The sequence below is a fragment of the Longibacter salinarum genome (genome assembly GCF_002554795.1).
Lineage (GTDB): Bacteria > Bacteroidota > Rhodothermia > Rhodothermales > Salinibacteraceae > Longibacter > Longibacter salinarum.
The window spans coordinates 692,057-749,727 of the sequence record NZ_PDEQ01000002.1 but is presented as its reverse complement, the minus strand read 5'-3'; the positions used below and the strand labels follow the sequence as shown (position 1 = coordinate 749,727).

Genomic DNA, 57,671 nt, shown 5'->3' with positions numbered 1-57,671 from the left:
ACGCCGTCATCTACGAGTTGCACGTGCGCTCGTTTTACGACTCGAATAACGATGGATACGGCGACTTCCAGGGCATGCGGGAAAAGCTCCCGTACCTGGAGTCCCTCGGTGTGAACACGCTGTGGCTCCTCCCCTTTCTGGAAAGCCCGCTCAAGGACGACGGCTACGATACGGCGGACTACTTCAAGGTCCTGCCCGTGCACGGTGACCTCGATGACTTTCAGGCCTTTCTCGACGAGGCGCACGCGCGCGGCATGCGCGTCATTACGGAACTGGTGCTCAACCACACCTCGGATCAGCACCCGTGGTTTCAGGAAGCCCGCGACCCCAGTTCCGATAAGCACGATTGGTACGTCTGGAACGAAACGGACGATAAATACGAGGACGTCCGTATCATCTTTACAGATACGGAGGTGTCGAACTGGACGTGGGACCAGAAAGCTCAGAAATATTACTGGCACCGCTTCTTCTCCCACCAACCGGACCTCAACTACGACAACCCGAAGGTCCGGGAGAAGATGAAGGAAGTCATGTTTTTCTGGCTGGATATGGGCGTCGACGGGCTCCGGCTCGACGCCGTGCCGTATCTCTTCGAACGGGAGGGGACGAACAGCGAGAACCTGCCGGAGACGATCGATTACATCAAGTACCTTCGCGCCGCCGTGGAAGAGCGGTACGGCCCTGGCAAAGTTCTGCTTGCGGAAGCAAACCAGTGGCCGGAAGACACACTCCCGTATTTCGGAGGGGACGAGAACGAACAGGATGTCGATCCGAGCGGCGATGGTTCTCTGGAAACATCAACCTCCTCGAACGGCCAGTCGGGAAATACGTCGAGCAGCCGGTCCACTGGCGTGCAGATGGCGTTCAACTTCCCGATCATGCCGCGCATGTTCATGGCACTCCGGCGGGAGAATCGGCGTCCGCTTGTGGAGATGATGGAGCTCACGAAGGACATCCCGGACGACGCCCAGTGGGCCATCTTCCTCCGCAATCACGATGAGCTGACGCTCGAGATGGTGACGGACGAAGAGCGAGACTACATGTACCACGAGTATGCCGCCGATGGGCGATTCCGAATCAACGTTGGGATCCGGCGCCGCCTGGCCCCGCTCCTGGGTGGCGAACGCCGTCGGATCGAGCTCATGAAAGCGCTCCTCTTCTCGCTCGACGGCAGCCCCGTCATTTACTACGGCGATGAGATTGGAATGGGCGACGACCCGTTCCTCGGCGACCGAAACGGGGTGCGCACGCCGATGCAGTGGCGACCGGACAAGAACGGCGGGTTCTCCCGCGCCGAGCATCCTCGCCTTTTCCTCCCCCCGATCAACCGCGGGCGCTACAGCTACGAGGTGGTAAATGTGGAGGATGCCATGAATGACCCGCATTCCCTCCTTCACTTTACGCGTCGGCTCATCACGATGCGTCAGCAGCACAAGGAGGTGTTTGGACGGGGAACGCTGGATCTTATTCCGGTGGATAACACGAGCGTGCTCACATTTGTCCGCGAATACGAAGGAGAAAAAATCCTCGTCGTCGCCAACTTGTCGCGGTACGCGCAGGCGATCAACCTTCCGAGCGACCACGACCTGGGTGGACTCGCGCCCGTCGAGCTGTTCAGCCAGGCGCCGTTCCCGGCCATTCAGTCCGAGGAAGCGTATCCCCTCACCATCGGCCCGCACGGCTTTTACTGGTTCAAGCTCGAGCCGGAAGAAGAAATCGATCGGGCCGAAAAAACCGAACGTGTCCTCCAGCTCGCAGAGCGCGGCCCGGACGGCTCCCCGCTACCGGTTCTCACGGTCGCGGAAGGGCTGCAGAACCTTCTTGTGCCGACCATGGCGCAGTACACGGGACCCGAAGCTCTCGCCCGCATTCTGCCAGACTTCGTCGCCGATCAACGGTGGTTTGGCTCAAAGGGCCGGCCCATCGACAGCGTGACGGTCGAAGACGCTGTCCGCCTCTCGTCGGACCCGACGATTTACCTCTCGATCATCTCCGTCGAACAGGAGGGTTCGAACGACCTCTACACCCTTCCGCTCGCGACAGCCAGCGGCCCGGAAGCGGAGGAGCTGCTCTCGGAGCGGCCGGAATCTGCGCTGGCCTGGATCGATGTCCAGGAATCCCATCGCGGAGATGCGCGGCGTCAACTCGTCTACGACGCCACCGCACAACCCGCCTTCTGGTCCACGCTCTACCGCTGGTGGCAAAACGGCGGTAGAAATCGCTCACTGAAAGGCCTGTATATCGCGGACTCGTCGACTGACGCTCCATCGGCCGATGCCTCGAAGGTTCAACTTCTCACGGGTGAACAGAGCAACACATCTGCGGTGATTGACGGAGCGCACTTCGTCAAGCTGTATCGCCGGCTCGAACGCGGGACGAATCCGGAGAAAGAGCTGTTGAATCACCTCACGGGTACGGGCTTCCGCTTCGCTCCGCACCTGCACGGGACGATCGACGTAAAGCGCAACTACCGTCGCTACACGATCGGCATCGTACAGGAGGCTCTCCCCGTGGAAACCGATGGCTGGAGCCATGCCCTGCAGGCAACGCGCCGCTTCCTCGACCGAGTCAAGGATGCACCACTCCCCGCCGAAGCCGATGAGGCCGAGGAGGCATTGCAATATGGGCCGACACAGGGAATTGCTGCCCCCGTCTGGCTGGAAGATGTTGCCTCCGAGATGATTCAGCTCGCGCACGTGCTCGGTGTTCGCACCGCCGAAATGCATCGCGCCCTCGCGAAAGGATCTGGCCCCGACCTGTCTCCGCTCCCCGCGGACGAGTCCGCCGGAACGAAGCTGCAGGAGCGCGTCCGGGCCGAGCTCGGGGATACGCGAGAGATGATCGAGAACGCCAGCACCCGGAGCGACTCGTCGATCACCCAAGCCGACGTGCCGAGCGAAGCGGCCTGGGAACGGGCAATCGCTCGTCTCGACGCCCTCGTCGGCACCGGTGCCGATCACGATCGCATCCGCATCCACGGAGATTATCATCTCGGTCAGGTGCTGCGTGCCGACGGCGACTTCTACATTCTCGACTTCGAGGGAGAACCTGTCCGCTCGCTCAGTGAACGTCGTCAGCGCGAGAATGCGCTCCGCGATGTGGCCGGAATGCTCCGCTCGATCGAGTACGCTGTTCTGGCCGCCTGGCAGGATCACACGGGAACCGACACGGACTACGCCGGGTGGGTTGACGCTCTCGTTCGCTGGGCCGACATTACCTTCCTGAATGCGTACGGTGGGACCGCCGACGAGGCCTCGTTCCTGCAACCGCCGGAAACACGCTACGACTTCCTCTGGGCTTATCTCTTCGATAAAGCCATTTATGAGGTACGCTACGAACTCAACCATCGCCCGTCGTGGGCCTGGCTTCCGCTTCGAGGGCTCCGCCGCCTTCTCGACGACCGGGAAATCGTCCCCCCGGAGCCGGTCGAATAACGTTCGGCCCCCGAGCCTGTGCACACGCACCCCGCATCTTTTCCCATTTAGATACGCCACATGCCTCGCTTAACGGACGACGACTTTTACTTCTGGAACGAAGGAAAGCATTACACCAGCTACGAGCGCCTCGGCGCACATCCGGATGACAGCGGTACCTGGTTCACCGTCTGGGCCCCGAACGCTCACCAGGTGTCCGTCATGGGCGACTTTAATGACTGGGACTCCGCGGCGTCCAAGCTGGAACGACGTAAGGGCGGCTTGTGGGAAGGCTACGTGCGCGGCGCCGCTCCCGAGGACCGCTACAAGTACCGCATTCAGGCAAACTACGAGGAGCTCGACCGGACGGACCCGTACGCCTTCCGAATGGAGGCGCCGGCTGAGAACACATATGAGGGTCTCTCCTCCATCATCACGGACCTCGACGACTTTACGTGGTCCGACGATGACTGGATGGAGCAGCGCGAAGGTCCGAGCGGCCTGAACAAGCCCGTCTCGATCTACGAGGTGCACCTCGGCTCGTGGCGTCACAAGGAGCAGGGCGAAAGCTTATCCTACCGCGAAATTGCGGAGCCGCTCGCCGACCACGTAGAGGAATGCGGTTTCACGCACGTCGAGTTTCTTCCGCTCGCCGAGCATCCCTACTATGGATCATGGGGCTACCAGATCGTCGGCTACTACGCCCCGACCTTCCGGTACGGCTCGCCGCAGGATCTGATGTACCTGATCAACTACCTGCACGAGCGCGGCATCGGCGTCATCATGGACTGGGTGCCCGGGCACTTTGCCACGGACCCGCAGGGCCTCGCATTCTTCGACGGATCGCACCTCTTCGAGTATGAGGATCCGCTCATGCGCTCCCACCCCGACTGGGGCACGCGCGTGTTCGACTTCGGAAAAGCCGGCGTCCGGAACTTCCTCATCTCGAACGCACTCTTCTGGCTCGATCGCTACCACGTCGACGGGCTCCGCGTGGATGCCGTGGCGTCGATGCTATACCGCGACTATTCGCGTGAAGGCGAGTGGAGTCCGAACGCGTACGGCGGGCGCGAGAACCTCGAGGCCATCGAACTCCTGCAGGACACCAACAAGCGCGTCTACGAGCAATTCCCCGAAGCCCTCATGCTCGCGGAGGAATCCACCGCCTGGCCGGGCGTTTCCAAGCCGGTCGACACGGGCGGTCTGGGCTTCCTCTACAAGTGGAATATGGGCTGGATGCACGACACGCTCGACTACGTCAGCAATGACCCAGTGCATCGCCAGTATCACCACGGCGAGCTGACCTGGACCCTCTCGTGGGCCTTTTCGGAGAACTACGCGCTTCCGCTCTCGCACGACGAGGTTGTGCACGGAAAGAAGTCGCTCTGGAGCAAGATGCCGGGCGACGACTGGCAGAAAGCCGCCAACATGCGCCTCCTCTTTACGCACATGTTCGGCCACCCGGGCAAGAAGCTGCTCTTCATGGGCGGCGAGTTTGGACAGTACCACGAATGGGATCACGATGAGTCACTCGAGTGGCATGTCGCGGAGAAAGACTTGCATCGCGGAATCCAGGCGTGGTTCTCGGATCTGAACCACCTCTACCAGAACCATCAGGCGCTCTGGAACGACGACAACGATGGCTTCGAGTGGATTTCCTACGACGACCGTGCGAACAGCGTCGTCGCTTACATCCGAAGGTATGAAGGCAAAGAGCTCGTCTTCATCCTCAACTTCACGCCGGTCGTCCGGAAAAACTATCGGATTGGCCTCCCGGGGGGCGGCGTCTGGACGGAATTGCTGAATAGCGACGCCAGCGTCTACGGTGGCGGTAATGTCGGCAACCAGGGCACGGTACACTCCGAACCGGTCAGCGCACATGGACGCACGCACTCGATTGAACTCACGCTGCCCCCACTTGCCGGCCTCATCCTCGAACGCGGCGACGAATAACCGACGCCAACATTCGCACCGAAGCAATAGCAACGCCCCGACCGGACTCGCTCCGATCGGGGCGTTGCTATGTTCAGGGTTTAGGGTTCAGGGTTCAACGTTCAGGGTTCAAAGTTAACACCTAAACACCTTCACACTTCGACACGTCCATACCTTCACACCTTCATACCTCCAGACATCTATACGTCGACGCCGTCGACATGCACGTCCATCTGCGGGTACGGGATGCCGATGCCAGCGTCGTCGAGGTGGTCCTTCACCGCTTGTGTGAGGCGCTCGCGGACGTCCCAGTAGTCGGCTGTCGTGGACCAGACGCGCACGGACCAGTTGATGCAGGAATCGCCGAGGCTGTCGAGGTAGACGACTACGTCTTTGTCGTCAAGACGACCGTCCACGGACTCGGCCGCGGCCTGGAGGACAGCGCGGGTTTCGTCCAGGCTGGCGGGGTAGTCGGTTCCCACGCTTACGTCGACGCGGCGCGTGTCGTGGAACGTCACGTTCTCGATGGTCGACCCGAAGATTTCGCCGTTGGGGATGATGATCCGGCGGTTGTCCGGGGTGTCCATCTGTGTGGTGAATAGCGAGATCTCGAAGATCTTGCCCTTCTCCCCAGCCGTTTCCACGACATCACCAACCCGGAACGGTCGAAAGACAAGCAGCATGACGCCGGCAGCGAAGTTCTGCAGCGAGCCTTGAAGCGCGAGCCCCACGGCAAAACCGGCAGCGGCGAGGACAGCGGCAAGACTGGCGACGCTTACGCCAAACTTTTCAAGTACCGCAATGCCTGCGATAATCAGGACAAGATACCGCGCCATATTGGAAAAGAACTTTCCAAGCGTCGGATCGACGTTGGCACGATCGAGCCCTTTGGATGTCGCACGTTTCGCCCATCCGGCAAGGATCAGGGCGACGACGATGAGAATGAGCGCGTAGACAACATCGAACCCCATGCTAATAAGCATGTCTGTATCGATGGACTGAAGGACGTCTTCCATTCGAGGCAAGGAATAAAGGAGAGGGCAAACGAACCGTCCGATGTCCCTGGGCGGAGACCGGACGACATGATGTTACGTAGCACGGCGCATGCTGTCAACCTGTCGCCATGCTAGGCGTTGAGAGTGCGAGCGAGGCCGCCCCTTCGTGGGCGGACGGGTGCGTGGGGCGTCGCGGCACGTATCGACGGAGACCACCTCCGCGATGGACCGGCCCCTCAAACCCGCCGACCCAGTATAACGGTGGACGGAGCAACCTGCCCAGGCCTCTTGAGGCGTGGGCGTGGTTTCTCCAACCCTATTCCTGCTCCGTTCTACGCTTCTGTCGTCCCGGTTACCGTGAGCACGAGTGACCGCCGGCTGCCGTGATCTCTATGCTCGTTCAGGTAGATGCCCTGCCACGTGCCGAGCGCGAGGTCCCCTTGCCGAATGGGAATCGTCAGGCTGGTGTCGAGAAGCGATGCTTTGATGTGCGCGGGCATGTCGTCGGAGCCCTCGATCGTGTGGTCGTAGTACGGCTGATTCTCCGGCACCATGTTGTTGAAATGCTTCTCCATATCGGAGCGGACGTCCGGGCTCGCATTCTCGTTGATCGTGAGGGACGCCGATGTGTGCTGGATAAACACGTGCAGCAGACCGGCTTCGATGTCGCTGATGTCGGGCATAGCGTTCCGAATCTCTGCCGTGATCAGGTGGAATCCGCGCTCGCGGGCCTGTAGAGTTACCGTCGACTGGCGTAGGATCATGGCGTCGAAGTAGAATGTACTGGATGCCAATTATTTCGAAGATGTGGACGCCGGGATGCTCACATCGACCCAGACTGGAAAGTGATCGCTCACCTCCAGCTCCTTGGCCTCGCCCCCCGTCGGGCGCCACACGCCGCTGGCTACAACGTTCAGATCCTCGGATGGAATGACATAATCGACCCGAAGCCCCCACCGTGCTGTGTCGTCCGCATCCAGATCGGGAAACGCCGACTGCCCGGCGGGTGTCGCTTCCGGCTGGATGGACTGAACTCGGTCGTGATTGAGGAGGTCGGCGATGGGCGTTCCGTAGGTGTCGCCCTCATCCGGGTCCGCGTTCTGGTCGCCCATAATAACGAAGGAGGCGTCGGACGCCAGTCCACCCGTCTTGCTTGAGTCGTCGACGATGTGGTCGGCACCGGAGATGTACTCCTGCCAGAATCGGATTTCGTCGTGGTTTCTGTGGCCATTCCGATCGGCCGCACCATCAAAGGTCGGTGGTGTGGGGTGACTCGCGAGAACATGAATGAGGTCACCGTTCGGAAGCTCAATAGGGATGTCCCAGTGACTCTTGGAGGACAGCCGGAGCGCCTCCCACTCTTCGCTGGAATAAAAGGGCTCGCCGGTCACAGAATCCGTCGGGACCTCCGCGCCGGGGAGACGCGACCACGGGTAGAGACGGAACGTGCGAATGCTGTCGGTAAGAACCTTGAGGTCCTCGCGCACGAAGAGGGCCATGCCGTAATGGCCGGGGAAGGTGCCAAAGCCCCAGGTGTCGCCGCCGTAGGCTCGGCCGGCGTCGTTCTGTGGTGGAACGCTTCCATCGGGCGGCGTAGATGGCACCTCCGGCACCGTCTCAACGATCTCGCCATCGTTGTTCAGGTCGAAACCGCTCGAGATACCCGTGTTAACCGGCAGCATGACCGTCTGGTACCTCACCGGCTGCAGCGAATCGGACCGGGGCTGCGAGAGATACTGGTCGACAAACCGTTGTGCGTTCTGCCCCGGCGAATCGCCGTCCTCAACATCCGGTCCGCCCTGCTGGTCGTAGCTCAGTTCGTTGACGAGCAGAACGTCCGGCCGCAAGGTCTGAATCCGTGCAGCGGCGCGTTCAAGGCGCGGGTGATCCGCCCGCTTCACGTCGCCCGTGCGAACATCCTCGATGTTGTAAGTCATGAACCGGATCGTTTCGGCACGATCCGACGAGGTGTCGTCGTCCGAGGAGCAACCTACACCGACGACGATGAGACTCAAAACGAAAACCAGCAAAGACAGGCGTTGCATGCACCAGACAAAGTTTACGAATGGAATAACCGGTCGCGCAGGTCGACAACCGTAGGTGGACGCAATGCGAGCACGATTTCAGCTCGGGGCTCCGGTTCATTCCGTGCCCGAACACTCCGTGACCGCTAAGCGACGTCTCATGAGCCGGATCCCTCCTTCACGCTCTCTCCGACGCGCCTCGTCGTATACACCAGCCCCACGACACCAGCGAGCGAAATGAGGACGGCGATGACCTCCGCCTGTGTTACCTGGATGCCGAGGAACGTACCGACGTTGTTAACGCGGATCTGCTCGATGAGGAAGCGCTCCGCGCCGTTGAAGACGAGATACACCGACATCAGCCAGCCGCCTTTGAACGGATGCTTCCGGATCGCCCACAGGATGCCGGTAATGAGAACAGCCATCGCCGTCTCGTATAGCATCGTCGGATAAACGCCGTCCATCGCGGGGCCGCATTTTTCAATCACAGCCGCGTCGTTGACGTACTGATTTCCCGGATCGAGAATACTCCGCGGGAATTGCTCCGACCACAGCCAGGAAGGAATCCACTCCGGCTTGTTTGCGAGATTCGAGCAGACGCCCCAGTCGCCATCTCCAGCGAGGTAGCATCCGATGCGACCGATGCCGTAGCCGAGCATGAGGCCGGGCGCGACGGCATCCGCAACACGGGGAATGCTGAGGTCATATTTTCGGAGGTACCAGACGATGCCGCCGCCCGCGAGCAGCAGACCGCCGTAGAACGTGAGGCCGCCCGTCGAGAAGATCATACCCGACGGGTCCTCCATGAAGTCGCCGAAGTTCTCCAGAATGTGGAACAGCTTCGACCCCACAATGCCCAGAATGGCCGCCATGGCCGTGAGCGTGCCGACAAGGATGGACGGGCTTACCTCTTCCGTCCGTCGAGAGCCATCTCTCTCCACCTTCACGCCAGAAATCTGTCCGGCGGCGTACATACGATCCAGTTCGCGGATCGTGAGCCAGGCCGCGGCGATGATCGCGAGGGCGACCATCAGACCGAACGAGTAGATCGGAAACGGAAGCTCGACCCCAAACAGATCGACGAACAGGTCGCTGACGCGTGGATACATGGCGGATTACGGTGTGGAGTGGCCGGGCGGGATATTGCGATACCTCTGCACGTGAATGTGGTCAAACGCGGATGCACGTGCAAGCGCCATCGATCGGAAGGAGCCAGGAAGCGGCGCGTCCTCACTCCTCAACGTTCGCCGTCTCGTCCCGAACGTAGTCGACGATTCGGTCAAACGGCACCTCCACCTGCTCGCCGCTGGCCATGTGCTTGATCTGTGCGGCTCCGGCCTCCAACTCGTTGCCGCCAATGATGATCGCGTAGGTGGCGTTCTGGCGATTCGCCTCCTTCATTTGAGACTTGAGCGAACGGCCCTTCAAATCGTGCGCAACGTGCAGGCCTTCGCCGCGCAGGCGATGGACCGTCTGAAAGACCCAGTGCTCCGCCTCTTCGCCGAGCGAGGCGAAGAACAGATCCGCTCCCTCTGGCTCCGGCAGGTCGTTTCCTGCAGCTTCGATGGCGAGAAAGAGCCGCTCCATCCCGGCTGCGAACCCGATGGACGGCACCGGCTGCTTGCTCCCGATCTCCTCTGCCAGAAGGTCGTAGCGACCGCCGCCCGCGAGTGCGCTCTGGGCACCGAGGTCCGGGCTTTCCAGCTCGAACGCCGTGCGCGTGTAGTAGTCGAGGCCACGCACGAGAAGCGGGTCCTCGTCATAATCGATGTCCAGCTCGTCCAGATACGTCTTGACCTGTACGTAGTGCTCGCGGCTCTCGTCCTCCACAAACTCGGTCAGAACCGGCGCATCGGCCAGGATCTCCTGTTCGTAGTCGAGCTTCGTGTCGAGGATACGAAGCGGGTTTTTGGCGAGACGTCGCCGACTGGTCTCAGACAGGTCATCCTCGTAGGGCTCAAGATACTCACGCAGCGCATTGACGAACTTCGCCCTAGCTTCGGGCATGCCCAGTGTATTGATCCGGAGTGTCGTGTTATCCACGCCGAACGCGCGATAGACTGACATCATGATCGCGATGGTTTCGGCGTCGGCCCGCGCGTCGTCGGCGCCGATGACCTCTACGCCGAACTGGTGAAACTGTCTATAGCGGCCTTTTTGTGGCTGCTCCGCACGGAAGCAGGGTCCGATGTAAAACAGCTTTTGCACCCCGCCGCGCTGCTCAAGGTGATGCTGGAGGAAGGACCGCATCACGGGTGCGGTGATCTCCGGACGCAGGACGTAGTTCGTTCCGGAGCGCTCGAAAGCAAACATTTCCTTCGATACGATGTCCGTCATCTGCCCGATTCCGCGGGCCACAAGCTCCGTCGGTTCAAAGATCGGCGTCCGAATCTCCTCCAGGTTGTGCCGATGCATCACGTCGCGAATCGTCTCTTCGACCGCGTGCCATTCGGCACTGCTAGCGATGCGCGTCCCGCCATCGGTATAGGCGTCAGGAAGGATATCGAACGTACCTTTGATGTTCTGAAACGACGTACTCACGTCGGAATCGGGCAGAGTTGGAGGAAAGAGAAGTCAGATGCAGACGCGGCCCATCGGCGTTTGTCGCAGGCGCGTACGACCGCTAACGTACGAGTTCGACGGATGAGAAACCGCGAACTCCCGCCAAAACCTTGATAGGACGAACGGCCGTTAGCGGCGGAGGGCGTCCTCCCCGTTCTTGAGCAGGCGAAGGACGTCCTCGGAGGACGCGGCGTTGCGCAGATCCGTGCGCAGGTCGTCACGACTGACGAGACGGGAGATGCGGCCGAGGATCTTGATATGATGCGACTTGTCGGCCTCGGGACCGACGAGCAGGAGGAGCAGATGCACCGGTTCGTCGTCGATCGCACCGAAATCAACCGGGTTCTTCGTGGTCGCGAAGGCCGCGATCGTTTCCTGGGCGGCATCGGTCTTCGCGTGCGGCAACCCGAGCCCTTTGCCCACACCCGTGGACATCATCTGCTCCCTTGCGAAAATAGCACGCCGAACGGTCTCGATGCTGTCGATACTCGGGTGCCCGGCGAGCACATCCACGAGTCCGTTGATGATTTCGGACTTCGACGAGCCCGGCAACCCGATCCGAATACGGTCGGGGCTGAGCAGTTGGTTTATCTCCGTCGTGCTGGTCGTCGGCATGCGCGGCCGGGGCTGAATGAACAAGCGCGTCGGGGGGATCGGGGACTCACACAGGACAAGCGAACGCCGGGCCTGCGCGCATGTTCGGGTTCGTCGCGAAGCATCGGAGAAGATACGATCGAACGCGCCTTTGAGGCGCCCCTCTTGCCCCCCTACGAAGAAACATCCGCTCTACTCCGCCCCCTCCACGGCTCGAAGGCGGTCCAGCACAAACTGCATGTCCTCCGGCATGTCTTCCTCGAAATGCATCTCTTCGCCGGATGTCGGGTGCTTGAATCCGAGCTGGTACGCGTGGAGGGCCGGCCGCGGCATGTGTTCGAACAGCCGCTCGTAAAACGTGCGGCGCTTCCCTCCCTGACGTCCGTAGCGGACGGCTTGACCGCCGTACTTCGGATCCCCGAGCACGGGATGGTTCTGCGAATCGGCGTGCACACGGATCTGATGCGTCCGCCCCGTTTCCAGTTCGAACTCGACGACGCTCGTGTACTGCTGCTCCTCGACCGTTCGGTAATGCGTCACGGCGGACTTGCCCCGTTCCTCCGCGACGACGGCCATCCGCTGCCGGTGATGCGGGTCACGCCCGATCGCACCGGTGATGGTCCCGGATCGCGGGTCGAACTGTCCCCAGACGATGGCGCGATAGCGCCGGTCCGTCGAGTGGTCTTTGAACTGGGCCGCCAGCTTTCGGTGCGCGCGATCGTGCTTTGCCACAACGAGCAGGCCCGACGTGCCTTTGTCCAACCGATGCACGATTCCCGGACGCACCACCGGGTGATCCGGTCGCTCCGGCAAGGCGTTGATCATCGACAGGCCGACCTCCGCCTCGTCGGCCTCCTCATCGTCCGCCGCGACCGAATCGCCGCCGACGTGATGGAGCAGCGCATTGACGAGCGTTCCGCTCCGGTGTCCGGGCGCCGGGTGCACAACCATGCCGGCCGGCTTATTGACCACGAGAAGGTCGTCGTCCTCGTAAACAATGTCGAGAGGAATGTCCTCGGGTGTGGCCTCCATCGGCGGCTTCCGAATCAGGCGGAAGACGATCTTATCCCCCGCCTCGACGCGGTACGACTTCGACGCATCGTCACCGTTCACCTTGACGTGCCCTTTCTTAATCGACCGCTGAACCTTTGTGCGTGAGGCTTCTGGATAGAACTGCGTGAGGTACTTGTCGAGACGGGCACCTCCTTCGTCCTCGGCCACGGTGACTTCAACCGACTGGCCCGCTCGCTCGACGTCTGCGTCATAGTCCGCTGAATCAAAGGTGTCGCTCATACTGAGGTGTCATTAATCGGATAGAGTGGTAGCGCCTCCGGACTGAAGATCCCGGCATGCCGGTTGATCGTCGATGGAGTCGAGATCGGGATCCTCGGTACCGGACAGTTTGGATTTCAAACCGGACTGTCTTCGTATGTCAACGAAAAACGGATCTCGTGCGTCTCATGCGTCCTGGAAACGAGACGTCATCGTCGAACAGGACACACTCACACACTCCCATACCCACATACTCCCACCCATCTCAGAGCAGCCGCGCCTAGGAATGCTGAAATGACACACGCTCGAATGAACGTGTCCGGTAGGTAGATCAGGACCTTCAGGTTGACGACCGATGTACCGACGGGTTTCCGGGCGGACAATCCGATTTCCCGGCTCAAGGTCCCGTCACTTCGACGGCCGCGAACGCGTTCACGCAGTGAACTGAGCGACGGCTTCAAGCGCACGGTCGAGGTCATCGATCGCGACGTACGCGTGCGGTGCAAACCGGAGCTTTCGGTTTCGCAGGGCCGTAACGACGCCCTCTTCTTTCAGATGAGCGGCCAGTGCCTCAGGGTCATCGGGCGCGATTGTCACAATGCCGCTGCCGTGCGCTGGATTGCTGGACCCGTAGCGTCGAAGTCCAAGCCCTGCGAGGCCCCCTGCGAGGTGCGCCGCGAGATCGCGAATCCGATCTTCTATATTTTTCGGGCCAATCTCGAGGTTCTGCTCGAGCGCCGCATTCAGCGCAGCCAGCCCGACGCTGTTCAGCGTCCCAGCCTCGAAACGGCGGGCGTCGTCGTGAAATGTAAGCTCGTAGTCGTCCAGCTTCTCCCAGTCGACCGGCCCGTGCAGCCAGCCCGCCGACGGCTGAATCTGCCCCTGCACATCCTGAGAGCAGTAGAGGATGCCAATGCCTTGCGTGGCCATCATCCACTTATGTCCCCCGGCCGCAAGGACGTCGATCTGACACTCGTCTACATCGATCTGGAGGGCGCCGAGCCCCTGGATGGCGTCAACACAAAATAGGATGTCGCGGTCCGCGCACAGGCGACCAATCTCGCGGAGGTCGGCTCGAAACCCCGAGAGGAAGTGCACCCAAGAGATGCTGACGACGCGCGTGCCGGGTCGGAGCGTTCGCTCTACGTCTTTCACCGAAAAGGAGCCTTCATCCGTCGGAATGAAGTCGACGGCGACGCCGCGCTGTCGCTGGTTCAGGAAGGGAAAAACGTTTGTGGGAAACGATCCGTCTGGAATCGCCACCCGATCCCCGGCCTGCCAGTCGAGTCCCTCGGCAAGGACATTCAGCCCTGCCGACGTGTTTTGGACGAAAGCGACACGATCAGGGCCCGTGCCAAGCAGTTCAGCCGCTTTCTCCCGGGTGTCGATCAAAAGGGGAAGCAGCGTAGTCTCGAATGCGTCGATCTCACCGGCCGGATCGATGCCACCACGTTCACGCGTGTACGCCTCCATGGCTTCACGCACCGGCGTACTGAGCGGACTCGTCGCCGCATGATTGAGATAGACGAGGCGCTCTGCGTGCGGAAATCCGCTTCGGAAGTCCTCGAGAGTCATCGGTATAGAGAGAGGAGGGGACAGAACACGAGATCGCGATTTCAGGAGACGCGACGCGGGACCAGCCGATCGAATACAGACTGATTATCGGAAACGAATCGACCGCTTTCAGGAACGTACCGGCGCTCCTCAATCTGGAAGCGCTCCGGCTCAATGTCGATCCGGTTGTAGAAGTTTGTTTTTCGGTTGGAGCCCCGGCCCCGCGTGCTTGTCGCCGTCCCGGCACTCGCGATCACAATCCGCCGCTCGTTGGGGACAATTTCGAGGGGCTCGACATGCGAGATGTGGAGATGACCGCAGAGAATGAGGTTCACCCCGGCATCCGCGGCAACCTCAAGGGTGGCCTCCGCCTGGCGGGCGACATCGTGGGGACCGAGCGCCTGGATCTGGGTCAGGTGGTGATGCAGCACGAGTATCTTGAACTGGTGGCTGACCTGTTCGAAAAACTCCTTGACGGTCTGCCGTTCTTCTTCTCCGATCCTGCCCCCCTTGATCGTTCGTCCGTGGGCCGAGTTGATGCCGAGAACAGCGATCCGATCATTCACAACGGACGGCGTCATATCGGTGCTGACGAGCGAGCGATATCGCTTGAGCGGCGTCAACATGCGTCGGAACGGGCGCCACCACGGATAGACGTCGTGGTTTCCCGGGACGACAATGACGGGTGCCTCGAACCGCTCGATCATGGACGTGGCCGCCGCAAACTCCGAGGGACGGGCGCGCTGCGTCAGGTCTCCGCTTATCGCGACGAGGTCGAACGGGCGCTCGTTTATCTCCTCCACAAGCGCGTCCACAATCCCCGGGTGAGCGATGCGGCCGAAATGCGGGTCCGATACGTGTGCGATCTTCATGACACAGGCGTTCTAGCATCAGTTGAGAACGGACCGTCCCATACGCGATCGCCGCGACGGCCAGGAAGGGCACGTCGCGGCGTGAAGGTCGCGCACAGGACTCGAAAATCCGGTCTACAGAAGCATGTTCATTGGGTCCTCAAGGTACCCCTGAACATCCTGCAGGAACTGCGCGCCGACTGCGCCATCGACCACGCGATGGTCGCATGACAGCGTCACCTTCATGCGCTTACCGGGCACAACCTCTCCATCTTCAACAACCGGGACATCGCGAATCTCACCGATTGCGAGAATCGCGGCGTTCGGCGGATTGATGATCGCTGTGAACTCCTCGATCCCAAACATGCCGAGGTTACTTGTGGTGAAGGTCGACCCTTCGAACTCTTCGGGCTGTAATTCGCGATTCCGAGCGCGCCCGGCCAGCTCCCGCGTCTCTTTCGAGATCTGGCCTAGCCCTTTCCGGTCGGCGTTTCGAATAACAGGCGTAATCAGGCCCTCATCGATCGCGACGGCAACGCCGACGTGCACCTGATTGTATTTCCGGATTTCGCCTTCTTCCGCAAGGTACGATGCATTTACGTACGGATGCTCGCGAAGTGCGAGGGCGCAGGCCTTCGTTATGAAATCGTTGACCGAGATCTTCGGTCCATCCTGCTTCTCCGTTAGAGCATTGAGCTGTTTCCGTGCCTCCATGGCCTTCGCCATGTCGATGTCTACCGTGAGGTAGAAGTGCGGAGCGGTGTACTTGCTCTGCGCGAGGCGGCGGGAGATCGTTTTGCGCATCTGCGAGATGTTCTCGCTCGCGTAGAGCTCACCCTCTTCCTCAAGTACCGATGTCGGCATCTCGAAGGCAGGCTCGCCGGACGTCTGCGGCGTCGGCGCGGCCTTCGTTTCTGCGGGAGCGGCTTCACCTTCTTCGATCCGTGCCTCGACGTCGCGGCGCACAATACGACCCTCGGGTCCGGATCCGTCCATGGACGCGAGGTCCACGCCGTGATCCTGGGCCATTCGGCGGGCAAGCGGCGACGCCTTGATGCGCCGTCCCTCGGAATCTGTTCCGGCCGGTACAGGCTCAGGTTCGCGATCACGAACCTGTCCATCACCAACCGGCTCGGCTGCGGCTGTTTCGGACGACTCTTGCTCCGTCGTCTTCGCGACCGCCGCCTTATCTTCTGCCGCATCGGCACCGGCTTCGTCGGTGGAAGGTTCTTCATCCGCACCATCTCCCCCGCCGACGAGGTCCGAGATGTCCTCGCCCTCATCGCCAAGAACAGCGATGAGCTGTCCGATGGGGACGGACTCGCCTTCATCGATCATCTTCTTGAGGAGCACTCCATCGTCGAAGGCCTCCACATCCATGGTGGCCTTGTCCGTCTCCACCTGGGCGATCACATCGCCCGCCGACACCTTCTCGCCCTCATCGACCAGCCACGCCGACAGGACCCCGTCTTCCATCGTGTCGGTGAGCTTGGGCATCTCAATTTCAATCGCCATAGGTCAGTCTCGCGTTTCGAGATTCAAAAATCAGATCGAAGAAAAATCGTATGTCGCGGGAGCGTGATGGCTCCCGGACGAGGGGTAAGGGTACACTTGGGCCTTTCGCTACGCCGTAGCACTTGGCGCTACGTTGTCTCGCACAGCGCTACGTTGTCGCGCTTGGCGCTACGTTTGTCCCGCTGAGCGCTACTTTGTCCCGCTGAGCGCTACTTTGTCCCGCTGAGCGCTACTTTGTCCCGCTGAGCGCTACTTTGTCCCGCTGAGCGCTACTTTGTCCCGCTGAGCGCTACTTTGTCCCGCTGAGCGCTACGTTGTCGCGTAGAGGACACGCTTGCTGGCTCGCACGGTCTCTTCAACGCTCGGCATGTACCGATCCATCAGGTTCGGCGCGTAGGGTGCCGGCGTGTCGGGCGGCGTGACGCGGAGTACCGGGGCGTCGAGATGATCGAAGGCGCGCTCCTGCACCTGGTGCGTAACCTCCGACGCAACGCTGGCAAAGGGGCTGCTTTCGTCAATGACCACAAGGCGGTTGGTCTTCATCACCGACCGGATGATGGTCTCGATATCGAGCGGCTTGATCGTACGGGGGTCAATGACCTCCGCGTCGTAGCCCTCCTTCTCCAGCTCTTCCGCGGCCTTCATCGCCACATGATAGCTTTTCGAGTGAGCCACAATCGTCACGTCCTCGCCTTCACGGGCAATGCGCGCCTTTCCGATCGGAAGCAGGTAGTCCTCCTCGTCGGAGACCTCGCCCTTCATGCCGTACATCTGCTCGCTCTCGAGAAAGACAATCGGATCGTCATCCCGAATCGCAGACTTCAGCAGTCCTTTCGCGTCATCCGGATTGGACGGTGCAATGACTTTCAGTCCCGGGAAGTTGGAGTAGAGCGCCTCCGTCGAGTTCGAGTGCGTCGCACCGAGCTGGCCGGCCGCGCCGTTCGGCCCGCGGAAAACGATCGGGCAGCCAAACTGACCGCCGGACATGTACCGCATGTTTGGCGCGTTGTTGACGACCTGATCAAAGGCGACAAAGGAAAAGTTGAACGTCATGAACTCGATGATCGGGCGGAGTCCGCTCATCGCCGCTCCAATGCCGAGGCCGGAGAAGCCAAGCTCAGCAATGGGGGTGTCGATGACCCGATCGGGGCCAAACTGATCGAGCATGCCCTGGCTGACCTTGTAGGCGCCATCGTATTCAGCGACCTCCTCGCCCATAAGGAAGACATCTTCATCGCGCTCCATTTCTTCCGTCATGGCCGCGCGAATAGCTTCGCGTAGCTGTAGAGTTGCCATAAGTTGCGAATTCGAAGTTCGAAATTTGAAATGCGAAGTTGGGGTCCCGTCTCCGGTGGCGCCGTGTTCTTCAATTCATTGATCGAAGGGCGTTCCGGGTCGTTGACCCTTGTCAGACCGTGAGATCTGTCGGGTCAGTTGATAAACGGGTAGTCTTCCTGGGCGTACACGTGATCGTAAATCGCGTCGTCGTCGGGGAAGTCGCTATTGTTTGCAAACTCGATCGCGTCGAGCACTTCCTGCTTAATCTCGTCGTCGAGCGTCTCGATCTCGGAGTCCGTCGCGATGTCCTGATCGATGATGTACTGCTGCAGGCGAACGATCGCGTCCTCACTCTTGCGCGCGTCGAGCTCTCCTTCCTTGCGGTACTTGGCCGGGTCGGAAATCGAGTGGCCCTGGTAGCGGTACGTCCGGATCTCGAGCATCGACGGCTGCCCCTCCCGGGCCATCTCGACGTGATCCTTGACGGCGCCGTTTACGCTGAACACGTCCATCCCGCTTGCAAGCGAGCACGGCATGCCGAACGAGCGGCCGTGCTTGAACAGGTCCGGCTCGGCCTGAACACGGTCGACCGCGGTGCCCATCGCATACTGGTTGTTCTCGCAGATGAACACGATCGGCAGGTCGTAGATACCGGCCAGGTTCAGGGCTTCGCGGTAGGCGCCCTGCGCCATCGCGCCGTCGCCGAAGAAGCAGAGGCAGACGTTGTCCTCATCGCGGTACTTGTGGGCGAACGCGATGCCAGCGCCCACCGGGAGGTGCGCCCCGACGATCGCGTGACCGCCGAACATCCGCTTCTCGGAGTCGAAGAAGTGCATCGACCCGCCTTTGCCCGAGGAGCAGCCCGATTTCTTCCCAAAGAGCTCCGCCATGCAGGCTTTCGGGTCCATTCCCATCGCAAGACCGATCCCGTGATCCCGGTAGGCCGTGATGACCGAGTCCTCGCCGAGACGAATACCGTAGACCGATCCGGTCGAAACAGCTTCCTGCCCGATGTAGAGGTGAAGGAAACCGGAGATGTTTTGCCGCTGATACATCTGGCGGCACCGCTCCTCAAAGCGACGCTGCAGCAGCATGTTGCGCAGCATCGGCATCAGGTCATCGTCCGAGAGGCCGAGGTCGTCGTGCGTGAAGCGGGAAGCCGGGTACGTTTCATACTCGACCGTCTCCTTGATGGGGCCCTCCGGAATGTCGATCGACTGCTTCGTCCAGGGACCCTGTTCTTCTGTCGATTCGTCCGCCGCCGTATCCTCGACTGCGCTCTTATCAGCGGCGCCATCACCGCCTGACTTGGCGTCGAAGGCGTCGGCGGAATCGGTAGGAGCCTTGCTGTTATCGTCTGCCATAGGTGAATACGTCGTACGTGGTGCGGGCAAATGTGGGATGCCGGGTGCATCGTGTTCGCGGTGCGAACCATGCGCAACAACTCCTTCGATACGGGATCGTCCGGACTGCCGGAATCGGGGGTTAACCGGCCACGGCGCGCTCCGACCGAGTCCTCATGTATCAGAGCCGGGTTTCAAATACCGGCCGGGCCGGGTCGGAACGCAACGGATCATCACGCCGCGCAGGAGCCGGCCTAAAAGCCTCCAGCTGCGTGCGGCTGATTCGGTACATCATCGGGGACCGCTCTCAAAGAAGCAATGACATCACCGTTTTGTATCAGACCCTGTATGCGCGGTTTCGAATCCTTCGTTCAAACATTTGCGAACGTCGGGTCTTCACACGCGCATGGAAGCGCTTCTTTCGCGCCCGATGGCGGAGAATCCGCTCCTTCGTCCAAACTGTGCTCGAACGATGAAATTGTAGTCGAGGATCGAGATTGTGCTGCGTTGCAGTTGAGGCGTATCATTGGTACCTTTTCGGTTCGAATGTCAGATCGATGGCAGCGGTAGCCGTTCACTCCTCGGACGCCGTTGTCCGGCCCCTCACCCCACTTCGCCTTCTGCCCGACCGCCGTTTCTCCCCGCATGCCCCCTACGGACGCCGCCCCGGCTGACGACGCTCCCCCCTCTTCTCTCGTCGATACTTCGTCGATCGTTATCGTTCCCACGTATAACGAGTCCGACAATATCCGGATCGTTATCGACCGGGTGATGCAGCTCGACGCCGACCTGTCGATCCTGATCGTGGACGACGGCTCTCCAGATGGCACGGCCGACATCGTCCGGACGGCCATGGACGCATATCCCGGCCTCGTTCACCTCATCGAACGCGAGGGAAAACTCGGCCTCGGGACCGCCTATCTCCGCGGCTTCCGGTTTGCGCTCCAGCACGACTACCAGTTCATCTGCGAGATGGACGCGGACCTCTCGCACGACCCGGACGATCTGCCACAGCTCATTGCTCCGGTGAAAGGTGATGAGTGCGATCTTGCGATCGGCTCGCGCTATGTTGGAGGCGTCCGCGTGATCAACTGGCCGCTCTCACGACTCGTCCTGAGCTACGGCGCCGGGGTGTACACACGGTTCATCACGCGCATGCCGATTCGAGATGTAACGGCTGGATTCAAATGCTTCCACCGGCGTGTCCTGGAAACGCTCGACCTGTCCCGAGTCAAATCAAACGGCTACGCCTTTCAGGTCGAGATGCACTACCGGACGTGGCGCGAAGGCTTTCGGGTTCAGGAGGTGCCCGTCGTCTTCACCGAGCGCACCGAAGGACAGAGCAAAATGAGCAAAGCCATCGTCCGAGAGGCCGCTTGGAAAGTCTGGGAGCTGCGGATGCGGGACTTGATTGGGCGATTGTAGATTTAGAATTGGGGATTGTGGATTGGACGATTGGGGATTGGGAATGGTGGATTGTGGATTGGATCGCGCCTGATCGTGCGTGATGAAATCCATCGCTACGCAGACCGTTCTAATCCGCAATTCTGCATCCTCGATCCTCAATACCAATCGCATCAACGTTCCAACGCCTTAACGTGTGAACGCAATTCGCAAGTCGGGACGGTAGGTCGTAGCTTGAGCCATGTCGCTTGCTCGCACGCAGCCGATTCGCCTATGTCCGCCCCGCCCCGCGCGTCGTACGGTCCGCCCTTCGTCGAGCCCCCTGCCAGCCGGCACGCTCGTCTGGTCTGCGATGCATTCGACGCATATCAGGCCCGGTTTCGCGTCATCACGCGCCGGGCGCAGCGCCGCTTTGAGCAGCGCAACTGGCACGAACTGCGCTCCGATGCCACCGAGCGACTGACGCTTTACCGGCAGGTCGTGGATCATATTGAGGCGGACACCCGCCACCACCTCGGCGATCGGCTCTACAGCAAAGATCTGTGGCGACAAATCCGTAACGCGTACTCGAAGCTCACGCGAGACAAAAAGGATGCGGAGCTTGCCGAGACGTTCTACAATTCGCTGACGCGGCGCATCTTCAACACCGTCGGCGTCGATCCGCAGATTGAATTCGTCACGACCGATATCACCGGTCCGCACCGTCCCCCGGATCGCCCCGTCTCCGTCGGCTTCTCCGACTTGCCAACCACGGACGCCTTCCTGGACGCCATTCTAGAGGACTACGCGTTCAATGCGCCGTACGCCCACCGGGAAGTCGACATCCGCCGCGCGGCTCAGTTTATCGACGATCGACTCCGGCGACGTGGGCTGAGTGATCCCATCGACGCGATTAACCTGGCCCGCCCGGTCTTCTACCGAGGCATCGGTGCCTACCTCGTTGGATCGATTACGATCGGCGAGACGAAGGTCCCCTTCACCCTCGCCTTCCACCATGATGACGACGGGGTCGTGATCGACGCTGTCCTACTACGCGAAGACGACGTCAGCATCCTGTTTAGCTTCGCCCGAACGTACTTCCTGGTCGACACCCGGCATCCACATTCGCTCGTTCACTTCCTGAAAGACATTCTGCCCCGGAAGCGAATCGCCGAATTGTACATCTCGATCGGGTACAACAAACACGGCAAGACGGAGCTCTACCGCGACCTACTCCACCACTTCCAGCACACCGACGATCAGTTCGAGCGAGCGGCCGGACAACGCGGCATGGTCATGACCGTGTTCACGATGCCGAGCTACGATATGGTCTTTAAACTGATCAAAGACACGTTCGACTATCCGAAGTCGACGACGCGGTCCGAGGTCAAAGAGCGCTACCACCTCGTGTTCAAACACGACCGCGCCGGACGACTCGTGGATGCGCAGGAGTTTGAGCACCTCAGACTCAACGAACGCCTCTTTCAGGACGAGCTTGAAGACGAACTTCTGGACATTGCCGGCAACATCGTCCATCACGACGGCGACCGCGTGACGATCGACCATTGCTACGTGGAGCGTCGGGTGACCCCGCTCGACGTGTACATCCGGGAAAATGGGTTTGAGCGATCGCGGAACGCGCTTACGGACTATGGAAACGCCATCAAAGACCTCGCGCGAACCAACATTTTCCCGGGCGACCTGCTGCTCAAGAACTTCGGCGTAACGCGACACGGGCGCGTCGTCTTCTACGACTACGACGAGCTCGGCTTCGTGACCGATTACAATTTCCGGTCGAAGCCGCAGGCCAAGAGCTACATGGACGAGCTATCCGCCGACGCCTGGTTCTACGTCGGGCCCGATGACGTCTTCCCCGAAGAATTCCGCGTCACGATGGGCGTGAGCGACGAACTCATGGAGGCGTTCGAGGAGGTGCACGGCGATCTCTTCACCGCCGAGTTCTGGAACGATGTGCAAAGCCGAATCGAGAACGGCGCGCTGATCCCGATTCTCCCCTATCCGCCGAGCGAGCGCCTCCCCCACCGACGCACCGTCACCCCGGGAAAGCAGACGGCCGACCTGATGAAGCAGTAGGACAGATTGGGAATTGTGAATGGTTGATTGTGGATTGGATCTGGCGTGAATGGTTCAAACCCTCTCCGTGGACACGTCGACAGGTACGTGCACCAACAATAGAAGTGCACTACATCGGCGGCTGCCGAGACTGCGCCTAAAAATGATTAGAGCGCTTAGATCTGCCGCCTGCACGGCATCCTCCCGTCATTTTTTCCTTATTCTAACAGACGCATGCGTGCCTGATGCATACGTTAGTAGCGAAAGAATGCCATATTCCGGGATTCTGACGCGCCGTCCCCCGATGTGGCGACCGTATTGCTCGCCCCTGACAGCACCGTGCACCGAATGCTCCGGACGCTGACCTGAACGTGGTCGTTCTCGTAAGCGTCATGCGTTCGTGCATCGTGACAACGCCTACTCGCGCGTCCTTCCGCTTGCCCTGTTTCCTATAGACCTGCAATTCCATATGAGTGACACTGCCGTTGAGTATACGAAGCTGAATCCGCCGACCGACGGCGACAAAATCTCCAAAACCGGTGAGAAGCTGAACGTCCCGAACAAGCCGGTCATCCCGTTCATCGAAGGCGACGGCATCGGCGTCGACATCTGGCCCGCCGCGAAGCACGTCTTCGACACGGCCGTTGAAAAAGCCTACGACGGAGAGCGTGAGATCGTCTGGTTCGAAACCTACGCCGGCGAGAAAGCCCAGAAGGAATATGGCGAATGGCTGCCGGAAGATACGCTGTCGGCTATCCGGGAGTACCTCGTGGCCATCAAAGGACCGCTCACGACGCCCGTCGGCGGCGGCATCCGCTCGCTGAATGTGGCGCTCCGCCAGCAGCTCGACCTCTTCGCCTGCGTCCGCCCCGTCCGCTACTTCGACGGTGTGCCCGCACAGGTCGTGGATCCGGAGAAGGTCGACATGACGATCTTCCGCGAGAACTCGGAGGACATCTATGCCGGCATCGAGTACCGCGCCGGGTCCGATCAGGCCAACAAGCTGATCGACTTCCTCCAGGATGAACTCGGCGCGACCACGATCCGCTTCCCGGAAACGAGCGGCATCGGCATCAAGCCCATCAGCGAAGAGGGCACCAAGCGCCTCGTCCGCTCCGCCATCGACTACGCGATCGAGCGCGGCGAGGACAGCGTGACGCTCGTCCACAAGGGCAACATCATGAAGTTCACCGAGGGTGCCTTCCGCGACTGGGGCTACGAGGTCGCCAAGGAAGACTACGGTTCGGAGGACCTCGACGGCGGTCCGTGGCAGGTCATCACGCTCGACGACGGCCGCGAGATCATCGTGAAGGACGTCATCGCCGATGCCTTCCTCCAGCAGATTATCCTGCGTCCGGAGGAGTACGATATCATCGCCACGATGAACCTGAATGGCGACTACATCTCCGACGCCCTCGCCGCGCAGGTTGGCGGTATCGGCATCGCGCCCGGCGCCAACATCAACTACAACACCGGGCAGTCGATCTTTGAGGCCACGCACGGCACGGCACCGAAGTACGCCGGCAAAGACAAGGTCAACCCGAGCTCGATCATCCTTTCGGGCGAGATGATGTTCCGCTACATGGGCTGGAACGAAGCCGCGGACCTCATCCTGGATGGCATCGAGAAGACGATCTCGCAGAAGCGCGTGACGTACGACTTCCACCGCGCGATGGACAACGCGGAGCTCCTGAAGTGCTCTGAGTTCGGCGAAGCGGTTGCTGACAACATGTAAACCGCTGCTGTAATACTGGCCGATTCGTCGGCCCATCCGGCGCCGCTCCGTTCTCGGGGTGGCGCCATTTTTATGTTCAGGGTTTAGAGTTCAAGGTTCAGGGTTCAGAGTTCAAGGTTCAGGGTTCAATGCAGACCACCACCGTCGCACGGCCGTGCGACGGTGGTTTAATGCCTTCGACAAACAATACCCACACCTTCAGACGTCCATACCTTCAGACGTCCATACCTCCCACGGGGTCAGTCATGGTCATCCTCGTAATCCAACGCATCGTACGAGGTCGCCTGCGTAGTCCCATCACGGAGCTCGGTGTGGCGGATCTTGCCTCCCGTGTTGGCGGTGTAGACGAGGACGCCGAACACGCCGAGGGCGGCGAGGAGGAGACTCACAGAGGCAATGCGCGGGATCTCGCTTCGGCGTCGCCAGATCAGAAGGCCGAGCGCCAGGGTCCCGAGAAGGCCCGTCAACAGGAACGCGATCAACGCCACCTCTTCGTGCGTCTCGATGACGGCATGAGAGATCCCCGGCAGATCCTCGACAATCTCCTCCGCTCCCTCCCCGGAAACGTAGGCCCCGACGGCTCCGACGCCGGATACAACGAACAGGCCGAGAGCCACGCGAATGATCGCATCCTGCGATCGCCACAGACCGTAGGCGAGAATCGCAGCACCGAAGAGCATTCCGAGAACAGGGATGTGATTGATGATGAGATGCAGGTGGGCAGAAGTCATGGTCGGTCGATTCGATGAACAAGGTCGAGAATAGTCGCGTCAAATGCACCGGCAAGCAATATCACGCGGAGAGATCGTCAGTCGCGAAGCTACGAATGTCGAACCGCGCCTGAACGGGCAGGACGTAGACTTTGCCATCGCCACGTCGGCCGGTGCTGGCTGCGTCCGCGATCGCACGAGCGATCTCGTCGGCCCGATCTTCTGAACAGACGACTTCGAGCTTGACCTTGGGCGCGTACGGGGCGACGTATTCGTCGTAGGATCGATGACCGGTCGCATCCGCTTCGAGCCCGAACCCTTCGACGTCTGTGAAACTTGCCCCGGGAGCGCGGAGCTGTCGCAGCCGATCGACGACCGACTCCTTCATGTTGGGCCGGATGTACGCTACAATCATGTTCATGGCCTGTACCTGCATCTCGTTTGTGTGGGATGGCGACGTCCTGCAAGGGCATCACAGCGCTGCCCGTCACCGGATCGCGCGTCCGGCGTTATGATCAATTGATTGTCGCGGGACGGGGGGGTCCTGATTCTACGAGGTCCTCGGTTATCGTCCGCGTGTCGGGGTTGAACCATCCGTATAGCGTCGGAAGCAAGAGCAGCGTCGATGCCACGAGCGTCGGGATCCCGCCCACGACCACGGCGGCAAGCGGTCGCTGAACGTTGGCCCCGATGCCCTCGGCCATCAGGAGTGGCACGAGCCCCAGGAGCGTCGTGAGGGTGGTCATCAGGATCGGGCGCAGCCGAAGCAGCGCACCAGAGCGTACGGCTCGGATGGTCGACACGCCCTGCTCGCGGAGGGTATCGATGAAGCTGATCATGACAACCCCGTTCTGCACGGCAATGCCGAGAATCGCGATGAACCCGACGGAGGCCGGGACGCTCATGTAGAGCCCCATCGCCTTCAGCAATACGATTCCGCCGACGACAGACAGAGGGATGTTCAGAAAGACGAGCACAGCCTGCCCGACGGAGTTGAACGTCATGTAGAGAAGAACGAAAACGACCGCCAGCGTGATCGGCAGGATGATGGTCAGACGATCGCGAGCACGCTGCTGGTTTTCGAACTGACCGCCCCAGTCCATCGTGTATCCGGCGGGCAGGTCGACGCGATTCCGTACCACGTCCTGCGCCTCCGCCACGAAGCCCCCGGCGTCACGACCCGAAAGGTTGACACCCAGCGTCACCTTTCGGCGTCCTTGCTCGCGCCCCACCTCCGCCGGAGCCTCGGTGAGAGAGACGCGCGCCACATCCTGCAGCCGAATCTGTGTCCCGTCGGGCGTGCGGAGAGGCAACGACCGGATCGAGGCGACCGAACTCCGCGCCGTCTCCTGGAGCTTGCCCACCAGGGCGAATCGCCGGTCCTCTTCCAGGATGGTGCTTACCGTTTCCCCGCCAATCGCCATGTCGATGGCGCGCTGCACATCGCCGACGCTCAGACCAAATCGTGCCGCTTGCGCCCGCTGCACATCGACTTCCACGTAGCCAAAGCCGGCGATCTGTGTGGGAAGCACGTCGGCGGCCCCGGGCAGCCCGGAGACGGCATCGGCGATCTCGGACTGCAGCCGGCGGAGCTCATCCAGGTCGGGACCGAACACCTTGATGGCAATCTCGCTTTTGGCTCCGCTCACCATTTCGTCGAGTCGAAGAGCAATCGGCTGTGTGAAAGCGAACGTGGCACCCGGAATCCGGTCCACCCGCGCCCGCATCGAGTCCACCAGCACCTCCTTGCTCTCGAATCGCCAGGTGTCGCGATCCGTGAGGCCGACGAACATATCCGTGAGGTTCTGCCCCATGGGATCGGTCGCCACAGCCGGACGTCCGACCTTACTCACCGCACTGATCACCTCTGGAAACTCCAGTAGGGCAGATTCGACCGATTTCTGAATCTCTGTGGTCGTTTCGAGCGAGGCATCCGGTTCTAGTGCCACCTGAATGGCCACCGACCCTTCCTCAAGCGGCGGCGCGAACTCCGTTCCGAGCGTGGAAAAGACGCCAACCCCCACGGCGACCACCACGATGGACGCCCCGACCGTCAGCCCGCGCCGGCTCAGGGCCGCGTCCAGCATCGGCTCGTATACCCACGACAACCAGCGCATGAGTCGGTTGGAGGCTTCGCCGTGGTCCGTATCATCGGACGCTCGGCGACCGTCGCCTCCGACCGCCTTCTTGTCGGGCGAACCGCGATCCGTATCCTTCTTCCCGACCGACGCCAGCAGGTACGAACTCAGCGCCGGAGCCATCGTGAGCGCAAGGAAAAGCGCTGCGAGAAGAGCAAACGAGACGGTAAATGCCATCGGTCGAAACATGCGTCCCTCCATCTGCTCTAGCGTAAAGAGCGGCAGAAACACGGCGATGACGACGCCGACGGAGAACGCGATGGGCCGCGCGACCTCACGTCCCGCTCGAACCACAATGAGACCGATCGACTCGTTGGGGTTCTCCTCACGGAGCCTGAAGATGTTTTCGACCATCACGATGGCCCCGTCCACGAACATCCCGAGTCCGATGGCCAGCCCGCCCAGGCTCATCAGGTTGGCCTTAAACCCGAAGTAATTCATCAGGATGAACGTCGCCAGCGCGGTCATCGGGAGGACGAGGCTGACGATCAGCGCCGAGCGCCAGTCGCCGAGAAATGAGATCAGCACGAGAATCACGAGGGCGCCGCCGATTAACAAGCTCGTGGTAACGGTTGAGATCGCCGCACTCGTCAGGCTGTTTCGGTTGTAGAACACCTCGATCGCGACGCCGTCGGGAAGAGTCGACTGCAGATCCGCGATTCGAGCTTCCGTGTTCCGAACCACCTCTTGCGCATTCGCCCCGCGCCGCATCATGACGATTCCAACCACGGTTTCACCGTTTCCATTCATGGATGCAGCCCCGTGGCGGACAGCGTGATCGATCTTCACCTCGGCGACATCGCTCGCCAGAATGGGCGTTCCGTCCCGCGTGGCGATTACGGTATTGCGAATGTCGTCGAGAATACTGGAATCCCCGGCGCCGATGCGCCCGATACCGCGGACGACGTAGTGCTGCTGGTTCCGGACGATGTAGCTCCCGCCCGCATTGGTGTTGCTCTTGCGAAGCGCATCATACGCCTGGTCGATGGAGATGTCGTAGTTGATAAGCGCCTCTGGATCGAACCGAACGTGATACTCCTTGATGAAGCCGCCGAGCGCATTCACCTCTACCACCCCGTTGACAGTGCGTAGCTCCGGCGCAAGTACCCAGTCCTGCAGCGTGCGCAGTTCCTGCGGACTATACGTCCGCCCATCTCCTGGCTCGTCCACGAGAGCATACTGATACACTTCACCCAGGGCAGTGGTCATCGGCGCAAGCGAGGGCTCAGCCGAGGACGGCAGTTCGTCTTCGATCTCGCGAAGGCGCTCAGACGTGAGTCGGCGCACGAAATACGGATCCATTCCCTCATCGAAAACGAGCGTGACGACACTCAGGCCAAATTGACTCAGCGAGCGGTTTTCCTCTACCCCTTCGAGGTTCGTCATGTTGATCTCGATCGGGTACGTCACAAGCTTCTCGACCTCGACGGGTGACATACCGGGGACGCGCGTGAGGATCTGGACCTGGTTGTTGGTGAGCTCGGGATAGGCGTCCAGCGGCACCTGCTTCCAGCTGTACAGGCCCCAGCCGACCAGGACGGCCATGAGCAGCAGAACCAGTACGCGGTTCTTGACGACGGAGGCGATGAGACGATCGAGCATGATGAAACGACGTCGGGTAGTGAAAAAGTCGCGGGCCGTCGGGAAGACGGTCGATCAGGTCCGAATTGCGAGGAAGTGCAACCCTCAGCCGGGCCCGAAATCAGAACCGGCTAGTTACTGCTGATTCATGGCGCTCACGATCTGGTAGGCGCCGCTCGTTACGACCTCTGTGCCGGGTTCGAGCTCGGGCACCGCGACAAATCCATCCGCGTCGGCGGAGGCATCGAGGAAGACGCGGCGGAAGGTCCGAGGTGCGTCGCGTACGATGACATAGGTCCCTGACGCCCCGGTCATCAGGATGTCGCTCGATAGGGCCGGCTGTGGATCTCCTTCCACCTGAACTCGAACGGTGGCGTACATCCCGGGACGGAGACTGCCATCATCATTCGGAAGCACGATCCTAGCGCTCGCTGCTCGCCGCTCATCGTCCACCTTCGGCGTAACCTGTGCGACCAAGCTCTCGTAGGTTCGCCCCGGCGCCATGGATGTCGTCACAGTGACAGTCTGTCCTTCTCGAATTGCACCAAGGTTCCGTTCGAAGACGTCCGCAACGACCCGGATCGGCGCCAGACCTGCGATGTAGTAGAGGCGATCTCCCGGCTGAACAGGATCTCCCAGCACGGCCGTGCGATCGAGCACGACGCCGTCGATCGGGGCGGTCAGCGGAAGCGTAGCCAGATCGGCATCGCCGATAGCAACGGCCTCGATTCGATCTCTGCTGACACCGATCGAGCGGAGACGCTGACGCGAGGCCTGCCAGTCTCGCTCGGCAGCACGGACGTTTTTTTCGACGGCTACTCCCCGGTCCCGGAGCCTGTGCTGTCGATCGAGTTCGTCGCGCGCCTGCCGCAAGCCTGCGACCATGTCACTGAGATCCGGGGCAGCGACATCGGCCAGAACCTGCCCCTGACGGACACGGTCTCCTGTGCTTGCCCGCAGCCGTTCAACACGTCCACTGACGAGCGACGTGACGTAGGCCTCGCGATCGGCCTGTGGGCGAACGCGAGCCGGAAGCTGAAGCGACGTAACGATCGGACGTACCGACACTTTCTGGGTCTCGACCCGCACCTCGGTAAGCTCGGCGTCCGTCAACGTAATCTGGTCCGGGTCCGGCGGCGAAGCGCCCTGTGCTGCTGGGGTCGGAGCCGTGTCCTTGCCACACCCCGCCAGAAGGAGCATGAGTCCCAACACCGGAAGGAAGAGAAAGCGGTTCAGTCTGAATTGCATAGGAGTCGCGTCGTTACACGTGATTAGGCGGAGCCGGCTGAGCCGTGAGGAGGAAAGAGGGTAGACACACATCATCTCTGCACCTCCAGCGCGCCGTTGACGACGATCGGCTCGTCCTCAAATCCGACGCCGATAGCATGTTCGAGGTCGTAGAGAGCGCGCAGAAATCCCTGCCGAAGGTCGAGACGAAGGAGCGCAGCCTGCGTGGCGGCGTCGACAGCATCCAGTAGCTCGAAGAGAGAGATCTCCCCCTCACCGTAGACGAATCGCGCATCAGAGGCGAGAGAGTCTGTGCCGGGAAGCACCTGTTGCCCGACCACGCGCAGGCGCTCTCCAAAACTGTCCACACGTTCCAGCGCGTCATGGACCTGGATCTCGACATCCCGCCGCGTGGATTCGAGCTCGGCTCGGGCAACCTCTCGCCGGTTGCGTTCGGCATCAACCGCAGCACGCCCCCCGTTCCACAGCGGAAGGCCGATGACAATCCCCGCGGTATAGCCGTAGGTGGTCGAAGACGGTAACGACTGTCGCTTCGGCCCGGCAGATAGGTTCAGACTTGGATATCGTCCGTATCGAGCCGCATCGAGGTCGGCTGTGCGAACGTCCAATCGATTTCGCGCGGCATGAACGGCTCCGCGCCGAGCCATCGCCTGCTGCAATGCTTCGGCCTCGTCGATCCTGCGCGGCGCCGGTGCCCGCGAGGACAGAAGAGCCTGCGCACCTCCTTCGACGTGGTAGGCTCCGAGCGCTTTGACCTCATTGAGCGTCGCCCGAGCGTCTGGCACCAGCAGGTAAGCCAGTTCGATGCGAGCGTCGCGGAGTCGCAGCTGTGCCTCAGACAAATCGTTCTCGTACCGTGCCCGGGCGACCTGCAGGCGTGCCTTCTGAAACGTCCCGAGGTCCCCCTCTTCGAAGCGAATGTGGGCCGCGCGCTCCGCATCCCGGACCTGGCCGGTCACGTCCTGAAGAACCGTCACCCGCGCCTGTGCCACCGCAACATTGAGATACCGATGGCGCAACTCGTTTAGAAGCCGCGTCCGCGTCTCGTTGACGGTTGCATCAGCCATCCGGCGCGTGGCGTCGTGGGCACGGCGACGTGCGCCCTGTTCTCCTGGATATCGAATGGACTGATTGACCGAGAGGTACCACTGGTCATCGACGCCGTCCGCCAGGTTGGTTCGCTCCTCCTGGACCGAGAGGGATGGGTTGGGATACAGCGCATCGACTTTCGCAGACCGATCCATCTGCCGCGCCTCTGCCTGCGCGGCTCGCAACTGCGGACTGTTCGCCTCCAACATCGCCGCCGCCCGGGCAAACGTAAGCGTGTCGGAAAATGCCGGTCCGACATTCCCATCCAGGTCCTGCGCGATCGCGGTCGAACCAACGATCGAGAACATGGTGATCGTCAACATCGCGGCAAGCGCTCTCCCGAGCGCGCCTGCGCCTCTCACGCTCCTACAATTCATACTACCCTGCCGTCTTGATCGAGAGCATTCAGAACCAGCGGTGCATTCGACCGCCGATGCACTCTCTTCGACCGCTTGGCTGAGGTAGGGATCTTAGCGCACGATGAGAAGAAGGTTAGAGACAGATTAGAACGGGGGGACACCCCGCTCACGGAAACGGAGCCCACACGCTCCAGACAACCCACTTCATTCGTTTGGGGCCGCCATCTAGAGCAAGACGACGGCCGACGTGCGACGGATTTAGAGGCCCTAACAATCCCTCATTCGAGCTGCGTGCGGCCCCCGAAGGGCACGTCCTTCGGGACGCTGCACCGACCGGTTTCGGCGTTACGCGCCACAGGCACTAGCTTCGCGTCGCACCACAGGCACTAGCTTCGCGTCGCACCACAGGCACTAGCTTCGCGTCGCACCACAGGCACTAGCTTCGCGTCGCACCACGGGCACTAGCTTCGCGTCGCTGCATCGCTGAACCGCTTCGGGTTCACCGGCTTCACGCGCCTGGATCCCGCCCGGTTCGCTCACTCTCTATCATCGAAGCACGTTTTGTGAGGGCCTTTTATCGCGGAAGAGTGATGCGAAACTCCGTCCCCTGCCCCCGTTCGGAATGAACCTGCAGCCGCCCCCCGTGCCGCTCGACAATACGCGTCACGATCGACAACCCGAGCCCGCTGCCTTCACCGCCAACGTCCCCGGCGCGCGCCCCGCGGTGGAACCGATTGCTGACTTCCGGCATCTCCTCCGCATCGATTCCGATGCCCGTATCGCGGCAGAGCACGTGAACGCGATCCTCCTCGGCCTCGACGACTACGTGCACACTCCCCTCCTGCGTATACTTGAGCGCGTTGTCCACAAGATTGCGGACGGCATCACGAAGTAGATCGGGCTGAGCCTGAACATGAAAGGCTCGGCCGTCGCGCTGTGTTCTTTTCGCGCCGCGGCTGTTCGGCCCGCTCACGTCGTGAGCGCCATTTTGCCGATGCGCCTCGACGGTCAACTGAATTCCACGCTGGTCCGCACGCTCCTGAAACGATTGCACCTCCTCCGCAACGAGATCCACCATGTCGACCTCCTCCGTTTCCAGTGAGGCACCGCGATCAAGCCGCGTGAGCGTGAGCAATGCTCGCAGTGTCTGGACGAAGCTCCCGAGGCGGTCGTCGAGAAGCTCCAGCGTACTTCGGTACTCCGCAGCTGATCGATCGCGCCGAAGCGCAATCTCGACGTGTCCGCGAAGGACGGTGAGCGGCGTCTGCAGCTCATGCGCCGCGTTTGATGTGAACGTGCGAAGCGCATCCACATGCGACTCCACGCGATCAAGCAGCGCATTCAGGGTCTCCGCGAGCATGGCCGTTTCCCGGTCTGCATCGTCGGGGACGTGGACGCGTGTGTCCAGGTCTGCCGATGTGATGGTCCGGGCGACATCCGTTACACTCCGAAGCGGTTCTGAAACACGACGAGCAGCCCAGTCGACAAGGACCAGCAATCCGACCGTCAGAGCAATCCAGAGGGCGATCAATCCGATCCCCAGCTGCCAGAGCATCGATCGGTGATCCGGTACCGCACGCGATACCTGGACAAACCCGGCGACCTGTCCGGTATGGTCCGGAATGGGGCGGACGGTATAGTAGTATCCTCGGTCTCCCGCCTCGAACGTTTTCAACGACGGAACGACGCGCTCCGGCATTTGACGGGCGAGAAGGCGGTCCGGAAACGAGGGATCAAGCGCATTGATATTGGAGGACTCGCGGAGAAGCTGCCCGCCGTCGTCGAACACTTGAACAAAGATCGGATCGACGCGGTCGATCGCGAGACGGTGATGTGCCTCTTGCCAGGCATACGCACTTAGATCGAATGATCCATCGACAATGCGTACCTCGGCCAGCATCTCTTCGGCCTCCGTCTCAACCGTGCTCATGGCTGTGTGATGAAACGACCAGTACGCCCCCGCCCACGCCATGAGCGCCGGCACGGCAAGAGCGGCCGCAAGCGCCGGTCCAACCATCGTAAACAGTCGACGGCGAAACGGGGGTCGCTCTGACGTCGGGCTTGCCTCGTTGCGAGGCGGTTCTGAGTCTGTAAGGTCGAACATGATCTACCGGGTTCATCGTTGCGAAGACACGGTGCCGTGCGGTATGGCATCTCGTCTGAAGTGCATCATGCACCTGCATCCGTGGTCTCGATGTTTGTCTCCGCATCCGGTGAGGAGGCCGGGCCTGACTCCGCAGATTCGAAGCGATACCCTGTGCCCCTCACGGTTTCGATGCGCGAGTCACAGCCGGCGTCGGAAAGTTTTCGGCGGAGATAGTTGACGTACACGTCGATAAGGTTCGTTCCCCGATCAAAATTATGGCCCCAGACCTCGCGATGGATGTCCTCCCTGCTGAGTGCGCGTCCTTTACGCGCCATCAAGAACGCCAGCAGATCGAACTCCGTCGGCGTAAGATGTATCTCCTCGCCGTCGACACTGCAGCGGCGGGCCGCCAGATCAAGCCGCAACGCCCCGTCCTCCAGCGGCTCATCTCGTTCCTGCGGCTCCACGCGCCGGAGGAGCGCCTCGATGCGCGCGAGCAGTTCGTCGAACGCGAACGGCTTCGGCAGGTAGTCGTCGGCCCCCGAACGGAGTCCTGCCACTCGATCCTCCACGGCGTCGAGGGCCGTGAGCATCATCACCGGCAGATGCGTATCGTGAATCCGGAGGCGTTCGCACACGTCGAGACCGTTGATATCCGGAAGCCGCACATCCAGCAAGACCAGGTCGATCTCATCCTGTTGAACGTACTCTAGACCGCGTCGGCCATTCTTTGCCCACGTGACGCGATACTGTTCCTCCTCCAGTCCCTTCCGGATGAACGAGGCTACATCGGGCTCATCTTCGACAAGAAGAATGTGCGGTTCAGTCATAGTGAAAAGCTCCGCAGATGGAGCATCAAGGAAGCGAGGCGACCAGGTTCACAGTAGGTCCTATCGCTCCTACTTACGCTGCGTGCCAAAAGGATTTCCCACCCCAACCGCCTTCTCACCAGGTTCTAATCGTCAAGAAATGGTCCAGCGTTTCGTGTTCAGGGTTCAGTGTTCAGGGTTCAGTGTTCAAGGTTCACTGTTCAGCGTTCGAGCGACGGCATTACTCCAATCCTTGAAGCTCATCCCCGAATTCCCAATCCCTAATTCACAATTCCAAATCCCCAATCCCGAATCCCCAATCCCGAATCCCCAATCCCGAATCCCCAATCCCCAATGCGTAATCGCCAACCCAAAACGTTTCGCTTCGGTGGAAACCTCTCCCTGCGCCCGTCGCGTTTTGCTAATCCCAATCACCGTCACTGATTTCTTGCGCCCCGCCCGACGCTTATGCCGTCCACGACGCTGATCGACGAAAACGGACACTTTATCACCATCGAGCAGCCGGACGACGCGCTGACCGGCACCCCGAAGGAGGACGAGCACCACGACTTCCTGGTCGACCACTGGATGGACGTTGCGGCGGCATCGTACTACGGTTTCAAGCGCTACGGCATCGGGGCTGTGGTGATTGCCGAGGGTGATCCGATGACGTCGTCCGGACTCGACCATCCGTTCGACACCCGTAAACTGCTCTACCGACCGGACTCGGCCGGGGGCTGGTCCAGCGAACCTTCAGACGACGAGGTTCTGACCGTGTGGGCGACACGGAAGATGCAGACCTACGACCCAAACGCCGACGCGATTGTCGTGATGGCGGACGAGGACGGCTCCGTCCGATCATACGTCGTGAACGGCGACCCGGACCCGGCGACCTGCTTCGAACTCGTCCGCGCCAGAAACAACTGAAACGGATAAGGTTCAGGGTTCAAGGTTCAGGGTTCAACGTGTAAGGCTCAAGGCGAGCCACCACCGTCGCACGGCCGTGCGACGGTGGTCGTTTATCAAACATACCTACGTTCACACTTCCACACGTCCACACTTCCACACCTCGACCCGTCAACCCGTTGACCTAGTCATCGCCTCGAAGGCCGCGTCGTAGTCTGCTACGTGCGTGTCCCAGTCGTAGGGCTGTGGGATCTTGCGGAGCGTAGCCGGGGGAAGCGTACGTTCGTTTCCATCGAGAATCGAGCGAAGCACTGCAAAGAGATGATCTTCGTCCTCGTACAGGACCGGCGCATGGAGCAGCGGACGATGATGCGTTTCCGGCACGAGTTCGGGGTAGCTGAGGCGATCCGGTAGCAGCGGATGACACCCGCAGTAGATGGCTTCCATGATCGCGACGCCGAAAAACTCGTGGAGTGCCGTAGAGACGACAATGTCCGCTCGGTGTAGGAGGCGACTGTACTCGCTAAAATCTTCTGCGTAGCCGTAGTGCAGGATCCGCTCGGCGTATCGCTCGAACGCCTGCTCAAACTCTTCGGGCTGCTCACGGAACGCTTTTCCTGCCAGAATCAGTCGGAAGTCACATCCCGCGTCATCCAGCCGGTTCATCGCGCGGAAAAACGCCTTCGGATTCTTGTCGTACTCCCAGCGCTGATTCCACAGCACGACGGGCGGCTCTCCCTGTCCACCCGTACGAACGACGCGCTCAGAGTCGTACTCGTCGTGGGCTGCTAAATCGACACCGAGGTGAAGGACTTCGCTTTTCTCCCGAATCTCCCGCACCGTGTGCAGATTGGTGAAGTCCGGAAAGTTGCGGAGCAGGACCGGGAGCGCCTCTAGAAATTCGTCCCGGTGAAAAGCTGTGTTGAAGAAGACGCGGTCCGCGGCGAGGGCCGAAAGGTAGTTCGTGATCGAATAGGCCCGGTCCCGGGAGCGATCCGGCGGCAGCGGATACGTGAGCTGGTTTTCGTGGAAGTACAGCGCAACCGGAACGTCAGCAAACACGTCGCGAGTCAGCGACAGGAAGGCCGGGACGTTGACCATGTCGTTGACGAAGAGCAAGTCGGGGACGCCGACCTCATCAACCGCTTCCCGTGCCTTCCGCGCAAGGGTAACGCCTCCGCCTTCCATGCGCCAGCGCCAGAAGCGGCCCGGCATCGTGATCGTGCGGATCGTATGACTGGAGTGTTCGACAAGACCGTCGAGAAAGTTACGGTGCGACCCGCCGTACCACGGCTCGAGCGCAAAAATGTCCATACGAAGGGCGTTGCAGATCCACGAGAGACGTTATCAGCACAAAGACACAGCGGACCATCCGGTCCGTGCGATCCGGCTACTCCTCCGCTCCGAGTTGCTCCCGCAGCGTAAGGTCTTCTTGCTTCGTGGCCGGCCGCACGATCGAGATCGTGCGTACCTGTAGCGCCTCGCGCAGCGCATCATCACGGACCTCTTCTGGTGTGATGAAGGTCTCTTCTCCCGCCCCAATGTCGATGGTACGGGTGTCCATAACCACGGTAACAGATTCCGTGCCCGTGTTCTTGATCAACATTCCGCGTCGCTCCCGGTCGGCCATAGCTACAAAAACGTCAGTTAGTGAAAAACTTCAATTCGGGTGGCTGAAAACAGAAGCCGCGCAGGCGCCCGGCATCGACGGTCGATGTCGAGCAAACAGTGATCAGCATACAACAAAATGTGAGGCCCCGCAGCGCGGGACGAGGCTCTAGACAAAAAAGATAAAAGAACGGAGTTGCACAACCAGACCCCAGGTGCGAATTATCTCCGAAACCGCCAGCATGCTACGCCACCCTAAACATATACTCACAACTAATATTATTTATACATTGTTTTATATCCGTATTATGCATTCGGGCACATGTGGCAGATAGCAAATCAGATGAACCTCCTCCGTGGCTTCCTCGACCTTCTATACCCGCCCTGCTGCGTGGGCTGTGCAGGGCGCCCCGAACGTCCCTCGCTCCCACTCTGCCCGGCATGTCTCCGCCGTATGGAGCAGGCGCCGCAAATGAACGTTGCTGCACGACTGGATCGTCTTCCCCCAGATTGGGGCACAGCCTCCGGTGCGCATGCGATGTGGGTGTTCGATAAGGGGGGAGCGCTCCAGTCCATCCAGCATGCCCTGAAATACGGCGATCGTCCGCAGTACGGTGTCGAGCTCGGGCGTCTTCTCGGTCAATCGTACCGACGCGCCGGTTGGCCAGAACCAGACCGGGTCGTCCCCATCCCACTCCACCGACTTCGCCTTCTCGAACGCGGCTACAACCAGGCCGAAACGCTCGCTCGAGGTGTTGCATCCACGTTATCGACACGGTTGGATCCGCACACGCTCACGCGGCATCGCGCAACCCGATCACAGACAAACCTTTCACGAGACGAGCGCTGGCGCAACGTATGTGATGCCTTTTCTGTGGCCGAATCCATCGACGGCGGCACGCTCCTCCTCGTCGACGACGTGTTGACGACCGGCTCCACGGCAATGGCGTGTGCCCGAACCCTGAAAGCGGCCGGCGCGGACCGCGTCCTGATCACCACACTCTGCCTGGCCCGCGCGTGAGGAAATAACACCTTCGCCTACTGAAGCTTCGCGGCGTGCTTCTTCCGCAGCTTGCTCAGCTTCGGTTCGATGACCGCCTGGCAGTACGGAAGGCCGGGATTGCGCTGGTAGTAATCCTGGTGTTTCTGCTCTGCCTCGTAAAACGTATCGAGGGGCTCCAGCTCTGTCACGATCGGATCGGAGAAAACGCTCTCTTCCTCAAGCGCATCGATGACCAGCTCAGCGACTTGCTTCTGCTCCTGATCATGATACAGAATGATCGACCGGTACTGCGGCCCGACATCTGCCCCCTGCCGGTCCTTCGTCGTTGGGTTGTGGATCGTAAAGAAGATTTCCACCAGATCACGATACGAGATGATTTCGGGGTCGTACGTAATCTGAACGACCTCAGCATGGCCGGTACGGCCAGAGCACACGGCACGATATGTCGGGTTCGGCGTGTCCCCACCGGCGTATCCACTGACAACCTTGTCAATGCCGTCGACGCTATCGTAGACGGCTTCGAGGCACCAAAAGCATCCACCGCCTAACGTTGCCTTTTCCATAATAGCCTCCTGCTTGTTGAATGAGGAATGTTGTCATAGAACGACAACCGATGAGGCCTGTTTGCGCCGTTTTCGTTACGACCGGCGTTCCGCATCATCGCCTCCCAGCTTCACGCCAAATATCGATACCATAGCCCACCCGTGATGAACCGAAAAAGAGTATTATCGCCGCGATCAAGGAGAAGTGTCAGGAACGAAACGATTCGACGCTGAGCGTGCGGTCACATTCCTCCGCCTCAGCTGCTACATTCGTTGCCACGATCAGAATGCGATCTGCCTCTAGCTGCCATTCCATGACCTCCTCGACCATGGCAATGCCCTCCACATCCAGGTTGGCCGACGGCTCATCCAGGAGCAGTACATCCGGTCTTGGGAGCATCGCTGCGGCATACTTCACACGCTGCTTCATTCCAGAAGAAAACGTGCCTACGAGGTCATCCTCGCGTCCTTCTAGTCCAACACGCTGCAAAACTGAGGCGATGCGCTTACCCGCGGCGGTGTCACTCGCACCGTCAGTGACGCTCTGCCCCCGAGCCCGCGCCAGAAACTCTAAATTCTCGCGCGCCGAAAGGTTGTCGTAGACGCTCAGGTACGGTGCGACGAGTCCGACGTGTAGCGGGCGCTTCATGTCGTCCACCGTCCGGCCGTCAATGACGAGTTCGACCTCTCCGGCCTTCGGTGTCATCACACCCGAAAGGATTTTCAGCAGGGTAGACTTTCCCGAACCGTTCGAGCCCGTAATCGCCAGACTTTCGCCACCGATAACCTCAAACGACATCCGGCGAAACAGAAGCAACGAACCAAAATTTTGGCCCACGTCAACGGCACGAAGTACGGGCATATAAAATCAAGTCTTCCGAAAAGCAGGAGCGTCGTGACGAACAAGAGGTACCGGCATACATCCACGAAGATCGAAGCGAATTGTGCCCACCGTCCCCCCCTCGATCGAACGCGCCACCGCCATTCCATAGCGGAACCATCGGCGACACATTCCAAATGGCACCGCACGGTCAGGCGCTCGTAGAAATGCTACGGCTGTTAACCAGGTGCCTCAGTCTAACTCTCTCACGCCCTCCGGTTTCGCTCGACCATGCTCACCCGCCCGGACGTATTCGCCCGATTCCAGCGTCCCGACGCGGGTACCGGGTCTACGGATTCCACCCCGACCGCGAAGGACGCGAACCCAAATCCGGACGTGGATGCGGCTCTCTTCGGCAAAGATCCAACGCCGAGAATCGTAGACATCGAACCCTTAATGGACGCCCCATCGGACGAGCCGGCACGTGTCCGACTATACCAACGATCTGAGGACGGTCGGCGAATCACGACCGAAGAGGATCGCCTCTTCCCCTTTTTCTTCATCTCAGACATCACGCTGCTGCGCGGGCACCGGTCCACGTTCAAGTTCACCGAGCTCGAGGGCGACAACCATTACCGGTATCTCGTCATCTTCAACACGTGGGCGGACTACTGGAATGCCATCCGCACGGTCGAACATCGCTCAACCACGGATGACGGGCGCCCGGACGAACTGTATCAGGTCGGATCTCCGGCGCAGCAATACATGATGCAAACGGGGAAAACCTGCTTCCTCGAGATGAAGCCGGGTGACCTCCACCGCCTGCAACTCGATATCGAGGTGTACTCCGAGCAGGGTTTCCCGAATGCAAAGCGTCCAGACGATCGAATCATCATCGTCGCCCTGTCCGACAACCGCGACTGGACGAAGGTTCTCCACCTCGACGCATCCACCGACGATGCTGAGCGCGACCTTCTCTGCACGCTCGTCAACGTCATTCGCGAACGCGACCCGGACGTGATCGAGGGCTACAACTGCTTCTCCTTCGACTTCGACTACATCCTCAAGCGGTGTGAACGCCATGGAGTCGACTTTGCGATTGGACGCGACGGGTCGACGCCCAGAACGTACGAATCCAGCATGCGCTTCGCGGAACGCACGGTGGATTATCCCGCCATGGCCGTTCACGGACGCCATGTCATTGATGTCTACTTCCAGGTGATGGCGTTCGACGTCTTCAAGCGAGATCTCCCGGACTACAGTCTCAAGACCGCGGCAAAATATTTCGGGTTTGCCCCCGAGGACCGTACCTACATCCCTGGCGACGAGATCGACCGATACTGGCGGGAGGATCGGGACCGACTGCTCGACTACGCCCTCGACGACGTGATCGAGACCGAACGGCTCGCACGGCACCTCTCCGGATCGACGTTCTACCTCACGCAGATGCTGCCGATGACATACGGCGGCGCAGCCCGGCGTGGACCGGCATCTAAAATCGAGAGCCTCTTCGTCCGCGAGTATCTGCGCAAGCGCCACAGTCTACCGCGTAGCGAATGGGGTACGCAGTCGATGGGCGGCTACACCGATATTTTCATGACGGGCGTACTCGGGCCCGTCGTCTACGCTGACGTCGAAAGCCTGTACCCCTCAATCATGCTGAATTACGACATCCAGCCTGCGGGAGACAGACTCGGGGTGTTTCCTCAGCTTCTCGACCGTCTGACGAACCTTCGTCTCGAAACCAAACAGGCCATGCGCGACGCGGCCGATGACAAGGTCCGATCGGAGCTGGATGCGCGACAGAATTCGTACAAGGTGCTCATCAACTCCTTCTACGGCAACCTCGGGTTTACCCTGGCGATCTTCAACGATTTCGAGGAAGCTGATCGGGTCGCTCGCATCGGCCAACAGATCCTCAGAGACCTCATCTCCGAAATTCAAGATCGAGGAGGAACCGTTATCGAAGTTGATACCGATGGCGTCCTGTTCGTGCCACCGGACGACGTTCGCGGCGAGGACAACGAAATCCAGTTCACGCGAGATCTGACGAGTGCCATGCCGGAGGGCATACGCGTCGGATTTGACGGGCGATTTCAGAAAATGCTGTCGTACAAAAAGAAAAACTACGCGCTCCGAACGTACGACGGATCCCTTAAATTCAAAGGCTCATCGCTGATCTCTCGATCGAACGAGAAGTTCGGCCGCCGCTTCGTTCGGGAAGCCATCGAACTCCTGCTGGAGCGGGATGTCGAGGGGCTCCACGAACTCTACATTCGATATCGTGAGAGCATCGAAGCGCACGACTGGGAGAACGTCTACAGCTTCGCACGGACGGAAACGCTGAAAGACACGATCGAACAGTACGAACGAGATGTTCAGGAGGGTGACCGTCCGCGAGCAGCCACCTACGAACTCGCGAAACGGAGGATGCAGGCGACGGGACAGACGATTCGCAAAGGAGATCGCATCTCGTACTACATCACCGGAGATGACCCAAACGTCACGGCGTTCAAAAACTGCAGGCTCGCCACCGAGTGGGACCCAGATCAGCCCGACGAGAACACCGCCTACTATCTGAAGCGGCTTGACCAGTTCAGCCGCAAATTCGAAGTGTTCTTCTCGGATGCCGACTTCCGACTGATTTTCTCCCCGGAGGACCTATTCGGGTTCTCGGCCGACGGAATAGAAATCCAGAAAACGCGACCGACCTCTGACGTGCGGACAGATGAAAACGTCCCGTTTTAGCTACATGAAACGCACCACCCTCCGGTTTCCGGCTTTTCGATGGATCGTGAGGCGCGCCCCACTCCCACTGGGAGAAAGAGTGTGGCATTGTCCCGTCCGGGAAAAAGTGGATTGAGCGCCCCGTCTTCCTGGGATGTGGCTATCGGTTCACGCGGGCATACACATTTCCGTATCGCTCAATCCGCTCCTCCACTTCGTCGATAAGAAGCGCATATTCACTGGCAGCACGGGACTTCGGGGCGAACTCAAATATATCTTCGCTATGAGCCGGCGCCTGCTCCAACGACGGATCGTAGTGCAACAGCGTGTTAAATACTTTCCCGCCATAGTGCGTCCGCAACTCATCAATCACCTCATCCTGCACTCCCGGCGGATGACCATCTTTTTCGCCTCCGACCTGTGTGACGACAATTCCGAGGACCGGCGCTGCTTCCCCAACCCCTTCCCTCACGTTCTTGACCACCTCTCCCAGCCCGACCACACCCGCCAGCGCCAGGTATGTCGGACGGACCGGTACAATGAAGGCGTCGGCTGCTACCAGCGCATTCACTGTCAACACCGAGGTAGACGGGGCACAATCGATGAGAATCACGTCGTACGTCTCGCGAATCGGGTCGAGTATACGATGAAGCGTCCATTCACGACGACGCGTCTCCTTGAGGCGAATATCAGCATTCGCAAGCTCGAGCGAACCGGTGAGTAGATCCAGCCCATCTACGTCTGTGCTCCGTACCGTCTCGGCGAACGTCCGCTTCCCGAAAAGCACATCCGCAACCGATGGTTGGAGTTGATCATGGGAGACCCCGAGGGCCAATGACGCCGATCCCTGGCTGTCCAGGTCGATCAGGAGGACGCGCTTCCCACGGTGCGCCAACCCGGCCGCCAGGTTTACCGTGGTCGTTGTTTTTCCGACACCGCCCTTATTGTTGATGATGGGGATAATCTGCATCAAGCTCCGAACTCCATGGAAACGTACGTTGATTGAATGCGCAAACGCCGCCAATGTATTCGGGTTTAACCTCCACTCGTTACGGACTCATGACTCCACAACGAATTAACACGGCGCTCCCTGATACGGGCGTTCTCGACGTGTTGAGGCTAGCCTGCTCTGTAGAAAAGCGTGGAGACTCGCAACCTGTTTGGCGGATGGTTGGACAGCCGGGGCCGGAGGCAAGGAGATCATCTTCAGGGAGACACCGCAGGCAAAGACCTAACGGAATGCTCACCCGCACCAGGTATTGAGACCGACCGTAGGGAAATCATTGCCTTTCCCCGGCCATAGATAGTTCGCCACACGGGTTCACAACGTGATAAAATTGATACTGTCGTAGGTATGGTATATTTATTGTTTGCTACCCACACACGTAGCGTCACCTCCCCCTTTCAAGCAACGCGGTTTAAAGTAACCTCAGATTTATGGCTAACATCCAAGACTCACTCAATCAAATCATGGAGATCGACGGTGCGGTGGGTGCCGCTCTCGTCGACTATAAATCGGGAATGACGCTGGGCACGATTGGTGGCGGCTCGCTCGATATGGAGCTCGCCGGAGCAGGAAACACGGAGGTTGTCCGTGCGAAGAAATCAATCATCAAGCAGCTGCAGCTCGATGAGCAGATCCAGGACATTCTGATCACGCTGGATAATCAGTACCACCTGATTCGCATGTTTCACGAGAACGATGACATCTTCACGTACGTCGCTCTCAACAAGGAGAAGTCAAACCTGGCCCTTGCCCGGATCCAGCTCGAGAAGATTGACGGTACGCTAGAGCTCAACTAATGGAACGAAGGGATGTCACTTGACATCCGTCGATCGTATTCGAGTATGTCTTGTGTTGGGCGACCGCCGTGCTGTGGTCGCCCATCGACATTGGTACTCGCATTTGCGTCCGGATACTGGAAGTCCTACGACTGCGGGTCAAACGGGCGCATGTTTCTTCCACAAGCAGGTGGGGATTTCCCCTTCATACATCTCTGCCGCCCCCCGCGATTGTAGACCATTGGTTACAGCCGTTCCCGCTGCAATGGCGGGCTAACTCGCTTGCAGGTCCGCCTGCTTCCAGTCCACTGTTTCTCGATTTGTGCGAATGAGCAATCGTCCCGCGTTTCTCAAAGGCTTCTTCGGTACACCGAATGATGATCCGCTTCTGCAACCGTCTGAGCCGTCGAGGGAAACGTTTGATGCGTCCATACTGGAAGAATCCGAAGACGCCGAACGGGACGCCGCACCCGATGCCACGCCGACACCACCATCTGAACAGGAGGCCGATGTAGAACGTGATTCGTCGGCAGGGCCGCCATCCCTGTATGCCCGGATCCAGAACGTCATGGACCGCACCGCGCCTCCAGACGACGTTACCCAACAGGGCCGCTCGCATAACGGACGCCCCTCGTCTTCAGGCGACCGACAAGAACATAAACTGAGCGACCATTACGCCCCGGGCTCTTCCCCAAACCCCGTGTCGGAATCGACAGGTGTTGCCGAGGTTGGAGGCGATACCTCGCCCCGCGCGAAGCGCCAGATGCGGATCCGCTCCGGATCCCATGAAGAAGCGGACCTCCAAAAGGTCAATGACGCCGTGAACGATGGCTGGTACGTAGAAACCGTTCGCAGCGCGTCAGAAAACGACACACTCGTGGATGTTGTGTTACGAAGAGACAGTGCACCGTCCCTTTTCGACTTCGATGTCCCTGATGAATAACCGGTGGCATTGCGGATCGCCATCGGTCCAACAAAACGAAGCGGCTGCGATCGGGCTCTAAACCCGTCGCAGCCGCTTCTTTATGCGTATGCGTACCGATTGAACGCTAAAGTTGTACGCCCATACCGACCGTCACGACATCATTTCCGCTGAGACTGTAATCCGCATTGATGCGCACGACAGCGAGCGTAATCGTGACCCCGGCGACGCCGCGAACTTTGTTGCTCGCTTCCTGATCGAGCGTGAAGCTAACGGGATCGATGTTACTGTTCTGCGGCTGAAACGTGTACGCGTAACTGGCATCGAACGTCTCATACTGCAGCCCGCTATAGAACGTTACCGGGAGAACCGGGAGGCTCTTGCTCACCTGAAGGTTGAAGGCGTATCCCGATGCGTCGAGCACATCGCCCTCGACGTTCTTATCCTCAAGCGAGATCGAGTTGTAGGCGCCCTGGACCGCGATATCGACGGGTGACATCGGAATATACTGACTGATGCTGTGGCGCACGCCGAGCCCGAAGACGCCGACCGTACCGTAGCTCTTCAGGCGGGTGCGCGGCAGGTACCGAAGCATCACATCCGTACCGAATGCCGTTCCGACGCCAAGCTGTGGGATGACGAGCGGAGCCACCGGCGTGTTTACGATGCCAGGTGGTAACTGAACGTTCGTTGTCTGCCCGGTGCCTACGTCCGTGATATCGACCGTGGCACTCGGGGTCTTGGTCTCTCCGAAAGCCGTCGGGACCCGACCATTCGAGTAGTCGAATCTCAGTTCCCGGCCATCTACCGTTAGGGTCTGGTTCTGCGGGAGAAAGGAGCGATCCGACGAAGCCATGAGCGCGCCGGTGACGGATACGCCGACATAAACATCGACGCCCGGCAAAATGCCTCCACCGGCGTCGGCCGTGCGAAACATGGCCGAGTTCATCCCAGCGCCGAACGCGTCGGATACCGGCTGAACGTAATTGTCGGCGTACTGACCGGCCATCACCTCGAGGGCGCCGCTCAGTTCATCAAGACTGCCTACATCTTCATACTGCGCATTCGCTGGCCCGGCGTACCCGAGTGAGACAATGAGAAACGTTGCTGTGAGCGTTTGAAGCCATCGATTCATATGCACGAAGGGGGGTTGGGGAAACGATATCAGAAGGGGCGACCGCGAGAAACGTACTGAGAGACGTCGCCGGTAACAGGCGTCCGTCGCCTCGATCAGTTTTCAAGAGTGACGCTAGATGTACGTTTTCACATGAAGCAACGCACATGCCGCCACGCAAACGTAGCACAACTGACGGATCGCTACGGTCGAATCGTTCGCAATCTATGGAAAAAGATGCGGATCCACGAACAACCGTGGCTAGACATGCCACATTGGGACGAAACGAAAACTACGGTTGGACCCGCACCCATCTATGCGAAACTTTGGCTTCGAACGGGACGCCGGGACCGTTCAGTTGGACGCGTCACCCGTACGGGACCGCGGTCGATGCGCTCGTGACCGGATTCCGACGAACCGGACGAAAGACGAAGAGAAGGGGCACCGGGCTCCGGTGCAATCGGTGGCATCGGGCCCTCGTCTGGTGGCGGCGGTGGATCATCGCCTCCGTTCCGCCTACGCTCAATGATCTTGAGCGCGTACAGGCCAAGAAGAAACGGGAGGGTGCTCGCGATGAGAACAGTAATCTCTAGCATAACGACATGGATTCAGCCGCGCAACTCCATACCGCACGGCGAGGTGATGAGTGCTGACCAACAGGGTCGTCGGTCTCCACGGACAGGGATGCATGATCTTAAGGTACGCCGAACACACTCGAGGATCTACAACATTCGGCGCATCGGCCGTGCCATCACGGAAACGTTGATATTGCTCTTACTCACGTATGTCGAATCAAAAATGCCTACCGGCTCGCCTCTCATGCCATACCAAAACATCCACCGATGGCTGAACCGTCCAACTCCCCAAAGACATGCAAATGAAAAGGCCGCCACGCATTCGGCAACCGGATCCCTGCGGGTGCAAGCTCGGTCACGCGTTTACTAATTACCCAGCCTGCCACATTCTTGCAATATTTAGTAGTCAAGGCAGAAGCAGAAGGCGGAGTAGTGACGAGATTATATCCCTATATAAATTGCATGATCTAAGAACACTTCATTGGAAGTGATAAAAGTCAAGCTCAAGAGACTATTCTACTTTTTCCGGACACGTCCACGGCGCCGCATTGACCTGATAGCATCATTAAATCTTATCCCGCCGTTCTGCCATCCAATTCTCCATACAGCTGGTTCGCTCTTTGCCTCTGCAAATAGGTCCAGTCGGTACCGCAGCATTGGCACGTGTGCGTGCCGACTCCTTTACGCCAACGCTGCCGTACAGAGCTTCCTCCTCAGCCTTCACCTGCTCCACCCATGATCAAGACGATCCCCATCATCAACAATAAGGGCGGTGTCGGCAAAACAACGACGACGATCAACGTCGCGTCCGGTCTTGTCCGTAACGGGAAACGGGTGCTCGTTATTGACCTCGATAGCCAGGGTTCTGCATCACTGGCCATGGGAGTAGACCGTGATCAGCTCAACCCATCCAGTGCGGACGTGCTCTTCGGTGACATCGAAATCGAAGATGCGATCCGATCAACCAAGACACCGGACCTCGACCTGATCACGGGATCGCTCCGACTCGCGGATACGGATACACGCCTTTCGCGCCAGCCAAACCGAGAAAAGCGTCTTAGCAATGCGATCGAGCGCGTTGAGGATGAATACGATGTCGTACTGATCGATTGTGCCCCTTCCACATCCCTACTCAGCGTCAACGCGTTGGTCGCCGCAGACGCATTCATCATCCCGGTTTCGCCCTCTTATCTCTCCTTAGAAGGCGTCATCAGCCTCGGTCAGGTGGTCAAAAATGTAAGACTGAGCATCGGTGAAGCAGCCCCTGTGCTTGGCGTTGTCCTAACGATGGTAAAGCGCGAAGACGAGCAGACCCGCGCGATCATCAATGAGGTACGGGGGCACTACGGTGGAAAAGTATTCAATACCGAAATCCGCGATGATCCAGCCATCGAGAACGCACCCGCATTCGGAAAATCGGTCTTCGACTCCGCCCCCGACTCCCGCGGAGCAACGGATTACGCAGCGCTCGTCGATGAGATCATCGAACGGATCGATCGCTATGGATCGATCTATGGCACCGTACGCCGCACTGCAGACGATCGTGAAAAGCACACCGACGCGTCTGACTCAAAACACAGAATGGCCTCCTAGCGCCGAACTGAACTGTTACTTTTATACTCTGATTCTCTCTGCTATGTCGAACTCCGAAGGATTTTTCGGTAGCATCTTTGGCTCAGCCGACGACGATCCGCTGTTGCAGTCCGACCGCGAGGACACGGAGTCAGCGCCACATTCTAGCCATTCAACGGGCTCATCCCGCCGATCGGAAAACGGACCCGATCATGGCGGCACACGGTCGTCCGCAACCGCCCCGAACCAGCGTCAATCGGATTCGCAGCGCTCCGACCGTTCTCGGTCCACCAAGAGTCGGTCGAAGCGGACGCAAACCCCTGATCACCCATCACCCGATCCAGGCAAAGATGTGCGGCAGGTCGTCCTCCATCAGCGAAATAACGAGACGACGGGTCTTCGCCACCTGAACAAGGCGGTCGAGGACGGTTGGCGCTTTTCCCACATCTCGATCACGCCACGATCTCGTGCAGCCTCCGGGCAGGTCGACACGGACATTATCGTTTCGATGGAGCGGAGTACACCCCGCTCTCTGTTCGACTTTGGCGCCGCGTGCTAACCACCGTCAAAATCACTACACGGAGCTCCACCAAGGGAGGCCCTCACCGATGATCAGCTGCCGTACCACGCGGACCGTGCTGGAGGCGATCTCCTGACCAGCATCCCTTGATCGACGTACCATGACCCCGCGTCTACGCCCGCAACGCGGCGGTCGACGCGCTCTTCCCGACTCACGTTTGCGAGCACCTGGCGGGCCATCACGCCTCCCGGACCACCTTATCCATCGGGTGGCGTTCGTGTGCTAATGACGTTTCACCGGCGTTCCGACAGATTCGCCTCGGCGTCGGCGAGACGAAACAGCATAGGTTCTGCAGGAACGGTACCTATACAAACGCCCCACCCGGCTTTCACCGGATGGGGCGCATTCGTTCAACCTGCTGGTCGACCGAACGATTTGAGTGAGGCCCAAGGGCGTACATCACAGGCAACCGACGTACGCGAGACCGTTCGTCAATCAATAATCGGCAGGTTAGAACGCTTCTATTTCGAACATGTCTACCGGCGCGTAGCAGAATACGATGGCCGAACGGCATCAATCAATAACTCCGCTCTGAATACACATGGGGCATATTCCTCGCGCGAGACACCAGATTCCGCACAACGTAACGGGATGCATATTTGTCACCGGACTGCCAACATTCCCAACGCCTGCGTTGCAATCTGACGGCTTGAGAGATTGAGCGAGGAAGGCGCGACTCAACCCCGACCTAGAACTCGAACGTTTGTTGTTGGCCAGACGTGTCGGAGTGCGACCGATGATTTTTCACCCCACTCTGCGTCGTCTTCCGTCTCGATCGATGTCGTCGGCTGCCATGCTGATCGAGAACTTGTTTCGCCTGTTGCTGCACCTCCGGACGCTTTCGGACCTCTCCGATCACCTTTCGGGCGCGCCTGGCGGCGGTCTCGTGTCGGACAATGGGCTTTGGATACTGCTTGCCGATACGGCATCCGGACCGAACCTGTACCTGCGGCGGAGCAAGCCACGGCGTGTGGATGTACGTGTCCGGCACACGGCGCAACTCCGGCACCCACCGTCGGATAAACGTACCGTCTGGGTCCAGGTCGCGCGCCTGCTTCGTAGGGTTGTAGATGCGCAACGCGTTGATACCGGTTGTGCCCGACTGCATCTGAAGCTGGCTAAAGTGAATGCCAGGCTCATAATCGATCCATCGGCGCGCCAGCACGTCGTGGAAACTACGCCAGTCGAGCCATAGATCGTATGCAGCAAACGACACGATCATCGCCCGCATGCGAAAGTTGAGATAGCCCGTCGCACGGAGCGCGCGCATGCAAGCATCAACGAGGGGGTATCCGGTTTCCCCCGCTTTCCACGCCTCGTAGCGCTCGGTGTCAAAGTCGTTTTCTCGCACGGCATCGAAAGCCGGAATGAAGCTCTCGTGCTCTATCCGCGGCGCACTCTCCAGCTTCTGAATGAAGTGGCCGTTCCAGTGCAGGCGGCTGATGAACGACGAGATCGACTTCCGCCAATCAGCCGTTTCCCTTCCAGAACGATTTGATAGCTCGTCTTTTCGGTTGAGCGCAGCATTTCGGACGGTGCGGATGCTGATCGTACCCCAGCACAGATGGGGACTCAGACGCGAGCAGCTCTGGAAAGCGGTCACCGGACTCGACATTTCTCTTCGATACCGCCGACCGCGATCGAACAAAAACGACTGAAGCGTGCGGTGTGCCGCCTCCTCTCCACCCGCCTGTAGCGCTTCGAACCTGCCGCGCGGCAGGTCAAGGTCGGCGAGCGTTGGAATGGGACCGGGCCGGACGGGCAATGACTGCAGTGCGTTAGGTGCCGGTGTCTCCGGTTCATCCATGAACGCCTGCCACTGCTTCGCCCAGCGATCCCGATCGAGCGCGCCCCGCACCACGCCATGCTGCCGGCATTCGTGCATCTCGATCCCTGACGTGGCCGCCCAGCGTCGAACATCAATATCTCGGTCGAATGTCGCACGGTTGCCCGTCTCCTGGTGCGACCACAGCGTGAAGGGTCCGGCGTCCGAGCGTAATTTCTCGAACGTGTCCACTGCATTCCCGACCCGGACCACGAGCGGTTGTCCGAGATCGGCGAGAGCTCGTCGCAACTCCGAAAGCGACGAGCGGATGAACTGCCAGTGACCAGCCGAGAAGTCATCTGCCGCCACAATGTCCGGCTCGACAATGTAGATCGGAAGCACCGGGCCATTGAGCGCAGCGTGATGCAGCGGGCGGTGGTCGTGCGTGCGGAGGTCCCGCTTGAACCAGACGACCTGAAGGTTGGGAATCGGATGGGAAGGCGACACGGATGGATCGGGCCCGGATTTGATATTCTGAATACGAGACTGGATACGCAGCCCGGGCTACGACGTGCGTACACTTCATCGGATGTAACGACACCTTCCGGTTTCGCGAGCCCATCGATCGACCTTGCGAGACACACTCTCGACTGCCTAAACAGAAAACGGGACGACGGAGCTGTTCGCCCATCGTCCCGCTGATTGCAGCCCGTTTTGTATGAGTAGCGTCTGCTGCCAGCGCGACTATACTTCGTCGCCACCGATGAGATCGCCCAGAATACCTGAGCCGCCGACGCCGCGGCTTTCGCCCCGGTTGGCAAACTGCCCGGCAACGATCCGGTCCGCCAGTCGCGCAAAGGGCAGGCTCTGGAGGTACACTGTGCCCGGTCCCGTCAATTTCGCGAGGAAGACACCTTCTCCTCCGAACAGCGCGTTCCGGAAGCCTCCAACAAAGTTGATGTCATAGTCGACGGTACCAGAGAATGCAGCGATGCATCCCGTGTCGACGCGAAGCGTTTCGCCCGCCTCAAGCTTGTGCTCAACGATCGTTCCGCCGGCGTGGACGAACGCCCATCCCTGTCCCGTCAGACGCTGAAGGATGAATCCCTCGCCTCCGAACAGACCCGCGCCAAGCTTTTTGTTGAATGCCACCTCGACCTCCACGTCCTGGTCGGCGCAGAGAAAAGCATCCTTCTGGCACAGGAATCCGTCGTGCTGCGACAGGTCAACCGGGACGATCTTCCCCGGGTACGGCGCGGCAAATGCCACACGCCCCTTCGACGGGCCGGAGTAGGTAAAGCTCGTGATGAAGAAGCTCTCACCACTGATCATGCGCTTGAAGCCCTTGAACATGCCCCCGCCGGTGTCGGTCTGCATCTCGACCCCGTCGGACATGTACAGCATGGTTCCCGCCTCGGCACGGACCGCTTCGCCGGGGTCAAGCTCCACCTCGACGAGTTGCATGTCGTCGCCTTTCAGCGCAAAGTCGATTCCATCGGTGCGAATGTTTTCCATCGTGTACGAAGCCAGGTTAAATCAGAAAGGAGCGAACCCGCCGCAGGGCGGATACCGAGCGATGCGTTCACTTGTGATAGCGAGAATTCGATCGTGCGCCGGTCATTCCTCGTCATCGTTATCGAGCGTTGGCCGGATCTCTTCGTCATAGTGCCCGACGGCCTCCGAGATGACTCGGCGAGCCCGTTCCGGGCCGAAGAAGTCCTGCACGCGTACGCTCTTGTCCTCGAGCGCCTTATAGTCCTGAAAAAAGCGCTTCAGTTCACGAAGACGATGCTCCGGCAGGTCTTTGATGTGCCAGTAGTTATTGAAAGCCGGATCATCGATGTGGATGCAGATGATCTTGGCATCCTCCTGCTCATCGTCGACCATGCTCATCATCCCAATCGGTCGAGCACGGAGAATACTCAGCGGGTCCACGGCTTCCTGCGCAAGAACGAGAACGTCCAATGGATCAAAGTCGTCCGCGTATGTTTGCGGGATAAAGCCGTAGTTCGCAGGGTACACGACTGACGAGTAGAGCATCCGGTCCACACGAAGCATTCCGGTTTCCTTGTCGAGCTCGTACTTGACTTTGCATCCCTGAGGAATCTCGATAACGGCCTGAAAGACCTCGGGACTGTCAGGACCGACGGGTACTTCATGCCATGGATGAGCCATGCGTAGCAGGGATTAGACGAAGGATGGGAGCGCACGAGAAAAGGTGCAAAATCCCTGGGCCAAAAGCTACTCAAGGGCGTTTTCGTGAACAACACCTTACAAATCAAACGCCCCCACCGGCGAGGTGAGGGCGCGTGGTGCATCAGAGGAGAAAGGACCCGACCTCGTCCCACTATCCGCGCGTATCTGGCTCTCCCGAAACGACGTTACCGGATGTGTTCGGCTCGGCTTTCAGGTGAGACGTAGGATCGAAGGATCGCTGCGAGGCCATCCATACGGCCACGGCAGCACTCGTCACGAGCGAGTCGAACTGCGTCGGAAGGGCTTCGCCATCTTCCTCATTTTCGGGGTCCACGTCGACCGGCGCCTCCGCATCCACAGCGAGCGATGCGTATTGCTGAAGCTTCCGAGCGAGCGTGGAGGCGTATTCCGTATGACGATGCTGAATTTCGAGGCGCCCCTCGCGATGCGCCTTTGCAATGGAGCGAACGGCTTCCTGCTTGGCCACGCTCTCATCGTCCCCATCCAGTGTCGGAGGCGAAGCATGTTTCTCGTCCGTCAGTGTGATGGCACGAACGGGGAGACCGCTCTCCTCCAGCGCATCGTAAACGGCCTGGCCTCGCTGGGATTCCCGGTTGACAAAAATTCCCGTGCGTGCCGTATACGGCGACTCCGCAAGCAGACTCTGGATGTGGTCCGTGATGGTTTCCGGCTCGGTGTCCGCATCGTACTCTTCTATGCTGTCGAGCCGATACTGGGCAGCCTCTTCGGAATCGTCCTGAGACTTTTCGATCAGCGATAGCGAGACGGTGCCCGCACCATCAGAGTCCTGATCGGCAACGTCAATGCCGAGAAAAAATTCGTAAGCCATAGTCTAGGTCTCGATTTGTAAAGAGAACCCAAAATGGGGTCGGTGCCCCGGGACTCTCACCAAACGATTGCCTCCCTCCTCGTTCCTCCCAATCGTGCAGCCTGCGTAACGGGACGAAACGATCAACGACGGTCCGGAGCCCGGTCACACAGATGGTACCTTCAACAACTTCTGGGCTGCTCGTCGTGTGTCTGCCCTTTCCGAAAGACAGGCTCAACCTACCAGGCTCCCACCGTAGCATACTGGATGCTGAAGAGGTCCTGATCATCCGTCCAGACGCGTTCGATCCGGAAGCCCGCTTCCGAGGCCATCTCTGCAAATTGCTCCGGCGTAAACTTAAACGAGTACTCGGTATGAATGGACTCGCCCTTCTCGAACGAGAACGTTTCCTCGCCGACACGTACGGACTGGTCTTTCGTGCTCACCAACAGCATTTCGATACAGCCCAGGTCCGAACGCCATACCGCCTCGTGGCGAAACGCATCCAGATCAAAGTCGGCGTTCAATTCCCGGTTGATCCGGCGGAGAAGATTGAGATTGAACCTCGCCGTGACTCCTTCGCGGTCATTGTATGCAGCGTGCAGAATGTCGGGATCTTTCCGGAGGTCCACGCCGATGAGCAGACCACCGCCCGCACCGACCGCCTGCGCAATTCGGTCAAGAAACGCCACCGCATCATCGCGCTCGAAATTGCCGATCGTGGACCCGGGAAAGTATACGACGATGCGCGCAGCCTCCTCGACGAACTCTGGTAAGGGAAACGACGACGTGTAGTCGGCACAGACGGGGCGAACGTCTAAATCTGGATAGGAAGAGGCAATTCGAGCCGCTGCATCCATCAGGTGATCACGGGAAATATCGACCGGAACGTATCCCTGAAGATTCTGGCTCACGCGGTCGAGCAAAATACGAGTCTTCTCGCTACTCCCGCTGCCGTATTCGACGAGCAATGTGTCTTTCCCGATAGCTTCAGCCATCGCATCGATCTCAGTTCGCATGATCGATGCTTCGGTACGTGTCGGATAATACTCCTCGAGGGTTGTGATGCGATCAAATAATTTTGAACCTCGAGCGTCATACAGGTACTTCGATGCAATCTGTTTTTGCTCGCGAGAGAGCCCATCGAGGACGTCCTCTCGAAACGAGCTTTCGGATGGATGACAATCGATCAGAGAAAGCGTTTCGGGCGAGTTCATGCGGTCATAACGGGAGAAAAGAAGGACGAACGCGTCCGGTTGAGGTGCACCGGACTGGAGGCGATCGAAACGACCTGAGCTCAGCCGGCATCCCGAGCGAGACGAAGGCCCATAAATTGCCATGCCTCGTCGGGATGGAAGAAGTTGCGGTATGTACGTCGGATGTGCGAGCGGGAGGTCGCACACGATCCGCCGCGAAGCACGAACTGACCGCACATAAACTTGCCATTGTATTCGCCAAGAGCGCCCGGCAGCGGTTCGTACCCAGGGTAGGGTGAGTAATGACTCCGGGTCCACTCCCAGACGTCCCCAAACATTTGATGGAGCGGCCCATCGCCCAGCTCAGGCACCGCTCCCTCCGCATCCTCCGGCAGTGGCTGCGGGTGAAAATGGCCTTCGTCGACAAAATTGCCCTCCAAGGGCACACCCCGCGAGGCGATCTCCCATTCCGCTTCGGTCGGGAGACGGGCATCAGCCCATCGCGCGAACGCTTCGGCCTCGTAGTAGCTGAGGTGCGACACGGGCTCAGCAGGATTCACCTCGCGGAGGCCGCCGAGCGTGTAGAGGTAATACTGATCGTCGTGCGCTTCCCAATAAAAGGGTTCCGTCCATTCCTTCTCCTGCACCATGGCCCACCCGGCAGACAACCAGAGCTCGGGCCGCTCGTAGCCACCGTCACGCATGAACTCAAGATACTCGCCACAGGTCACGAGGCGATTCGCCAGCTGAAACGACTCAAGAAACTCGCGGTGTCTCGGCGTCTCATTGTCGTAGCAAAATCCGGCGTCCGGGTCCTCGTCATCGAACCCAATTTCGTACACTCCCTCGTCGAACCCGACCCACTGTAGCGCAGGCGCCTCTCGGCTTTCGGCGCGCGTAAGATCGTCGCGATACGCTGGACGCAGCGGGTTCACCGACAGTACGTGCTTCATGTCGGTGACCATGAGCTCCTGGTGCTGCTGCTCATGATGAAGCCCGATCTCGATCAGCGGGGCGAGCTCGTGCATCTGCTTCCCAGACGCGCTAGACATGAGCGCGTGCATCGCGTCATCGACATGCGCACGGTACGCGTACACCTCGCTGACGGTGGGACGTGAAATGTAGCCCCGACGGTCTCGACAATGTCGCTCGCCTGCCTGGATGTAGTACGAGTTGAAGAGATAGGCGTACGTCTCGTTGAGTGGCTCGTACGAGGATACGTGATCCTTCAAAATGAACGTTTCGAAGAACCACGTAGTGTGGGCCAGATGCCACTTGGTGGGACTTACATTCTCGACCGTCTGAACGACGTAATCCTCGGTATTTAGGGGTTCACAAAATTCTTCTGTAAAGCCCCGGACGGCATCGTATTGCTCGGATAGGGATGCTGCATCCGAATGTCGAATCTTCGTAGGCGTCGCAGCAGGAGCGGCGGGATTAGCAGCCATGACGAGGGAAGGGCAAAGGGCAGAAGAGAACTGGAAACATCGGCGCAGTCGGTGTCCGTACGCCATAGACTTCAATCGCCCAGAGACGACGTACATCTGAAACACTTCGACCGTCTCAACGGCGTACGAACGGGGCCATTTCAGGCATGCCGATAAGCAAAGTATCGCGGGTTGCAGGCGTCGACCACGGGTCGCGCGCTGGGATGATGACGACCGACGAGCCGCTTCATCCGATATACACAGTAATGTTTTCTACCCGGGGAAGTCAACGCAGTCGCTCCATCCGTCCAATGAATCGAGGAATCGTTACACGTCACTCGGGTCAGGATGAGCAAACGCATATCCGAGTTCGGCGCGCACTTTCTCGTTGCTCACAACCTTTCCGCCTCGCTCGTCGCTCATGTCGAAATCAGGCGTCTTGAGTCCAAGTGAGCGTGCTGCGCGCGTGTAGGTTTCCCGTCGTGATGGATGCTGGTCTGCAACAGCATTGAAAATGGCCCCACGTGCCCCTTCTTGGATCACGGCTTCCGCAATTCCGATGCAGTCATCGAGATGGATGAGATTAACGGGCGCCGAGGGCCTCGCAAGCCCAGATTTACCTGCGAGAAAGCGTCCCGGATGCCGCTTCGGGCCATACAGCCCTCCAAAACGAAGAACCGTCACATCCACGTCCTTCGTCGCCCACATTCCTTCTACGGTTTCTAAAATCTGACCGGTCGACCGCCGCGATCCCTCGTACGCCGGCGGTCCCCCCGGAGGCACATCCTCTTCCGTCACGACACGATCCGCGTTGGGATAAACGCCCGTCGAACTCGCTAGAATCACCCAGTCTGCTGTCGTGGCCGCGCTGATCATCTCCATCTGACGCTCGTGGAAAGATGAAGCGTCATCCCGATTCCTCGGTGGCGGAACGTTAACAAACAGGATGTCGGACTGGAAGAAGTCGTCCGAATCGCTCGTGGGCTCCGGATCTAGGCGCAGGAGGTATGGCTCGATCCCGGCCGCTTCCACGACGTCCAGCTTGTCCGGCGTCGTCGTCGATCCCTTGACGCGGTGGCCCTGCGTCGCTAATCGTTGACCGAGAGGAAGACCGAGCCAGCCACATCCGAGGATGCTGATGGTTTCCATAGCGAGATCGTGTTGGTCGCAAAAAGCAGTGGACGGGATGTTCTGGCGCTGAAAAGCAACTGTCGGGGCAGTCGTTCCGGGCAACACGCGATGATTACTCGACACCCAACAGGCCCATCGCATTCGCACGTAGCGTCGGGCCGTCCGTCCGAGCCCAACGCACCTCGAACCACGTGCCTCTGCGTTTATGACTCCACTGATTGGCCATTGTGCGAGCGGCGAGGACCTGCCGATGCAGCGGGAATGATCAGCTTGAAGGTACTTCCCTTCCCGAGTTCGGAATCGACCTCCACATCGCCGTCGTGAAGTTCGGCGATCTGCTTCACGATGTACAATCCAAGTCCTGATGATCCCTCGTCTCCCGTCGGTTCCGGCGTGAGACGCTGGAACGGAGCAAAAAGGCGCTGCTGGTCC

46 protein-coding genes (2 of these 46 running past the window's edge) are annotated in these 57,671 nt (G+C 59.8%); 13 read left to right on the top strand and 33 right to left on the bottom strand.

The features are described 5' to 3' along the window. Together CRI94_RS06365 and glgB are read left to right on the top strand one after the other, a co-directional pair. A protein-coding gene (locus CRI94_RS06365; protein ID WP_098074814.1) for an alpha-amylase family glycosyl hydrolase crosses the window boundary here: on the top strand, positions 1-3,434 show its 3' portion. It extends 40 nt beyond the left edge of the window; the window shows 3,434 of its 3,474 coding nt (coding positions 41-3,474); its start codon lies off the left edge, out of view; the stop codon is at positions 3,432-3,434. A gap of 60 nt (positions 3,435-3,494) precedes the next feature. Next, on the top strand, positions 3,495-5,366 hold the full coding sequence (gene glgB, locus CRI94_RS06360; RefSeq protein ID WP_098074813.1) for a 1,4-alpha-glucan branching protein GlgB: 1,872 nt from the start codon (positions 3,495-3,497) through the stop codon (positions 5,364-5,366). A 179-nt stretch (positions 5,367-5,545) separates the two neighbouring features. On the opposite strand, the gene CRI94_RS06355 is transcribed toward glgB, so the two are convergent. The 12 genes from CRI94_RS06355 to pdhA all read right to left on the bottom strand — a co-directional run bounded on the left by CRI94_RS06355 (position 5,546) and on the right by pdhA (position 19,354). After that, positions 5,546-6,361 carry a mechanosensitive ion channel family protein gene (locus CRI94_RS06355; RefSeq protein ID WP_098074812.1) on the bottom strand — a complete coding sequence of 272 codons (816 nt, stop codon included), beginning with the start codon at positions 6,359-6,361 and terminating at the stop codon, positions 5,546-5,548. Positions 6,362-6,672: 311 nt separating this feature from the next. Continuing rightward, a complete protein-coding gene (locus tag CRI94_RS06350) occupies positions 6,673-7,101 on the bottom strand; it encodes a secondary thiamine-phosphate synthase enzyme YjbQ (protein ID WP_098074863.1) in 429 nt (142 codons plus the stop codon). A gap of 33 nt (positions 7,102-7,134) precedes the next feature. Further along, on the bottom strand, positions 7,135-8,385 hold the full coding sequence (locus tag CRI94_RS06345) for an endonuclease/exonuclease/phosphatase family protein (protein ID WP_098074811.1): 1,251 nt from the start codon (positions 8,383-8,385) through the stop codon (positions 7,135-7,137). 137 nt (positions 8,386-8,522) lie between these two features. Then, positions 8,523-9,473, bottom strand: coding sequence for a prolipoprotein diacylglyceryl transferase (locus CRI94_RS06340; RefSeq protein ID WP_098074810.1), 951 nt, complete (start codon positions 9,471-9,473; stop codon positions 8,523-8,525). Positions 9,474-9,594: 121 nt separating this feature from the next. After that, a complete protein-coding gene (hisS, locus tag CRI94_RS06335) occupies positions 9,595-10,905 on the bottom strand; it encodes a histidine--tRNA ligase (protein WP_098074809.1) in 1,311 nt (436 codons plus the stop codon). A gap of 150 nt (positions 10,906-11,055) precedes the next feature. Continuing rightward, positions 11,056-11,541, bottom strand: coding sequence for a PTS sugar transporter subunit IIA (locus CRI94_RS06330; RefSeq protein ID WP_098074808.1), 486 nt, complete (start codon positions 11,539-11,541; stop codon positions 11,056-11,058). A 171-nt stretch (positions 11,542-11,712) separates the two neighbouring features. Further along, on the bottom strand, positions 11,713-12,813 hold the full coding sequence (locus CRI94_RS06325; RefSeq protein WP_098074807.1) for an RluA family pseudouridine synthase: 1,101 nt from the start codon (positions 12,811-12,813) through the stop codon (positions 11,713-11,715). Positions 12,814-13,224: 411 nt separating this feature from the next. Beyond that, entirely contained in the window at positions 13,225-14,367 is a 1,143-nt protein-coding gene (locus CRI94_RS06320) for an aminotransferase class V-fold PLP-dependent enzyme (protein ID WP_098074806.1), read from the bottom strand. A gap of 41 nt (positions 14,368-14,408) precedes the next feature. Further along, a complete protein-coding gene (locus CRI94_RS06315; protein ID WP_098074805.1) occupies positions 14,409-15,218 on the bottom strand; it encodes a metallophosphoesterase family protein in 810 nt (269 codons plus the stop codon). A gap of 114 nt (positions 15,219-15,332) precedes the next feature. Continuing rightward, positions 15,333-16,712: a pyruvate dehydrogenase complex dihydrolipoamide acetyltransferase gene (locus tag CRI94_RS06310; RefSeq protein WP_098074804.1), complete on the bottom strand. Its 1,380-nt coding sequence runs from the start codon at positions 16,710-16,712 to the stop codon at positions 15,333-15,335. Positions 16,713-17,021: 309 nt separating this feature from the next. Further along, complete coding sequence (locus CRI94_RS06305; protein WP_098074803.1) at positions 17,022-18,008, bottom strand: pyruvate dehydrogenase complex E1 component subunit beta; 987 nt, start codon at positions 18,006-18,008, stop codon at positions 17,022-17,024. Between the two features lie 134 nt (positions 18,009-18,142). Next, positions 18,143-19,354 (bottom strand): pyruvate dehydrogenase (acetyl-transferring) E1 component subunit alpha, encoded by a 1,212-nt coding sequence (pdhA, locus tag CRI94_RS06300; RefSeq protein ID WP_098074802.1) that lies wholly within the window; start codon positions 19,352-19,354, stop codon positions 18,143-18,145. A gap of 624 nt (positions 19,355-19,978) precedes the next feature. Between pdhA and CRI94_RS06290 the strand changes: the two genes are divergently transcribed. The 3 genes from CRI94_RS06290 (at position 19,979) to icd (ending at position 24,524) form a co-directional block, all read left to right on the top strand. Beyond that, positions 19,979-20,758 (top strand): polyprenol monophosphomannose synthase, encoded by a 780-nt coding sequence (locus CRI94_RS06290; RefSeq protein ID WP_098074800.1) that lies wholly within the window; start codon positions 19,979-19,981, stop codon positions 20,756-20,758. 252 nt (positions 20,759-21,010) lie between these two features. Continuing rightward, entirely contained in the window at positions 21,011-22,810 is a 1,800-nt protein-coding gene (gene aceK / locus CRI94_RS06285; protein ID WP_098074799.1) for a bifunctional isocitrate dehydrogenase kinase/phosphatase, read from the top strand. Between the two features lie 448 nt (positions 22,811-23,258). Further along, entirely contained in the window at positions 23,259-24,524 is a 1,266-nt protein-coding gene (gene icd / locus CRI94_RS06280) for an NADP-dependent isocitrate dehydrogenase (protein ID WP_098074798.1), read from the top strand. Between the two features lie 239 nt (positions 24,525-24,763). Here icd and CRI94_RS06275 read toward each other — a convergent pair whose 3' ends face one another. The 7 genes from CRI94_RS06275 to CRI94_RS06245 form a co-directional block, all read right to left on the bottom strand. Then, positions 24,764-25,255 (bottom strand): DUF2231 domain-containing protein, encoded by a 492-nt coding sequence (locus CRI94_RS06275; RefSeq protein ID WP_098074797.1) that lies wholly within the window; start codon positions 25,253-25,255, stop codon positions 24,764-24,766. A 61-nt stretch (positions 25,256-25,316) separates the two neighbouring features. Next, positions 25,317-25,655, bottom strand: coding sequence for a P-II family nitrogen regulator (locus CRI94_RS06270; RefSeq protein WP_098074862.1), 339 nt, complete (start codon positions 25,653-25,655; stop codon positions 25,317-25,319). 94 nt (positions 25,656-25,749) lie between these two features. Beyond that, positions 25,750-28,974: an efflux RND transporter permease subunit gene (locus CRI94_RS06265; protein ID WP_098074796.1), complete on the bottom strand. Its 3,225-nt coding sequence runs from the start codon at positions 28,972-28,974 to the stop codon at positions 25,750-25,752. A gap of 114 nt (positions 28,975-29,088) precedes the next feature. Next, positions 29,089-30,201 (bottom strand): efflux RND transporter periplasmic adaptor subunit, encoded by a 1,113-nt coding sequence (locus CRI94_RS06260; RefSeq protein WP_098074795.1) that lies wholly within the window; start codon positions 30,199-30,201, stop codon positions 29,089-29,091. A gap of 71 nt (positions 30,202-30,272) precedes the next feature. Then, complete coding sequence (locus tag CRI94_RS06255; protein ID WP_179862185.1) at positions 30,273-31,598, bottom strand: TolC family protein; 1,326 nt, start codon at positions 31,596-31,598, stop codon at positions 30,273-30,275. A gap of 625 nt (positions 31,599-32,223) precedes the next feature. Next, positions 32,224-33,753: a sensor histidine kinase gene (locus tag CRI94_RS06250; protein WP_098074793.1), complete on the bottom strand. Its 1,530-nt coding sequence runs from the start codon at positions 33,751-33,753 to the stop codon at positions 32,224-32,226. A gap of 65 nt (positions 33,754-33,818) precedes the next feature. Then, positions 33,819-34,565, bottom strand: a complete 747-nt coding sequence (locus CRI94_RS06245) for a response regulator transcription factor (protein ID WP_098074792.1) — start codon at positions 34,563-34,565, stop codon at positions 33,819-33,821. 447 nt (positions 34,566-35,012) lie between these two features. On the opposite strand from CRI94_RS06245, the gene CRI94_RS06235 reads away from it, so the two are divergent. Next, positions 35,013-35,471: a hypothetical protein gene (locus tag CRI94_RS06235; protein WP_098074790.1), complete on the top strand. Its 459-nt coding sequence runs from the start codon at positions 35,013-35,015 to the stop codon at positions 35,469-35,471. Between the two features lie 150 nt (positions 35,472-35,621). Here CRI94_RS06235 and CRI94_RS06230 read toward each other — a convergent pair whose 3' ends face one another. Then, on the bottom strand, positions 35,622-36,764 hold the full coding sequence (locus CRI94_RS06230; protein ID WP_098074789.1) for a tRNA-queuosine alpha-mannosyltransferase domain-containing protein: 1,143 nt from the start codon (positions 36,762-36,764) through the stop codon (positions 35,622-35,624). 76 nt (positions 36,765-36,840) lie between these two features. Next, the gene (locus CRI94_RS06225; RefSeq protein ID WP_098074788.1) at positions 36,841-37,080 is read right to left on the bottom strand and encodes a hypothetical protein; all 240 of its coding nucleotides are present in this window, start codon (positions 37,078-37,080) and stop codon (positions 36,841-36,843) included. A 300-nt stretch (positions 37,081-37,380) separates the two neighbouring features. Here CRI94_RS06225 and CRI94_RS06220 point away from each other — a divergent pair, with 300 nt between their 5' ends. Then, positions 37,381-38,079: a ComF family protein gene (locus tag CRI94_RS06220; protein ID WP_098074787.1), complete on the top strand. Its 699-nt coding sequence runs from the start codon at positions 37,381-37,383 to the stop codon at positions 38,077-38,079. A gap of 17 nt (positions 38,080-38,096) precedes the next feature. Here CRI94_RS06220 and msrA read toward each other — a convergent pair whose 3' ends face one another. Both msrA and CRI94_RS06210 read right to left on the bottom strand, forming a co-directional pair. Beyond that, on the bottom strand, positions 38,097-38,624 hold the full coding sequence (msrA, locus tag CRI94_RS06215; RefSeq protein ID WP_098074786.1) for a peptide-methionine (S)-S-oxide reductase MsrA: 528 nt from the start codon (positions 38,622-38,624) through the stop codon (positions 38,097-38,099). Between the two features lie 187 nt (positions 38,625-38,811). Further along, entirely contained in the window at positions 38,812-39,465 is a 654-nt protein-coding gene (locus tag CRI94_RS06210) for an ABC transporter ATP-binding protein (protein ID WP_098074785.1), read from the bottom strand. A 249-nt stretch (positions 39,466-39,714) separates the two neighbouring features. On the opposite strand from CRI94_RS06210, the gene CRI94_RS06205 reads away from it, so the two are divergent. After that, a complete protein-coding gene (locus CRI94_RS06205) occupies positions 39,715-42,171 on the top strand; it encodes a DNA polymerase domain-containing protein (RefSeq protein WP_098074784.1) in 2,457 nt (818 codons plus the stop codon). Positions 42,172-42,310: 139 nt separating this feature from the next. Here the strand turns inward: CRI94_RS06205 and CRI94_RS06200 are convergent, their stop codons facing one another. Continuing rightward, positions 42,311-43,120, bottom strand: a complete 810-nt coding sequence (locus tag CRI94_RS06200) for a ParA family protein (protein ID WP_098074783.1) — start codon at positions 43,118-43,120, stop codon at positions 42,311-42,313. A gap of 467 nt (positions 43,121-43,587) precedes the next feature. On the opposite strand from CRI94_RS06200, the gene CRI94_RS06195 reads away from it, so the two are divergent. Together CRI94_RS06195 and CRI94_RS06190 are read left to right on the top strand one after the other, a co-directional pair. Then, the gene (locus CRI94_RS06195; RefSeq protein ID WP_098074782.1) at positions 43,588-43,953 is read left to right on the top strand and encodes a hypothetical protein; all 366 of its coding nucleotides are present in this window, start codon (positions 43,588-43,590) and stop codon (positions 43,951-43,953) included. Positions 43,954-44,260: 307 nt separating this feature from the next. Continuing rightward, positions 44,261-44,875: a hypothetical protein gene (locus CRI94_RS06190; RefSeq protein ID WP_098074781.1), complete on the top strand. Its 615-nt coding sequence runs from the start codon at positions 44,261-44,263 to the stop codon at positions 44,873-44,875. 106 nt (positions 44,876-44,981) lie between these two features. Here the strand turns inward: CRI94_RS06190 and CRI94_RS06185 are convergent, their stop codons facing one another. After that, complete coding sequence (locus CRI94_RS06185) at positions 44,982-45,989, bottom strand: DUF6588 family protein (RefSeq protein WP_098074780.1); 1,008 nt, start codon at positions 45,987-45,989, stop codon at positions 44,982-44,984. A 305-nt stretch (positions 45,990-46,294) separates the two neighbouring features. Between CRI94_RS06185 and CRI94_RS06180 the strand changes: the two genes are divergently transcribed. The 3 genes from CRI94_RS06180 (at position 46,295) to CRI94_RS06170 (ending at position 48,674) form a co-directional block, all read left to right on the top strand. After that, positions 46,295-46,561 carry a hypothetical protein gene (locus CRI94_RS06180; RefSeq protein ID WP_143815318.1) on the top strand — a complete coding sequence of 89 codons (267 nt, stop codon included), beginning with the start codon at positions 46,295-46,297 and terminating at the stop codon, positions 46,559-46,561. A 717-nt stretch (positions 46,562-47,278) separates the two neighbouring features. Continuing rightward, on the top strand, positions 47,279-48,136 hold the full coding sequence (locus CRI94_RS06175) for a ParA family protein (RefSeq protein WP_098074778.1): 858 nt from the start codon (positions 47,279-47,281) through the stop codon (positions 48,134-48,136). 43 nt (positions 48,137-48,179) lie between these two features. Further along, positions 48,180-48,674, top strand: a complete 495-nt coding sequence (locus CRI94_RS06170; protein ID WP_098074777.1) for a hypothetical protein — start codon at positions 48,180-48,182, stop codon at positions 48,672-48,674. A gap of 709 nt (positions 48,675-49,383) precedes the next feature. Here the strand turns inward: CRI94_RS06170 and CRI94_RS06165 are convergent. The 8 genes from CRI94_RS06165 to CRI94_RS06130 all read right to left on the bottom strand — a co-directional run. Further along, positions 49,384-50,967, bottom strand: a complete 1,584-nt coding sequence (locus CRI94_RS06165; RefSeq protein WP_218919355.1) for an FAD-binding domain-containing protein — start codon at positions 50,965-50,967, stop codon at positions 49,384-49,386. A 237-nt stretch (positions 50,968-51,204) separates the two neighbouring features. After that, positions 51,205-51,975 carry a TIGR00266 family protein gene (locus tag CRI94_RS06160; protein WP_098074776.1) on the bottom strand — a complete coding sequence of 257 codons (771 nt, stop codon included), beginning with the start codon at positions 51,973-51,975 and terminating at the stop codon, positions 51,205-51,207. 102 nt (positions 51,976-52,077) lie between these two features. Continuing rightward, the gene (locus tag CRI94_RS06155) at positions 52,078-52,635 is read right to left on the bottom strand and encodes an inorganic diphosphatase (RefSeq protein WP_098074775.1); all 558 of its coding nucleotides are present in this window, start codon (positions 52,633-52,635) and stop codon (positions 52,078-52,080) included. Positions 52,636-52,807: 172 nt separating this feature from the next. Next, positions 52,808-53,506, bottom strand: a complete 699-nt coding sequence (locus tag CRI94_RS06150; protein WP_098074774.1) for a hypothetical protein — start codon at positions 53,504-53,506, stop codon at positions 52,808-52,810. Positions 53,507-53,724: 218 nt separating this feature from the next. Continuing rightward, a complete protein-coding gene (egtD, locus tag CRI94_RS06145) occupies positions 53,725-54,702 on the bottom strand; it encodes an L-histidine N(alpha)-methyltransferase (protein ID WP_098074773.1) in 978 nt (325 codons plus the stop codon). 80 nt (positions 54,703-54,782) lie between these two features. Then, a complete protein-coding gene (gene egtB / locus CRI94_RS06140; protein ID WP_098074772.1) occupies positions 54,783-56,129 on the bottom strand; it encodes an ergothioneine biosynthesis protein EgtB in 1,347 nt (448 codons plus the stop codon). Positions 56,130-56,435: 306 nt separating this feature from the next. Continuing rightward, entirely contained in the window at positions 56,436-57,257 is an 822-nt protein-coding gene (locus tag CRI94_RS06135) for an SDR family oxidoreductase (RefSeq protein ID WP_098074771.1), read from the bottom strand. Between the two features lie 185 nt (positions 57,258-57,442). After that, on the bottom strand, positions 57,443-57,671 hold the end of the coding sequence (locus CRI94_RS06130; RefSeq protein WP_098074770.1) for a sensor histidine kinase. 3,398 nt of this gene lie beyond the right edge of the window; only the last 229 of its 3,627 coding nucleotides appear in the window; its start codon lies off the right edge, out of view — the gene reads right to left on this strand; the stop codon is at positions 57,443-57,445.

Bases quoted from the DNA above. Each gene is read 5' to 3' on its own strand.
- CRI94_RS06160 (WP_098074776.1), bottom strand. From the start codon at position 51,975: ATGGAAAACATTCGCACCGATGGAATCGACTTTGCGCTGAAAGGCGAC.
- CRI94_RS06155 (WP_098074775.1), bottom strand. From the start codon at position 52,635: ATGGCTCATCCATGGCATGAAGTACCCGTCGGTCCTGACAGTCCCGAG.
- CRI94_RS06200 (WP_098074783.1), bottom strand. From the start codon at position 43,120: ATGCAGATTATCCCCATCATCAACAATAAGGGCGGTGTCGGAAAAACA.
- CRI94_RS06225 (WP_098074788.1), bottom strand. From the start codon at position 37,080: ATGGCCGACCGGGAGCGACGCGGAATGTTGATCAAGAACACGGGCACG.
- CRI94_RS06290 (WP_098074800.1), top strand. From the start codon at position 19,979: ATGCCCCCTACGGACGCCGCCCCGGCTGACGACGCTCCCCCCTCTTCT.
- CRI94_RS06315 (WP_098074805.1), bottom strand. From the start codon at position 15,218: ATGAAGATCGCACACGTATCGGACCCGCATTTCGGCCGCATCGCTCAC.
- CRI94_RS06305 (WP_098074803.1), bottom strand. From the start codon at position 18,008: ATGGCAACTCTACAGCTACGCGAAGCTATTCGCGCGGCCATGACGGAA.
- pdhA (WP_098074802.1), bottom strand. From the start codon at position 19,354: ATGGCAGACGATAACAGCAAGGCTCCTACCGATTCCGCCGACGCCTTC.
- CRI94_RS06265 (WP_098074796.1), bottom strand. From the start codon at position 28,974: ATGCTCGATCGTCTCATCGCCTCCGTCGTCAAGAACCGCGTACTGGTT.
- CRI94_RS06210 (WP_098074785.1), bottom strand. From the start codon at position 39,465: ATGCCCGTACTTCGTGCCGTTGACGTGGGCCAAAATTTTGGTTCGTTG.
- egtD (WP_098074773.1), bottom strand. From the start codon at position 54,702: ATGAACTCGCCCGAAACGCTTTCTCTGATCGATTGTCATCCATCCGAA.
- CRI94_RS06255 (WP_179862185.1), bottom strand. From the start codon at position 31,598: ATGTTCTCGATCGTTGGTTCGACCGCGATCGCGCAGGACCTGGATGGG.
- glgB (WP_098074813.1), top strand. From the start codon at position 3,495: ATGCCTCGCTTAACGGACGACGACTTTTACTTCTGGAACGAAGGAAAG.
- egtB (WP_098074772.1), bottom strand. From the start codon at position 56,129: ATGGCTGCTAATCCCGCCGCTCCTGCTGCGACGCCTACGAAGATTCGA.
- CRI94_RS06185 (WP_098074780.1), bottom strand. From the start codon at position 45,989: ATGAATCGATGGCTTCAAACGCTCACAGCAACGTTTCTCATTGTCTCA.
- CRI94_RS06135 (WP_098074771.1), bottom strand. From the start codon at position 57,257: ATGGAAACCATCAGCATCCTCGGATGTGGCTGGCTCGGTCTTCCTCTC.
- CRI94_RS06235 (WP_098074790.1), top strand. From the start codon at position 35,013: ATGCCGTCCACGACGCTGATCGACGAAAACGGACACTTTATCACCATC.
- CRI94_RS06340 (WP_098074810.1), bottom strand. From the start codon at position 9,473: ATGTATCCACGCGTCAGCGACCTGTTCGTCGATCTGTTTGGGGTCGAG.
- CRI94_RS06325 (WP_098074807.1), bottom strand. From the start codon at position 12,813: ATGAGCGACACCTTTGATTCAGCGGACTATGACGCAGACGTCGAGCGA.
- CRI94_RS06175 (WP_098074778.1), top strand. From the start codon at position 47,279: ATGATCAAGACGATCCCCATCATCAACAATAAGGGCGGTGTCGGCAAA.
- CRI94_RS06195 (WP_098074782.1), top strand. From the start codon at position 43,588: ATGGCTAACATCCAAGACTCACTCAATCAAATCATGGAGATCGACGGT.
- CRI94_RS06190 (WP_098074781.1), top strand. From the start codon at position 44,261: ATGAGCAATCGTCCCGCGTTTCTCAAAGGCTTCTTCGGTACACCGAAT.
- CRI94_RS06345 (WP_098074811.1), bottom strand. From the start codon at position 8,385: ATGCAACGCCTGTCTTTGCTGGTTTTCGTTTTGAGTCTCATCGTCGTC.
- CRI94_RS06260 (WP_098074795.1), bottom strand. From the start codon at position 30,201: ATGCAATTCAGACTGAACCGCTTTCTCTTCCTTCCGGTGTTGGGACTC.
- CRI94_RS06245 (WP_098074792.1), bottom strand. From the start codon at position 34,565: ATGACTGAACCGCACATTCTTCTTGTCGAAGATGAGCCCGATGTAGCC.
- CRI94_RS06205 (WP_098074784.1), top strand. From the start codon at position 39,715: ATGCTCACCCGCCCGGACGTATTCGCCCGATTCCAGCGTCCCGACGCG.
- msrA (WP_098074786.1), bottom strand. From the start codon at position 38,624: ATGGAAAAGGCAACGTTAGGCGGTGGATGCTTTTGGTGCCTCGAAGCC.
- CRI94_RS06250 (WP_098074793.1), bottom strand. From the start codon at position 33,753: ATGTTCGACCTTACAGACTCAGAACCGCCTCGCAACGAGGCAAGCCCG.
- CRI94_RS06230 (WP_098074789.1), bottom strand. From the start codon at position 36,764: ATGGACATTTTTGCGCTCGAGCCGTGGTACGGCGGGTCGCACCGTAAC.
- CRI94_RS06170 (WP_098074777.1), top strand. From the start codon at position 48,180: ATGTCGAACTCCGAAGGATTTTTCGGTAGCATCTTTGGCTCAGCCGAC.
- icd (WP_098074798.1), top strand. From the start codon at position 23,259: ATGAGTGACACTGCCGTTGAGTATACGAAGCTGAATCCGCCGACCGAC.
- CRI94_RS06220 (WP_098074787.1), top strand. From the start codon at position 37,381: ATGTGGCAGATAGCAAATCAGATGAACCTCCTCCGTGGCTTCCTCGAC.
- CRI94_RS06355 (WP_098074812.1), bottom strand. From the start codon at position 6,361: ATGGAAGACGTCCTTCAGTCCATCGATACAGACATGCTTATTAGCATG.
- CRI94_RS06150 (WP_098074774.1), bottom strand. From the start codon at position 53,506: ATGGCTTACGAATTTTTTCTCGGCATTGACGTTGCCGATCAGGACTCT.
- CRI94_RS06330 (WP_098074808.1), bottom strand. From the start codon at position 11,541: ATGCCGACGACCAGCACGACGGAGATAAACCAACTGCTCAGCCCCGAC.
- CRI94_RS06275 (WP_098074797.1), bottom strand. From the start codon at position 25,255: ATGACTTCTGCCCACCTGCATCTCATCATCAATCACATCCCTGTTCTC.
- CRI94_RS06310 (WP_098074804.1), bottom strand. From the start codon at position 16,712: ATGGCGATTGAAATTGAGATGCCCAAGCTCACCGACACGATGGAAGAC.
- CRI94_RS06320 (WP_098074806.1), bottom strand. From the start codon at position 14,367: ATGACTCTCGAGGACTTCCGAAGCGGATTTCCGCACGCAGAGCGCCTC.
- CRI94_RS06270 (WP_098074862.1), bottom strand. From the start codon at position 25,655: ATGAACATGATTGTAGCGTACATCCGGCCCAACATGAAGGAGTCGGTC.
- aceK (WP_098074799.1), top strand. From the start codon at position 21,011: ATGTCCGCCCCGCCCCGCGCGTCGTACGGTCCGCCCTTCGTCGAGCCC.